General features: G+C 50.2%; 42 protein-coding genes (1 of these 42 running past the window's edge). 18 read left to right on the top strand and 24 right to left on the bottom strand.

All coding sequences use genetic code 11. The features are described from left to right. The 5 genes from V3O24_RS09700 to V3O24_RS09680 form a co-directional block, all read left to right on the top strand. Positions 1 to 972 carry the final stretch of a hypothetical protein gene (locus tag V3O24_RS09700; RefSeq protein WP_146083322.1) on the top strand. 3,042 nt of this gene lie to the left of the window's left edge, so the window shows 972 of its 4,014 coding nt (coding positions 3,043-4,014); the start codon falls outside the window, past its left edge; it ends in the stop codon at positions 970 to 972. A gap of 9 nt (positions 973 to 981) precedes the next feature. After that, on the top strand, positions 982 to 2,388 hold the full coding sequence (locus V3O24_RS09695; protein WP_104423191.1) for a hypothetical protein: 1,407 nt from the start codon (positions 982 to 984) through the stop codon (positions 2,386 to 2,388). A gap of 13 nt (positions 2,389 to 2,401) precedes the next feature. Next, entirely contained in the window at positions 2,402 to 10,339 is a 7,938-nt protein-coding gene (locus V3O24_RS09690) for a hypothetical protein (RefSeq protein ID WP_331307100.1), read from the top strand. Positions 10,340 to 10,749: 410 nt separating this feature from the next. After that, entirely contained in the window at positions 10,750 to 11,088 is a 339-nt protein-coding gene (locus V3O24_RS09685; protein ID WP_104423189.1) for a histidine triad nucleotide-binding protein, read from the top strand. A 20-nt stretch (positions 11,089 to 11,108) separates the two neighbouring features. After that, positions 11,109 to 11,567: a cupin domain-containing protein gene (locus V3O24_RS09680; RefSeq protein ID WP_104423188.1), complete on the top strand. Its 459-nt coding sequence runs from the start codon at positions 11,109 to 11,111 to the stop codon at positions 11,565 to 11,567. A gap of 126 nt (positions 11,568 to 11,693) precedes the next feature. Here V3O24_RS09680 and V3O24_RS09675 read toward each other — a convergent pair whose 3' ends face one another. Next, positions 11,694 to 12,290 carry an exosortase system-associated protein, TIGR04073 family gene (locus V3O24_RS09675; RefSeq protein ID WP_104423187.1) on the bottom strand — a complete coding sequence of 199 codons (597 nt, stop codon included), beginning with the start codon at positions 12,288 to 12,290 and terminating at the stop codon, positions 11,694 to 11,696. Between the two features lie 52 nt (positions 12,291 to 12,342). Beyond that, entirely contained in the window at positions 12,343 to 14,625 is a 2,283-nt protein-coding gene (locus V3O24_RS09670; protein WP_104423186.1) for a Tex family protein, read from the bottom strand. 193 nt (positions 14,626 to 14,818) lie between these two features. Here V3O24_RS09670 and V3O24_RS09665 point away from each other — a divergent pair, with 193 nt between their 5' ends. Together V3O24_RS09665 and V3O24_RS09660 are read left to right on the top strand one after the other, a co-directional pair. Next, positions 14,819 to 15,973, top strand: a complete 1,155-nt coding sequence (locus V3O24_RS09665; protein ID WP_331307099.1) for a Fic family protein — start codon at positions 14,819 to 14,821, stop codon at positions 15,971 to 15,973. A 584-nt stretch (positions 15,974 to 16,557) separates the two neighbouring features. Continuing rightward, entirely contained in the window at positions 16,558 to 17,784 is a 1,227-nt protein-coding gene (locus V3O24_RS09660; protein ID WP_331307098.1) for a hypothetical protein, read from the top strand. Positions 17,785 to 18,225: 441 nt separating this feature from the next. Here V3O24_RS09660 and V3O24_RS09655 read toward each other — a convergent pair whose 3' ends face one another. Beyond that, entirely contained in the window at positions 18,226 to 19,059 is an 834-nt protein-coding gene (locus V3O24_RS09655; RefSeq protein WP_331307097.1) for a quinoprotein dehydrogenase-associated SoxYZ-like carrier, read from the bottom strand. 136 nt (positions 19,060 to 19,195) lie between these two features. Beyond that, complete coding sequence (locus V3O24_RS09650; protein ID WP_331307096.1) at positions 19,196 to 20,110, bottom strand: quinoprotein relay system zinc metallohydrolase 2; 915 nt, start codon at positions 20,108 to 20,110, stop codon at positions 19,196 to 19,198. Between the two features lie 234 nt (positions 20,111 to 20,344). Between V3O24_RS09650 and V3O24_RS09645 the strand changes: the two genes are divergently transcribed. The 5 genes from V3O24_RS09645 to V3O24_RS09625 all read left to right on the top strand — a co-directional run bounded on the left by V3O24_RS09645 (position 20,345) and on the right by V3O24_RS09625 (position 25,569). Further along, positions 20,345 to 21,376, top strand: coding sequence for a hypothetical protein (locus tag V3O24_RS09645; RefSeq protein ID WP_331307095.1), 1,032 nt, complete (start codon positions 20,345 to 20,347; stop codon positions 21,374 to 21,376). Beyond that, entirely contained in the window at positions 21,376 to 21,801 is a 426-nt protein-coding gene (locus V3O24_RS09640; protein WP_331307094.1) for a hypothetical protein, read from the top strand. Before V3O24_RS09645 ends, V3O24_RS09640 begins: the two co-directional genes overlap by 1 nt. A 12-nt stretch (positions 21,802 to 21,813) precedes the next feature. Beyond that, complete coding sequence (locus tag V3O24_RS09635) at positions 21,814 to 23,742, top strand: ATP-binding protein (RefSeq protein ID WP_331307093.1); 1,929 nt, start codon at positions 21,814 to 21,816, stop codon at positions 23,740 to 23,742. 2 nt (positions 23,743 to 23,744) lie between these two features. Then, positions 23,745 to 24,731 (top strand): HD domain-containing phosphohydrolase, encoded by a 987-nt coding sequence (locus V3O24_RS09630; protein WP_331307092.1) that lies wholly within the window; start codon positions 23,745 to 23,747, stop codon positions 24,729 to 24,731. Positions 24,732 to 24,921: 190 nt separating this feature from the next. Next, positions 24,922 to 25,569 carry an SGNH/GDSL hydrolase family protein gene (locus V3O24_RS09625; RefSeq protein ID WP_331307091.1) on the top strand — a complete coding sequence of 216 codons (648 nt, stop codon included), beginning with the start codon at positions 24,922 to 24,924 and terminating at the stop codon, positions 25,567 to 25,569. Positions 25,570 to 25,696: 127 nt separating this feature from the next. Here V3O24_RS09625 and V3O24_RS09620 read toward each other — a convergent pair whose 3' ends face one another. The 16 genes from V3O24_RS09620 to htpG all read right to left on the bottom strand — a co-directional run bounded on the left by V3O24_RS09620 (position 25,697) and on the right by htpG (position 44,640). Further along, positions 25,697 to 27,754 (bottom strand): hypothetical protein, encoded by a 2,058-nt coding sequence (locus V3O24_RS09620; protein ID WP_331307090.1) that lies wholly within the window; start codon positions 27,752 to 27,754, stop codon positions 25,697 to 25,699. Further along, positions 27,751 to 28,683 carry a hypothetical protein gene (locus V3O24_RS09615; protein WP_331307089.1) on the bottom strand — a complete coding sequence of 311 codons (933 nt, stop codon included), beginning with the start codon at positions 28,681 to 28,683 and terminating at the stop codon, positions 27,751 to 27,753. Before V3O24_RS09615 ends, V3O24_RS09620 begins: the two co-directional genes overlap by 4 nt. A gap of 134 nt (positions 28,684 to 28,817) precedes the next feature. Continuing rightward, positions 28,818 to 29,312, bottom strand: coding sequence for a thiol peroxidase (gene tpx, locus V3O24_RS09610; RefSeq protein ID WP_331307088.1), 495 nt, complete (start codon positions 29,310 to 29,312; stop codon positions 28,818 to 28,820). A gap of 271 nt (positions 29,313 to 29,583) precedes the next feature. Then, positions 29,584 to 30,981: a ribosome biogenesis GTPase Der gene (gene der, locus V3O24_RS09605; protein ID WP_104423172.1), complete on the bottom strand. Its 1,398-nt coding sequence runs from the start codon at positions 30,979 to 30,981 to the stop codon at positions 29,584 to 29,586. 195 nt (positions 30,982 to 31,176) lie between these two features. After that, positions 31,177 to 32,424, bottom strand: coding sequence for an outer membrane protein assembly factor BamB (gene bamB / locus V3O24_RS09600; protein WP_331307087.1), 1,248 nt, complete (start codon positions 32,422 to 32,424; stop codon positions 31,177 to 31,179). After that, a complete protein-coding gene (locus tag V3O24_RS09595; RefSeq protein WP_181049850.1) occupies positions 32,424 to 33,071 on the bottom strand; it encodes a tetratricopeptide repeat protein in 648 nt (215 codons plus the stop codon). Before V3O24_RS09595 ends, bamB begins: the two co-directional genes overlap by 1 nt. 108 nt (positions 33,072 to 33,179) lie before the next feature. After that, positions 33,180 to 34,457: a histidine--tRNA ligase gene (gene hisS / locus V3O24_RS09590; RefSeq protein ID WP_331307086.1), complete on the bottom strand. Its 1,278-nt coding sequence runs from the start codon at positions 34,455 to 34,457 to the stop codon at positions 33,180 to 33,182. A 137-nt stretch (positions 34,458 to 34,594) separates the two neighbouring features. Beyond that, complete coding sequence (gene pilW / locus V3O24_RS09585) at positions 34,595 to 35,356, bottom strand: type IV pilus biogenesis/stability protein PilW (protein WP_331307085.1); 762 nt, start codon at positions 35,354 to 35,356, stop codon at positions 34,595 to 34,597. Then, positions 35,346 to 36,458 carry a 23S rRNA (adenine(2503)-C(2))-methyltransferase RlmN gene (gene rlmN / locus V3O24_RS09580; RefSeq protein ID WP_104423169.1) on the bottom strand — a complete coding sequence of 371 codons (1,113 nt, stop codon included), beginning with the start codon at positions 36,456 to 36,458 and terminating at the stop codon, positions 35,346 to 35,348. Before rlmN ends, pilW begins: the two co-directional genes overlap by 11 nt. Beyond that, the gene (ndk, locus tag V3O24_RS09575) at positions 36,433 to 36,864 is read right to left on the bottom strand and encodes a nucleoside-diphosphate kinase (RefSeq protein WP_104423168.1); all 432 of its coding nucleotides are present in this window, start codon (positions 36,862 to 36,864) and stop codon (positions 36,433 to 36,435) included. The genes rlmN and ndk overlap by 26 nt, the downstream gene beginning before the upstream one ends. 85 nt (positions 36,865 to 36,949) lie before the next feature. Further along, positions 36,950 to 37,876 (bottom strand): protein translocase subunit SecF, encoded by a 927-nt coding sequence (gene secF, locus V3O24_RS09570; protein ID WP_331307084.1) that lies wholly within the window; start codon positions 37,874 to 37,876, stop codon positions 36,950 to 36,952. A 22-nt stretch (positions 37,877 to 37,898) separates the two neighbouring features. Further along, positions 37,899 to 39,746 carry a protein translocase subunit SecD gene (gene secD / locus V3O24_RS09565; RefSeq protein ID WP_331307083.1) on the bottom strand — a complete coding sequence of 616 codons (1,848 nt, stop codon included), beginning with the start codon at positions 39,744 to 39,746 and terminating at the stop codon, positions 37,899 to 37,901. Between the two features lie 121 nt (positions 39,747 to 39,867). Continuing rightward, positions 39,868 to 40,218, bottom strand: a complete 351-nt coding sequence (gene yajC, locus V3O24_RS09560) for a preprotein translocase subunit YajC (RefSeq protein ID WP_104423165.1) — start codon at positions 40,216 to 40,218, stop codon at positions 39,868 to 39,870. A 156-nt stretch (positions 40,219 to 40,374) separates the two neighbouring features. Next, a complete protein-coding gene (tgt, locus tag V3O24_RS09555) occupies positions 40,375 to 41,490 on the bottom strand; it encodes a tRNA guanosine(34) transglycosylase Tgt (RefSeq protein WP_331307082.1) in 1,116 nt (371 codons plus the stop codon). A gap of 135 nt (positions 41,491 to 41,625) precedes the next feature. Continuing rightward, on the bottom strand, positions 41,626 to 42,525 hold the full coding sequence (locus tag V3O24_RS09550; protein ID WP_331307081.1) for a PfkB family carbohydrate kinase: 900 nt from the start codon (positions 42,523 to 42,525) through the stop codon (positions 41,626 to 41,628). Positions 42,526 to 42,711: 186 nt separating this feature from the next. Continuing rightward, positions 42,712 to 44,640 (bottom strand): molecular chaperone HtpG, encoded by a 1,929-nt coding sequence (gene htpG, locus V3O24_RS09545; RefSeq protein ID WP_331307080.1) that lies wholly within the window; start codon positions 44,638 to 44,640, stop codon positions 42,712 to 42,714. A gap of 105 nt (positions 44,641 to 44,745) precedes the next feature. Here htpG and V3O24_RS09540 point away from each other — a divergent pair, with 105 nt between their 5' ends. The 3 genes from V3O24_RS09540 (at position 44,746) to V3O24_RS09530 (ending at position 48,848) form a co-directional block, all read left to right on the top strand. Further along, positions 44,746 to 46,368 carry a response regulator gene (locus tag V3O24_RS09540; RefSeq protein ID WP_331307079.1) on the top strand — a complete coding sequence of 541 codons (1,623 nt, stop codon included), beginning with the start codon at positions 44,746 to 44,748 and terminating at the stop codon, positions 46,366 to 46,368. A gap of 161 nt (positions 46,369 to 46,529) precedes the next feature. After that, on the top strand, positions 46,530 to 48,152 hold the full coding sequence (locus V3O24_RS09535) for a response regulator (RefSeq protein ID WP_104423160.1): 1,623 nt from the start codon (positions 46,530 to 46,532) through the stop codon (positions 48,150 to 48,152). Positions 48,153 to 48,161: 9 nt separating this feature from the next. After that, positions 48,162 to 48,848, top strand: a complete 687-nt coding sequence (locus V3O24_RS09530; protein WP_104423159.1) for a HAMP domain-containing sensor histidine kinase — start codon at positions 48,162 to 48,164, stop codon at positions 48,846 to 48,848. A gap of 108 nt (positions 48,849 to 48,956) precedes the next feature. Here V3O24_RS09530 and holA read toward each other — a convergent pair whose 3' ends face one another. From holA to leuS, 3 genes are all read right to left on the bottom strand, one after another. After that, entirely contained in the window at positions 48,957 to 49,970 is a 1,014-nt protein-coding gene (gene holA / locus V3O24_RS09525; RefSeq protein ID WP_331307078.1) for a DNA polymerase III subunit delta, read from the bottom strand. Between the two features lies 1 nt (position 49,971). Beyond that, the gene (gene lptE, locus V3O24_RS09520) at positions 49,972 to 50,469 is read right to left on the bottom strand and encodes an LPS assembly lipoprotein LptE (RefSeq protein ID WP_331307077.1); all 498 of its coding nucleotides are present in this window, start codon (positions 50,467 to 50,469) and stop codon (positions 49,972 to 49,974) included. Positions 50,470 to 50,647: 178 nt separating this feature from the next. After that, the gene (gene leuS, locus V3O24_RS09515) at positions 50,648 to 53,098 is read right to left on the bottom strand and encodes a leucine--tRNA ligase (RefSeq protein ID WP_331307076.1); all 2,451 of its coding nucleotides are present in this window, start codon (positions 53,096 to 53,098) and stop codon (positions 50,648 to 50,650) included. A gap of 85 nt (positions 53,099 to 53,183) precedes the next feature. Here leuS and V3O24_RS09510 point away from each other — a divergent pair, with 85 nt between their 5' ends. From V3O24_RS09510 to lnt, 3 genes are all read left to right on the top strand, one after another. Next, positions 53,184 to 53,669: a zinc ribbon-containing protein gene (locus V3O24_RS09510; protein WP_104423156.1), complete on the top strand. Its 486-nt coding sequence runs from the start codon at positions 53,184 to 53,186 to the stop codon at positions 53,667 to 53,669. Positions 53,670 to 53,727: 58 nt separating this feature from the next. Then, complete coding sequence (locus V3O24_RS09505) at positions 53,728 to 54,510, top strand: ParA family protein (protein ID WP_331307075.1); 783 nt, start codon at positions 53,728 to 53,730, stop codon at positions 54,508 to 54,510. A gap of 279 nt (positions 54,511 to 54,789) precedes the next feature. Continuing rightward, complete coding sequence (gene lnt / locus V3O24_RS09500; RefSeq protein ID WP_331307074.1) at positions 54,790 to 56,370, top strand: apolipoprotein N-acyltransferase; 1,581 nt, start codon at positions 54,790 to 54,792, stop codon at positions 56,368 to 56,370. A gap of 377 nt (positions 56,371 to 56,747) precedes the next feature. Here lnt and V3O24_RS09495 read toward each other — a convergent pair whose 3' ends face one another. Further along, complete coding sequence (locus tag V3O24_RS09495; protein ID WP_331307129.1) at positions 56,748 to 57,587, bottom strand: integron integrase; 840 nt, start codon at positions 57,585 to 57,587, stop codon at positions 56,748 to 56,750. Between the last annotated feature and the right edge of the window lie 84 nt (positions 57,588 to 57,671).

The raw sequence follows: 57,671 nt of genomic DNA, 5'->3' as shown, positions 1-57,671 counted from the left end.
TTTTCAACGGCCAAGGGCGTGACCACGGATTTTTACCTAGCCAGCAACGCCTTTAACTGCAACCGCATCGCCAACGTCACGATGAATGTGGTCAAGCTTTCGGGCAGCTCAGAGGCTACTGATATTTATAAGGCAAGTTTTGCCATTCGCGGCAGCTTTGACTTTCTGAATGACAGCAGTTTCGACCTTCTTTCATACGAGTATTTGCCTTACTACGGCCTGACCCTGGACGTGACCATACAACACAGCCAATCCAATATTTATGAGATGGTTGCGTCCAAACTTCGGTTTGAGAAAAATCAGACCGAAGCTCTTGCGGCGGGATCGGGCAAGCAGGCCGGACAGGCGCTTAATATCGTGCGTACCGGTTCGCTGGTCGCGCAGTTCCCGATGAAGCTCAAGGGGCTGGTTCAGTACGTGGGCGTTACAACAACCAATAGCGCCGGCAACGAGGTTCCCGACAATGTCTCGCCCGGTGATATGGGCTATCGCTTGCTGGAAACGGCAACTCCTAAGGGCATCTCATTTACGAGCCCGTCTGACGGGGTAGCGTGGTACGGCCTGGAGTTCGATCTAATTCTTGGGGGCAAAGGTTCCCTTGCTGCAAGCGGGGCCATCTCTGCCTCGATGCTACTGGCGTGGATGCCGGGCGGCAGCGGCTACTATGCCAACGCCTCGCCCCAGTTCAAGCTCTCGGGCCCCGATGGCGTGAGTTTGAGCTTTGATTTCGAGGGGGTGTTGAAGTTTGGCGCCAAGGACATCGTGCTGAACAGGCATGTAGACGCAAGTGACCCAACCAAAGATTATTTTTATATGGAATTCCAGAGCATTGCGCTGACGTTGCTCAGCATCTCCTTCCCGCCCGGCGGCACGACCAATCTGGCTCTAATGGGCGATACGAGCGCAGCGGATGGCAGCATAGTCAACCCCACCCTGAGTTGGTTGGGCGGGTATGCGGAAAAAACAAATTAGGAAATAGACATGCCACGCTGCAAAGTTATTATTTGGAATGTTGAGTGTTTTGGGAATTTTAATAATCTCAAGAAAGGGCCACTGGGCAGTAACCGCATTCAGGGGACATTATGGGCCATTGCCCAGGTGATTCTTGCATACCAAGCAGATGTCGTTGTCATGCAGGAGTTTCGAGCTGCTGGCGCTGTTTTTTTACCGGGGCTGCAAACATATTTGGACGCGGGAGTTCCAGGTACTACTTGGAACTTTGATTATTTGCCCGGTTCGATTAGGGATACCGTAGCGCCCGCATTAAATGCAGTAACAAACATTGCTGACCTGGATTATATCTCTACTGGGAACTCCGAAGGTTATGCGGTTTTTTGGAAAGGAACCATTCCATTATTACCGTTTATTTCTCCAGTGCCAAGCCCTGATGTCAAGATGTCCCATGGCATGAATGGTGTGCCTGCAAATCAAGGCTATATCAATCTGATCACTGAAAGTCATGCATACACAGAAGTTGACAACGCGCCACTGCCGATTCAACTGATTAATCCTCCAGTACCGCCGAATATTCCTGCCGGTTTTCCAAAACCTAACTCCGATGTGGTCGGTATGACGAGTACAAAAAGAACACGATCCCATGCAAGCGTCACCTACCGCCGTGAAATACTCCAATGGAAGGATGTAAGGCGGCCTTGCATCATCAAGATAAGTGCAACAACTAGCTCAACAGGATTTATTCCCATCATTGCACATCATGGGCCAAACGGAGGAATGGCGCCACTCTATAGTGTGATTGCCGCGTCGCTTTCCCCATATTTTTTTGGCGATGGCGGTGCCGGTGCCGTATTGCCTGTAATCTACGGCGGTGATTTGAATACAACAACCCAAAATGAATTGTATTGGTCAGAACAAAACCTTAATTGGTTTAATCTGGCAAGTGCAACTGGAACATATTCAACCGCTCCCAATACAAACCTGATCAGGTATGGTTTTACACGATCCCAAACCCAGTACGAATATCCGGCTTATGCTGCGGGAGTAGGGTTAATCACCACTGGTAATAATTATGAGTCGCCGAGAGATATTTTATATCACCGCGATCTGACTAATGTTACCCCCACAGGTGTTATTGACGTACTCGCTGATTTACAAAATGCAGTCTCAGGCCTGTCCATTGCGCTTTTTACCCCCCCAGTAGTTGCTAACCCTTTGCTCACATCTCTCAACCAGATACTTGCAGACCAAGTAGCAGGCATAAATTCAGGCTACTGGCTGCCGGACGCGATTAAAAATGATGCGGCTGTACTCGCCAATCTTTCGGTACCGTTCACTGCTGCAGGCGCTTGCCCTAATATCTTAACTGCCGCCATTCTCTACCGATGTTTTATCACGGATCATCTTCCGCTCGCTATAGAGTTTGATATTTAAGAGAGACATGTAAATGAGCAATGACTTGAAATCAAAAATTACAGATTCTCTTTCATCAGGCACTACTATTGACTGGGATTATAAAACGATTGCTGCCGAGCAGAACATTGCGGGGGCTGTATTCCCGGTAACTGTCAAAATTGGGCTGGAGGTGGATTCTCCCTATTTATTATCTGGCGTTTTCAGCGGCCAGTCACTGCTTGCATTGATCCCTCCAAGCCTGTTGCCGTTGGGTAGCATTACACTGGATTCCGTTGTTTTCGATTTGTTTACCGCTAATGAAACCATTGGTGGTATCCATGGCTATTTGTCGCTGGGAGCGGGTGGCACCGGCTTAGCGTGGAATATAGCGACAGTTGGCACAAACGAATTTGCGGTAAATCTGTCTGGACTGTCTGTTTCCTGGATTACACCTCAAAATCCAGCCGCTTCGTTTTTAACGGTTTCTGCGTTTGGTTTCGTTAAAATCGGCGCGTTTAATTTGGAAGTTGTTGTCAGCTTTCCTGAGGCTGAAGTGCAGATATTTCAGCCGCCTTCAGAAAACCTTAACCTGGGTGCTTTTTTTAGCCATTTCGGGCTTACTTCGGTCGAGTTCTTGGATAGCCTGGTGCTCGAGAACTTCAATCTTGTTGTCGATGGAAGTAGCAAGTCAGTCGAGCTTTTTGCAGATATTGAGGTCGTGCAGACGGCATCTGCAAGTTCTGGAGAAAATGCTTTAACTTTGATTCGGGGTGTAGATAGTTCTCCTGCTGTTCTAGGCATTGCAGGACTGGCGGTTCAGTTCTCTGCGGCTGGTGGTGCTGTCAATGCAAGTCTGCTGGGTGAATTATTGTGTTTGGGCAAATTGGCATTGAGTGCAAAAGTTGCCATCGACACCGGTACGGGCACCTGGACGTTTGATGGTTATTTGGATATTCAGAAAACCTGGAATAATCTAAATCCCGGTGTAAAACCACCCAAAACGTATTCGATCACCTTGCCCTACCTTGCTGATATTTTTGTATCAGGCGCCTCCTCATATATTCCTTCCGCACTCAATGATTTTTCCATAGCGGCTTTATCTGTCGACTACACCTACGTTAAAGGCGGCGATAACAGTGCTTATGCTTTTAATGGCGTGTTCGACGGAAACTGGACGCTGGACAGTGCGGGCGAAATATCAGCAGAATTGCAAATCACCTTGGGCAGCAGCCAAAACAAGGTCTCTGCCGATTTTGAAATGGACGGCTTTGAATTTACTTTAAGCTGCGACCTTACAAAAACCACGAAAGAGATATCGGCCTCCATATCCGATGAGATCGACGGCCAGCAACTGGCTGCGAGCGGGACTTACACTGACAATGCCGCCGCATCACCGCCCAATAAAACAGCCACTTTCACTATTACCAGCCTGCCAAGCCTTGGCGCACTGATGGCCTGGTTCGTAGCAAAGGTAACGGATAATCCATTTTTCATACTGCCCGCCCCTTGGTTTGGCCTTCTGAACGATATCAGCTTTGATAGCGTATTAAGTGATGTGACATTTGAAATTGAAATTGTCCCTCCGCACGATGCTATCACCAATACGCAAAAGATCGTCTCCTGCACCCTAACACCATCCAACACAATCTTTGGTGTTACGATTACAGGTATCACACTAAAATATGATTCAGCGCAGAAAGCTCAAGGAAATAGTGGTCTCTCTTTTGCAATAGCTTACTCAGGCACTATCCCCTTCCTCACACAGAACCCAATTTCATGGGATCCTGTAAACGAGCAACCGCCCGCCGTTCCAGGCAAAGGCGCATCCATTATCGACATCGAGCTGCTTGCCCTGGGACAGCATATTGAATTTAACGACAATCCAACGCCTGCCTGGCCATCAACTTATACGGTTCCGCCAACCACCGTGGAGCAGGCTGTTGCAGACCTTGGATACGCCATAAGCCAACTGAGCGGCACATCATCTCCCGCGATGGCATTTGCAAAAGACGGCGGCTGGCTTGTCGGCGCCTATGCCAAATTCCTCGGCCAGGCCGACGTGCAGTTTATCTTTGACGATCCCCGGATGTACGGCCTGATGGTGAACGTTGCAACAGGTAAAAATGCAACGCTTAACAAACTGGCAGGGCTTTACGCCGAGATACTTTACCGCAAGGTGAGCGAGACGGTAGGCGAATATGAGGGCTTTCTGACGCTGCCGACCAAGATCCGCACAATGCAGTTCGGTAACGCCTTTGTCACGTTGCCTTCTATATCGGTGTCGATTTACACGAACGGGGATTTTTCTTTCAACATAGGCTTTCCCTACAACCTTGATTTCTCCCATTCCTTTTCCGTTACCGCCGATAGCTTTACCGGGGCTGGCGGTTTCTACTTTGCCAAATTGAACGGCCTGCATCCAAAAGCCTTGCCCGATGCAACCAATGGCAACTTTAATCCCATTACCGAGATTGGCGTAGGACTGCGCGTGGGCAGAGGAATAGCCTTTCATAAAGGCCCGCTCAGCGCTTCCGCCAGCATTGTCCTGGAGGCGCTCTTTCAGGGTATCTTTGCCAAATTCACGCCGAGCATCGGCGGTGAAGACTATGAATATTACGACATTTGCGCCGCAGTCGAGATAGTGGGGCATATCCAGGGGTCAATTAATTTCGCCATCATTCAAGCATCGCTCAATGTGACTGCATTTATACGTGCCGATGCGACGTTGATCGCCTACCAACCCTGCCATGTTTCAGTCACCGCATCCATTGATGTTGCTATTACGGTCAGTATCGATCTTGGTCTATTTACCATCCATATTCACTGCCATTTCTCGACCACCTTCCATACACAGGCAACGCTGAGTAGTTTACAGCAGGGTTCGGCACCCTGGATTGTTGTGCACCATCAACCGTCGCCACCCCGCCTGCCTGAGATGGCATTTTTGATGGAAAGTCTCCCTGCGGCTCCGGCGGCGCTTCTGTCGCTGAAAAATCACGCAGCTCCGATGGCGCCTCCGCCACGGGTGACTTGGCAGCCGCTTACTGCATCGTCTTCAAAGGCGCTGAATATTGACATCCTTCCGCAGCCGACCTCCACCGGCACCGGCGACTGGTACTATGTATGCCAGTTTGCGATGAACCTCGAAGAAGCCGGTAACGATTCATACCAGAACTTTGTTGAAGGCTTGCTCGTGTGGGCGCTTTACGCCACAACCAACCCAGCCTCCCCATCGGCCTATAGTGACGTTGTCGGCACAGGTAGCGGCACGAGCACCCCAATAACCCTCGCCAATATCAAGGCCTTTACCAAGGCGCTTAACAACAAGCCAATCACTGCGGCTAACCCATATAACTACAGTTCCGTTGCCCCCACTTTAGCGGATGTGCAGGCGCTTTTTTATCAGGCAACCGCGAATACTGCGTTGTTTGATATCACGATTAAAGAACCGGCTGCCCCATCCTCAGGGTCTCAGTATAAAGCGGTTTTTTTCCCCATCCTGCCCGGCACAACCGTTACGCTAACATCCAGCAAAGAGCTGACCCAAACTGCGCCTACCCCCGAACCCGTTCCACCGGCCGCAGACATAATAACCAATCAACAAAATATATTTATCGAGTTCATTATGCTGACCGTTAGCAATGCAATGGACAAGGCCGAAGAACTCGGTGTTTTTGCCAGCGATGGAACCTCAACCATATATGATGTCATTACGGCGCTAGAGGCAAAGCCATCCGGCACTCCAACACCTCAGCCGTATTATGATTCCATCGCCGGCCTTACGACCCGATTCATGCTTCATGGAACGAGGTATAACGGCGAAGCGCTTTACGTTGCCACGGGGCAACAAATGCCGATCACTTTTAATGTGCCTTCAGGATCAAAAGCCAACCCGTCTGCTACAACACCCGCGCTGTCGATCAGCATGAATGTAAATTGCCCGGATGCCGCTTCGTGGGGTACGACTTTTAGCCCTCTATTTATGTGCAGCAGCACTGCCGCCAATTCAAGTCTTATACGGCAACCATCGGATTTTGTTGGAACAGGCGCCCCTACTCTTGATACGGCCGAGTTTGCAAGCTCAGGTTTAATGCCTTTGGCTCACCCACCTGAAAACAAGCAATATCAGTTGAAGGTGGGAATAGATACCGGCGCAAGTTCGAGCCTATGGCACTTTCCTGTCTCTTTGATTAATGGCCTTTCCTCTGGCAGTGTGCTTCCGGCAAATTGCAGTTTAAATGCGGCGACGATTAACCTCCAAACCGGTGTTGTTGACGGCACGGGAACAGCGCCATCTGCGCCTGCAAATTGCTATGTCACTACAGTTGAATTCAAGATAAAGAAGATTCCGCTGCCGACGGCAAAAGGCCAAAAGATAGCTTACCTGAAAAACACTTACCAGCTCGGCCAAGTCAACCCTCTAGGGCTGGTGCGTCTGGAGCGGCTTATTAATGATATTGCCACGGCCAATCCTATATACAATCTTCAGCTTAGTTATGTTAGCAACGGAGAAGCAGTTCTTACTACGATAGGTGGAGATGTTTTATTTATCTTGCAGAGCGACTTCTCGACAGAGATCAGTTCAACAGTACCCGCAAATAACACGTCGCCCGATTTTGTTTATAAATTATGGACAGGAGGGGTAACCAACACGGGGGGGGATTACCTTTACTGGGATGGTGTGCCCGATACGTTGTTTGACACAAACGGTGTGGCCGAAATAAGCCTGGTAGTCACTTTAACTGGGATTACGGCATATACCACAGGTGTATTGCTAAGTGAACCGACGAGCACCTATAGCGGCGCAAACAAAACAAGTAACCTCTATATTGAAGACTCAGGCGAGCAGGTAGTTCGCGCCTACTTTGATCCAGGCAAGGTTCCCATGAGGGTGACCAGAAATGTTCCTGCGCCGCAAAATCCTGTTCCTTTTGCAAGTACGCTTAACCACACTTACAATCTCCTTAACGCGAGCTTTGGAGGTGTCGCTACCACTATAAGCCCGAAGAATAAATCCAAAACGGACATAAATACCTGGTACTACGACCACGTCTTTTCCCCCGTAACGCCATTTGTGCCGGACGGGTCCGGCACACCGCCAACAAGTATGAATCCTTATCAGGATATAGTGAGCCAAACGGTTCCTACGTTTACGCTTATACCTGTAGACCTTTTTGGTAATGAATGGTCGGCGATAACGCCTGCAACGGTGCCAACAGGGGCTATGCTCTACACAGACCCCGTTATAAGCCTTAAGCAGTTACCCTATCTGCACATTGATTATTCATTCGATGCGCAAGGTAACATTGATTTAAATTTCGACTTTGATTTCGAAGGATACGGTAGTGAGGCTGGGCAGGCACCATTGGCTCATCAGAAGGCAGATCTTTGGGCATACGCAAAAGCCATTTACCAGCTTTCCGATCCTGCGACTACTGCAACGGTTAGCACATCGTTTGCAACAAACGTGGACAGCAATAAAGTTAAGTCGGGTATCCAGACAAATCTTGGTGCGATCTACAAAGCACTGGATACCAATGCTCCACTATCTACCCCATTAAGTCCAGTGGCTGTTGTCGTCACAGCAGCCAGCATTAACCCAAACACTTACTTTGCCCTTAATGTAAATCTCACCCTTGAGCGCACGCAATATGTAGATCCTGCTTTTTCGGTCGATCCAAGGATCACATCATCCGTTATGACTGCGTCGCCGCACTCGCTGGTTAATAAAGGTACCGATACAAGTCCCAATTATCAAAATGACCTTAAACCCTTTGCAACAGCTTTTGAGACCGCTTACGCAACAGAGAATATGAAGATAGCCGTAGGGGCGATCGACAGGAAAGGCGCAGCTCCCAATGCCCACCAAGTCTGGGTGGTGAGGTATGGAGCCTCCGGTGATATTGATATATCTTTTGTAACGACGGGTAGCACACCCGTTTATTATTGTTATTCGCCCAAGCCGCTATCTAATAAGCTACTGTCAAGAGCCAATATTCCTGTCGCTACGGTAAGTGGTGGTGTAACCACCCCATCAACAGCTACCGCCACTAATGTGGACCTTGATGCCGAGATGCAAGCCTTCCTTAAAGCCTTGGATACCATGTTCACGCCAGAGATGATGACGCCTGCCGCGATTATTAATCCTGGAGCTATTTCTAAGCTGGCCGGGCACAAAAAAACAATAGTTAGTAACTTGATAAACTACGTTACCTATTCTCCCGGTTCTGGCAGCGGAATTAAGGCAGCGTTAGCAGCGGCTCGAGAGATGTACAGGCAGGAGTGCCTTAAGGAACTTGGTAATTTCTACAAGATGGACGCAGTCGCCGTTTTGGAAACAAGTGCCAATAGCGGTTTTACCAGTACTATAAATTTCCTGGGCACACCTGTTCCGTCTAAGGTGACTAAAGCGGAGGCAACTCTTACAACAGGAAAAGCAACCGTGCCTATTAGTAATGGGCAGTCATATATGGCCCTTGGTATTTTTCCGAAACAATTAAGCAAACATAGTACCTACACGGCTGATCTGTCTTTTAAATTGACCGCCTTGGAGCATGACATTGAGCAGATAACAATAAATGAGGACGGTTCCAGTGCCATATATAATGCAGGCTCCTGGTTTAAGTTCGTAAATGAGCCCGATCCAATCGATATTGGGTCCATTGCGGTTCCCATGCCTCTAAGGGCTTTCCCCACTCCGCCTAGGTTAGGCAGGCTCTATGCCGACGACCTGGCAAACGTAGATAAGCCGGTTACAGACCAAAATGAAGAAATGATGTATGCCAAGGCCTGGAGCCTTAATGGCGAGTATTCCCACAGCTATGTAGCCCAGGACAGCCTTGGCTTGGAAGTTAGTATCAATAAGGGCATATCGGATCAGTCTGAACCGCAACCAGTAACGCCCCCATCATCACCGGACCTTCTTGACGCTCTTGTCCAGTTCAGGACGGTGTATCCGTCACTTAAGGGTACGCTCGATACCCTAAGTACAACTCAAAGCCCGAGCAAAGGACAATCACCTTTATCCGATGCTATCGAGCACTTTGCAAAGCTGGTTAAGCATGTTGCCAATTATTCATGGCCTACTGCTGGCGGGGCGACTCCCGCTGTAAATTATCTTAAAAGTTCTTTTAAGGTAACTGAAAAAGCAGACAAGACTTCTGGTGATTGGACTGTTACGGTTGAATCTACAGACAGTTCGAACAGTTTGGGCTTTGTACCCCAACTTAAAATATCAGGGTACACCTCAAGTGTTGATGGAACCCCAGCTGACTCGACTCAAAGTGTGACCTACATTTATTCTCCCGACAGTGAAGTCACAACAAATTCGCCGGAAAGCATAGAAGAGCGTACTGTCGTTGTAGCACCTGCACAATCGCTTATTCCGAGCTGGCCTTTCGCTAAATCCGCCACAAATATCCCCTTTAATATCCTTACCCATCAAGACGGCATTATAGCCATGAAGGTTATGCGCAACATGAGCCTTGCTCAGGAGTTTCATTACGAAACATCTGAAGTTTCCTATAAGAGCATTCTTTATCCACTGCTTGTTACCGATGCTCCGATAGATATTGGAGCGCTTTCCGGCACAGGAGATAGTAGTCTTACCGGTCGGCTTACAAACCTTTTTAATGCGCTTTTGATGGACTATTCGACTGACGCTAAGCAGACCATTGGCCAGTTTCAGGTCGTAGTTACATTTAATTATCTATCCAACAGTAGTTCAGCGTTTGCTATTAAACCTGTCAGTGTCCCGGTAATGATGAGGGTGCCGACAGACTTTACTAATGACAGCTATATAGGCGATATGGAGAGCGCTATAACTTCATGGATCACTGCTAATTATGGCAGTTTTAGTAACTTGACAAATAATAGCAATTTGATCGACGCCTATTTCAATTTCGATATTTCGCTTTTTTCAGGCAGTTCGAAATCGGGCAATCCCATTTTAAGGATTCAAAAAGCACAGCTAAAATGTAGTGATATGTAAAGGAAGCCATCGACGACTGCCTTGATAAAGTGAAATCTGCGTTCAAGGAACAAGTAAAAACACTTTTAAACCCAAAATTCCAGCTATTTGAAAAATCCACAGGCGTGACCGCGTGAGGTATAGCTTGATTTTATATTGGATATACAGATGGTTCTCCTACTCCCGTTTCAGGCTGCTGCGCTTTCGTTTCCTTATACGCAATGGTCGATGCCCCCCTGAAACGGGTTTCCAGCACTGGGTAGTCTGTCTTCCGTATCATGCCGCTCCCGCTACTCCGGGAATCAACCAGTGCTACTTCCGTCCCTCTAACTTAAAAAATACAGCACCTTCTCACTGAACGAAAAGAAGCGTATATTCCAAAGCCGACAGTTTTGACCGACCAGGTCGCTCATACAAAAAGGTAAAAAATAATGACTGATTGTTTATTTTGCAAAATGGTTGCCGGTGTGATTAAACCGGATGTGGTTTTTGAAGATGATAATATTCTGGCTTTCAGGGATATTCATCCCCAGGCTCCGGTGCATATCCTGATTATCCCCAAGCGCCACTTTGCAACCTTGAATGACCTGGACGACAGCCTGCTCGCAGGTCAAATATTACAAACGGCAACAACGCTGGCTAAACAGGAAGGCTTATCCGAAGAAGGCTACAGAACCGTATTTAACTGCAACAGGAAAGGCGGGCAGGACGTTTATCACCTGCACTTGCATTTGCTGGGCGGCCGGCAAATGACTTGGCCTCCGGGTTAATTGAAGAGAGCGGTTTTTATATGAACCTCAAAACGCAGTTAATATTGTTGCTGACGCTATGCTGCCCGCTTGCAGCATCGGCCCTGGATGAAAATCCAACCATAAAAGTTACCCAACTGCTCAAAACGACCACCAGTTGGGACGGCAAACAAATCATCTATCCCAAAGGCCAAGGCGAAGTCACGGCACTGACTGTTGAGATTGCGCCGGAAGGCGAGACCGGATGGCACGAACACCCGGTGCCTTCGTTTGGCTACATCATGGAAGGCGAGCTGGAATTAAGGCTCGCCACCGGCGAGGTTAAGTTCCTTCATGCCGGCGACGTTCTGCCTGAATCTGTAGGCGTACTGCACAATGGCCGCAACACGGGCGAAGAGCCGCTGAAGATTTTGGTGTTTTACACCGGCGAAGTCGGCGCCAAGCTTAGTGTTGCGCACCCGGAGTTTGTTCCTCCGGCAACGCCTGATTCGGAAAAGTAATGCGGTAACGACAGGCGAACGGGGTTTTGGAACGTTCAGCTGCGGTTTTCAAGATAAAGAATGACAGCGCATAAAAAAGCCCGGCAGGTTTCCACCTCCGGGCTTTTTTATTTTAAGCAACGATGCTTATTTCGTCATTTTATCCTTGAACAAGGCATCCCGTTTCCTGTTGTCTTCTTCCATGCGGTACTGAGCCGAACGATCAACCGGCGCTGCAACGGGAGGCGCCGCGACAACCGGCGCTACGCTGGGCGCTTGAACGGCAGGACGCTCTGTTTCCTTGGTTTCGTCCAGCCGGAATACCGGCCCGTAAGTCGTGTCCACATCAAAATTTTCCCAGATATACCGAGGGTGCGCGATGGGCTTGGTAGGAAGGGGAATGGTGACCAAATCGGCAATGCCTACGCCTATGCGCCCGCCGGTGTGAACCAGCCCTTTAAACAACCCGCCGACAACGCCATAAAAAATATTGCTTTTATTGGTCGTGTTAATGATGTTTTTGGGAATTTCCAGCACACCGGTGGTCAGGTTGGCAAAGGCGTTCAGCGCCTTGTTGCCAACCTTGTCGCCATAACTTTGCTGTTGCGGCTTATCCGCCCGACTGACGGGGGCATGGCTCGTATCACCATAACCCTGCTGCATATCGGCCTGACTCATCGGCGCATAAACAATCGATAGGCTAACGAAAAGAAAACAAACAAAAAAACGACCGAATTTACGCATATCAAATCCTGTTGGTGTGTTAATACTGAAAGTCAGTATAGCAGAGCTGCAATTATTTACTGATCCGCGCCTTGGCAAAGGCGCGGGCCATTGAGCCTTGCACCGGCGCCTGTTGTTTCGGTTTGTGCGCCGCCTGCTTTTGATTGTTTCGCTCGGGTCTGGCTTCGCTCGCCTCAGGATTGGTTTTCATCGATAACGAAATGCGCTTGCGCTCGACATCAACTTCCAGCACCGTCACCTTGACCATTTCGCCGGTTTTAACCGCATCCCTCGGATCTTTGACGAAGCTATCGGACAAATGCGAGATATGCACCAGCCCGTCCTGATGGACGCCGATGTCGACAAACGCACCGAAGTTGGCGACGTTGGTGACCACGCCGTCCAGTCTCATGCCGACTTCAAGATCGGTAATCTTCTCGATGCCTGCCTTGAACTCGACGCTTTTGAATTCCGGTCTCGGGTCTCGGCCGGGCTTTTCCAGCTCCTGCAAGATGTCGGTCACCGTCGGCAAGCCGAAATGCTCATTAGTGTAATTGGCAGGATTCAGACCGCGTAGAAACTGGCTCTGACCGATCAGGTCGCGGATGGATTTTCCGGTGTCTCCGATGATCGCTTCAACCACAGGATAAGCTTCGGGATGCACAGAAGAGGCATCCAGCGGGTTGTCGCCGTTCATGATGCGCAGGAACCCTGCCGCCTGCTCGTAAGCCTTGTCGCCCAATCGCGGCACTTTTTTCAACTGCTTGCGGTTGGCGAATGGGCCGTTTTCATTGCGGAACGCGACGATATTCTCACTGATGCTGGCGGACAGGCCGGAGACCTGTTTAAGCAGGGCCACCGATGCGGTATTCACGTCCACGCCGACCGCGTTTACGCAATCCTCGACCACGGTATCAAGCCCCTTGGCCAACTGCACCTGATTCACATCGTGCTGGTACTGGCCCACACCGATCGATTTCGGGTCGATCTTGACCAGTTCCGCCAGCGGGTCCTGCAAGCGTCTGGCGATCGAAACCGCACCACGCAAGGACACGTCCAGCTCGGGAAATTCCTTGGCGGCCAGTTCGGACGCCGAATAAACCGACGCCCCCGCTTCCGATACGGTGATCTTGGTGAATTTGAGTTCGCTGTGCCGCTTCATCACATCGGCCACCAACTGGTCGGTTTCCCGGGAACCCGTGCCGTTGCCGATGCTGACCAGATCGACCTTATGCTTTTGGATCAGCTTTGCCAATGTGTCTATCGCCCCGTCCCAGTCCTTGCGCGGCGGGTGCGGATAAATAGTGTCCGTCGCCAGCAGCTTGCCGGTGGGATCGACCACTGCAACCTTGACGCCGGTGCGTATGCCGGGGTCCAGGCCCATCGTCGCTTTAGGGCCTGCCGGTGCGGCCAGCAGCAAGTCTCTTAAATTGCTGGCGAAAACCCGGATCGCTTCAAGTTCGGCGGCTTCGCGCAGCCTCAGTTTCAAGTCCAGGTCGATGCGGGTGTACAGCTTGATTTTCCAGGCGAACCGCGCGGTTTCCGCCAGCCAGGCGTCGGCAGGTTTTGAGCTGTCGGTAATGTTCAAGCGACGGGCGACAAACTGGGCGCAAAGATCGTGCTCCATTTTATCGTCAGCGCCGGGTTTAAGCGTCAGATTCAACAAGTCCTCATTGCGTCCGCGAAACAACGCCAAAGCCCGGTGCGACGGGATCTTGTTGATGGCTTCCTCGTAATCGAAATAATCCTTGAACTTCGCCGCTTCCTGTTCCTTTCCGGTCACAACCGTGGCATGAACAATGCCTTTTTGCCAGATGCGCTCACGCAGTTCGGCCAACAGTTCGGCATCCTCGGAAATGCGCTCCATGATGATTTGCCGTGCGCCATCCAATGCGGCGGCGGCATCGGGTACACCTTTTTCGGCATCGATATAACCTGCGGCGACTTGCTCGGGAATCAGGCTGCGGTCGTCCAACAACGCATCGGCCAGCGGCTCAAGACCTGCTTCGCGGGCAATCTGCGCTTTAGTGCGGCGCTTGGGCTTGTAGGGCAAATACAAATCTTCCAGCAGCGTTTTGGTGTCGGCATCGATAATGGCTTTTTCCAGTTCCGGCGTCAGCTTGCCTTGAGAGCTGATGCTATCCAGAATGGTTTGGCGCCGCGCGTTCAATTCGCGCAAATAGCCCAAACGCTCTTCCAGCAACCTTAATTGGGTATCATCCAGGCCGCCGGTCACTTCCTTCCGGTAGCGGGAAATAAATGGGACGGTCGCACCCTCGTCCAGCAGGTTGACAGCGGCGCTGACTTGTTTGACGTTAACGGCTAATTCTTCGGCAATGCGTTGGATTACATCCATTTTTTGAGTTCTTGTGCAGTTTAAGATGGACGCATTGTAGCAGCAAGGCATGGAGTTGGAGAAAAGTCTTTATCTTATGTCCGAGCTGTTGCGGAGATTGGATATTTGTTACACCGCATTTAATGCGGAGAATAGACTTGCCTTTGCGGAGATAACACAACACAATATCCGCACTTAATGCGGAGTAACTGGCATGACAACCTACATCTGGCAACACCCCGACTGGCCCAACCGGCGCTACGACATGACGCGATTGGCGACGCCGCTGGCGACGGTTCGACATGTCCAAGGCCGCCTATTGGGCCGCATGGAATCGCTGGGCTTCTCGCTACGGGATGAAGCCTGGCTGCAAACATTGACCCAAGATGTGGTCAAAACCAGCGAGATCGAAGGCGAACGGCTGGATGCTGAACAGGTGCGTTCATCAATTGCCCGACACCTGGGCTTGGACATCGGCGCTTTAGCCCCCTTGGATCGCCACGTCGAAGGCATTGTCGAGGTGATGCTTGACGCCACTCAGCGCTATGCCGTTCCGCTGACTGCCGAACGCCTGTTTGCCTGGCACGGGGCCTTGTTTCCGACCGGGCGTAGCGGTTTGGCGCAGATTCGGGTAGCCGCATGGCGTGATGATGCGGGCGGGCCGATGCAAGTCATCTCAGGCTCCGTCATCAATCCATGCGGCCGCGAAAAAGTGCATTACACCGCACCACCGGCAAATCGGTTAGCAGCGGAAATGACGATATTTCTGGATTGGTTCGAACAGCCGGGCGAACTCGATCCGGTGCTCAAGGCGGGATTGGCGCATCTATGGTTTGTCACCCTGCACCCGTTCGATGACGGCAATGGCCGCATCGCCCGCGCCATCGGCGACATGGCACTGGCGAGGTCGGAACAGAGCCAACAGCGCTTCTACAGCCTCTCGGCGCAGATTCAGCAGGAGCGGACAGACTACTACAACGTGCTCGAACGCAGCCAAAAAAGCGATCTGGACGTAACCGAGTGGCTGCTGTGGTTCCTCGCGTGCCTGCAACGCGCCATCGCCCGAGCCGACGAAACACTGTCAGCCGTACTGGCAAAAGCCAAATTCTGGGAACGTTTTGCCAGCGCGCCAATGAACGAGCGTCAGATCAAGGTACTCAACCGACTGCTGGACGGCTTCGAAGGTAAGCTGACCACATCCAAGTGGGCCAAGCTGGCGAAGTGCTCTCAGGACACCGCCTACCGCGATATTCTCAGCCTTATCGAGCTAGACGCGTTGGTAAAAGCGGACGGCGGAGGGCGTAGTACAAGCTATGAATTGGCGCTGGCAAAGCAGTCAAGCTCATTTACCATTGCCTCCCTACGCTAACCGAGTAGGCCGGAATAAGGCCATCCAAGCGCGTAGCGCGAGGTGGCGTTTCCGGCGAATTTGGATGGAGTTTGCCGGAAACGCCAGTTCTCGCTGTTGCTCGAACCGGCTTATTCCGGCCTACCTGGCTGGCTTACAACATCACTCTGATCGAGGCAGCCAATACGCAAGCCAGGAATACCGAGGGCACTTGGGGATAATGAAGATGCAACAAAGTATGAGGTGTAGGTTGGGCAAACAGCCTTATCGTTTGCCCAACAGTGACCACGCGATAATGTTGGCCAGAAAAGCGTTGCCCAACCTTATATCTACCCGGCTCACTCTCACTATATTCCTCAATACCGGATAGTTTATTTGCCCGCAACTGTCACATCCATGTCACTTACATGAAATCCGGAATAATGATATTGTCCTACGCCGTAGGTTAGGCGTTATACAAGCAATCAGGTAATGCCCCAATCAACATCATCTGGATTCCAACACATGCCACTAATATTTTTGGAGAAAAACACATGAGCAGTTATGACCCATGGCAAACAACTTTTTATTTTTCGCTTTTGTCTAATGCCGTTTCAGGACAATTTTTGACAATCAAGTTGGGAGATGGAATAGATTTCCCCGCATTGTTAAAGGAAGCGGCCGCGGAGGCGCAAGCAACCCTCACAACGCAACTAAAACAGGACTTTGCCGGCGCTATTCTTGAAAATAATACAGCTAACCCGCCACCTCTGGGAGCCAACGATTGGACGACTGTGTGGGGTCCCCAGGTTTTTGTGATTCCTCCTGAGTTTCACAGCATCAATTGGCTTACCCACAGCGTAAAATGCAATGCGACCAACGCTATGGCCGTTGTATTTAGTCCATCATTGCAGCGTTACATCGTTGCTATCGCCGCAACCAACTTCGTCTCAGCCTACGACTGGCTTATAGAGGACTTTAATGTCAAATCTGTAGTCGCCTGGGAAGGCGCATTGCAAGCGTGGGCGGGCAATAAAAACGCCACATCTCCGAGCTCAAAAATCCCTTGCATATCCAGCGCCACCAACACCGGGATAACCAATCTTTTAGCGATGACCGACACAGTCATTACCCATCAATCGCTAATAGACTTCTTGGCCTCTGTCGATTCGTCTGGCTGCACCCTGACTTTCACCGGCCATTCATTGGCAGGCGCGTTGTCACCCACTTTAGCCATGGCGGCTTTTGATCCGACCGCCGGCTTGCTGAAAAACTCCACATGGACAGTAGAACAAGCTCAAGCATATCCAACTGCCGGAGCGACGCCCGGCAATGGCCCATTCGCTCAGCTGTTTAATGGTGCAGGATTTGGGGGAAGCAACGGCACTCAGCCTTGGCAGTTGTGGAACACCGATCTTTACAATTATTTAGACATTGTGCCACGCGCCTGGAATAAGGAACTGCTGACAGCACTGCCGCCGATTTATAAGGCTTACTACGACGATTTGACCGTGTTGGATGCCACAATCAAGGTGGCGCTGGCTGATGCCGCCCTAGGTGAATTGGTCGCAGGCCCTTACACATCGATCAATAGAGCCGGCCTCAATGGCGAAACGTCCGCCGATGCCGCTAACGAATTCGCTTATCAGTATACGGTGACTATTGACAATAACATGAGTGCGGCAACTGCAACTGAGCTGATGACGCTACCGCAAGCCGCGCAAAGCACTCAATCCCCAACCGACAAAACTGACATCAGTTGGCCGAGTCAATTGCTATTCCAACATACCAAGGCTTATTCCGAGTTGATTCTAGGCGAGGGGCCGACGCCAAGTAAAAGCGGAAACGGATAAGCCGAATCTAAACGTGATCAGGCTTGCACAAAGGCATTGTCGTATCTGACAAGAGATCACAGGTTTTCATCCATCGGAGGCGGCCAACCCGCCTCCGACTGCTACAGAACGTAGATTAGGCTGAAGGCAGTGAAGCGCAGCAATGCACTAATCCGTTTCTTCAAAAACTTTACGAAGCTTATTTGGGTTACTCCTGCAATCAAGAACACGATAGCTTTGCTATCAATTATCTTGTAATGAATTGCGTAAGGAAAACACCTTGCCAGCCGACGATAAAATCCGACATGAACGGAATGAATTCCTCAGTGTCATTGAATTGCGTCTTTACCACGACGGCCTATCCTTAAACGAAAAGCACAGGCCATGCAATTACTCATTCCGCGGGAGGCACGATTAGTTGACGCTCCCGCACCGTTCCCACGCACCGCCAGACTTAACCTACTACGGCTGAATTTTAAACGTTTCAGTATAAGTATCGCCTTTCGTGCAAACGTCTCTCTTGGTTGGCGTTTCGCAAGACGTATCGGTCGCTTCGGCTTTTAACTCGCCCACTTTTTCCGGTACGAAATAGAATCTGAAATTAGGGTCGGTGCTAATCGCAATATCGGTTTTGGCGCTAAACACCGGTTTGCCGTTAAACGACACTTTAACGTCTTTAACAAAATGCGCTTTTTTAATAAAGCGTGTGACTTGATCCATTTGCATGCCGGTAATATTCGGGTGGCTGATCATTAACTGCACTGAGGTTGGCTCGCCGACTTTAACGTCCCCATCCAACCTGAATTTCATTTTGCCCAAGCGAGCCATCGCTTCATCTAAGTTGGCTCCGATCGGAGCGGAACAGCCGCCGCTGGCTTTGACGAATTTTTTCGTCATCGTCAATTTGCCGTCATTCGTTTGGGCAATCGCGCGAATATAGCTGTTGCTGTTAACCCGTATCCGCATCGCAATGTCGGCCTTGCCGCTTTCCGGGGTAAACTCAAAATCGCCGACGAATGGAAAAGGATTGTTATCGACTAACACCAGGATTCTTTTGATGTAGTGTTCTTTGGTTTGCTTGATCTTGCTGGTGACCTTGACCGGCACTAAAGCAGGGTCTTCTGCGCGTACTGGCGCTTCCAGTTCAATCACGTTATCGGATTCTTCAATCGCTTGCTGGGCATAGTATTCAGGCTTCAAAACGTTATTCCAAATCTTTTCATCTTCAGCGGCGATAGCGGCAATCGGTAGTAATGTAATTGTGAAAATTGCCGGTAATAGTTTTGAGTATTTCATAGTCTTTCCTGTTTTGTTTTAGCTTTGCGGAATGTTAACAATCTTTTAGCTGCCGGTTAATTGACTTAATCAGAGTAAAGAAATCTTCTCCCTGGGGGAGAAGGAGCCCGCACTCTTAAGTCCACAGCATTATCGACTAATCTTCCCATTCTAATTCGGCAAAAGCCGTGGTGACGTTTTTGCGGTGATATTCATCGAACAAGGCCCAATTGTTTTTCTCGGAATAACCGACTGTTTGCACGGCGTCTTCCAAATGCCGGCCTTTTTTAATGGCAGCGCGAATTTCAGTTTGCAACAAGGTTAAATAATGCTTTTGCGCCTGCATGCTCTGCGGCCAATCCGTCACTAATTCGCCATGCCCCGGAATCACATAACGGAAAGACTGTTTTTCCAGTTTGTCAATTTCCGAAAGCCAGCCTTTTAAGCTGCCGTCCAGCGTTGGCACATGCTCGGTAAACAATAAATCCGACAGCCATATTGTATGGGTTTTTTCGTCATAGACGCTCAAATCGTTATCGGTATGCGCGGCAGGATGGGCTTTCAAGGTTAAAGTGCGTCCGCCTAAATCCAGCTTCAAACTGTCTTTAACTTCGATATCGGGGGGAATTAAATCGGCAGCACTCATTTTGACGCCTAATTGGTCCGCGGCTTTGCCCAAATAGTATGAGCCGCGTGCCGCCATTGCCCCGGCTAATTTATGATGGCCGACGAATTTAACCCCGGCCGCTTTGAAAGCACTGTTGCCGTTGATGTGGTCGGGATGAACATGAGTGTTAATCACATAACAAATCGGCGTCTGTGTGGCTTCGATAACGGCTTGTTTTAAAACCAAGCCCTGTTCGGGGTTGCCGCCGCTATCAATGACCGCCACGCATTTTTGTCCGACAATAAAACCGAGATTGGCGATTTCACCGTGGTTTTTGCTGTCCGGGAATTGATGTTTGCCAAAATGCACATATACGCCGCTGGCAACTTCTTTAACCGGCAAAGCGGTGGCGGCTAGGGTTTGTACGGATACCATAGATAACGCAAACAGCAATAAAACTCTCATTGGTTTTCCTTTTTTCTGAATAAGCCTTGAATTTACGAATGGGGGTGAAGAAGCTAGCGAAAAATACCGTTAAACCCTTATTAAATACAGGGGTCAAGTTTTACCACTTTCAGCATGACGGATTCAACTCCGAAGTGTAATCCTAGTCATCACCATACAATACAAACTATGCTCAATTTTGGGCCTACGATGAGTATAATGCCGCCATGCTATTTATCTACTAAATTTAGGGTTATGTCATTTTTTCTACATTCCAATCGTCACATACTGGCTTATGCATTCAGTTTAGCGCTGATCTGCTTCACGCCGCCGTTATATGCCGACAAAACGGCATCATGGCTGGACGACATCACCGTTTCGGGTTATGCCAACTTGGTAACCAGCTCGCCTAATCGCGCGCCCACTACCCTGGAATTGGACGACTTAAGTTTGTTTGTTTCCGGCAAATTTAATCGCTGGCTCAATCCTTTTTTGGAGGCGGAAGCCTATTCAATGCCGCTTTGGAAAGAAAGTGACGGCGCACAGTTCAATAACGCGCAGTTGGTCATTGAACGGCTATATAACGATATTGAAGTCACGGAAGACGACACATTGCGCGCGGGTAAATTTTTAGCGCCGATCAACCATTGGAATATCGTACATGCCGCGCCGTTAGTATGGACGACGAATCGCCCTGTCACATCAAGTTATTCTCGCGCCAACTATATTACCGGCGTCAGCTTTCGCCACGATTTCGACGCGCTAACCGGTCACGCGCTGGAAGTCTATTGGCAGCCGGTGGAAGAATTCAACCACAAAGCATTAAGTTCTCACGAACGCCATTACCAATCCGTCTCAGGCGCACGGTGGATTGCCCATGAAGATCTGGATTATTACCTGGGCGTTGCTTTTCAACATGCCAACGTTGAGCACAGCGATGAAGTGCGCAACTCCATCAGCGCAGACGGCAATTGGCAACACAAGTGGTTTGAACTGGAAAGTGAATTGCTGTTCACCCAGGTTGATACCGATCAATCCCGTTTTCGCGGCCATGACTGGGGCGGGTACGTGCAAATGGCGGTGCCGCTGGTCGAGCATTTCAACCTGATCGGCCGTTACGAACATTTTGAATTCGCCAACAAACTGCCCGCTACCGATACCGCGTTAGGCGGCATTGTCTATCGCCCGGCGCCGCGCTTATCGTTCAAGCTTGAATGGCAGCAAACTCAAGGCAGTATTTATCATAATCAAACCGGCCTTTACAGCTCGATTGCGGTGTTATTCTGATGAAGCGATTGATTATTTTAGGATTTGCCGCTTTGTTAGTGCCGCTTTCACCTTCGCGGGCGGATTTATACATCATCGCCAATAAAGATTTACCTGTCGCGCAACTGGATAAAGACGATATTGCGGCCATTTATTTGCTTAAGAAAAAGCATTGGGAAAACGGCGAAAACATCATGCCGATTAACCTGCCCGCAAAAGCCGACGCCCGCACCCGTTTTACCGCCGAAATTTTTGACAGCACGCCGGAGAAATTGGGCAGTTACTGGGACAAAATGCTGTTCAAAGGCGAGACTCCGCCGGTCACCCAAAATTCCGAGCAAGCCGTTGTTTTGTTTGTCGAGCGGATTAAAGGCGCGATCGGTTACGTCGAAACGAAACCGCAAAGTCCGCAAATCAAAATCCTGCAACAATTTTCAAGCAAATAACCGGGTAAACTCATGTCGCGCTTTTCGCTTTCAGTTCGTTTAACGCTGTTGTTCAGTTTTATCGTGTTACTGGTAACCACGACCTTGAGCGCGGTGGTGTTCTACCAGTTCGGCGAAAAAATCAACCAGCAGATCGAGCATAATCTTACCGATACCGCCGACCATAAAGCCGCTGAAATCAGTAACGTATTGCTGTTCGAGCGCACCAATTTGCTGTCCTGGCGGGCTTCATCGGTGATGCTGGATGTGGTGGTGGATGATTTGGATAAACGCATTACCACCGAGCTGATAAACCTTAAACAATATTATCAATTGCAAGGCGATTTATATGTGTTCAATGCGGAAGGCATGCTGATCGCCTCGACGCAGCCGGATGTGTTAAAAACCCAACTGCCCCAGGCTTGGCAAACGCAACAGGATTACGCGCTGGTATTCAAACATGAGGTGCCTTTTATTAACGGCAGCGTCATCGCCCATGTGACGGCATTAAAACCGCCGCAGTTAAAAACCCAGGGTTATTTGGTCATGACCCATTCCTGGGAGGATATTAGCCGCCTGCTCGCGCCTAAAGACAGTAGCTTTGCACTGCATAAAGCACATGAAGGAAATCAGGGCGGCGCAGACCTTTTTACGGCTAACGGCGTAAAAACAATCGAGATCAATGATAATTTTTCGGAACGGCCCGTATGGCTTTTTGACGGTATCAGCTATTTGGGTTCGATTTCAAAACCCGTAACCGTCGGCGATTTCAGCTTCCAAATTGCGGCGTTCATGCCCAAAAATCTTGCATTGCAACCGCTGCTGGAACTGACCCAGAATTTGTTGCTTGCCGCCGCGTTGGTCGGCGTACCGATGCTTGTGCTGGTCGGCTTGCTCAGTCGTATTCTGGTCACACCGATCAAAAAATTGACCGCCACCATACACACGATTGAAGATTCCAATGATTTATCGATCAAAGTACCGGTTTCCGGGCGCGATGAAGTGGCCGATTTAGGCAATGCGTTTAACCGCATGACCACGCGCTTAGGCGAGTTGTTTAATAAATTCGTCGTCGTGGAAAAAGAGCTGGAAGACTTGAACCTTAGCCTGGAGCGCCAAGTCATCGACCGCACCGCTCAATTGCAGGATACGCTGCAAAAGCTGAAATCCGCGCAAACGCAATTGGTGCAATCCGAGAAAATGGTTTCGTTAGGACAATTAGTCGCCGGTATCGCCCATGAAATCAATAATCCGATCGGCGCTATTTACGCCAATATGCCGCCACTGGAAGAATACATCGACGATATTAAAGGCACGGTCGAATTCGCCCAAAGCTGCATGGACGAACCGGGCGCAGAAAAATTAAACGCTCATATGGAACAAATTGACTACACGTTTGTGACCGAAGACCTCGCTAAATTGCTGAGCAGCCAAAAGCAGGCTGCGGACCGTATCCGCAATATCGTACTGGCGTTGCGTAATTTTTCCCGTCTCGATCAAGGCGAAGTCAAAACGGTACGGCTCGAAGAAGGCCTGGATTCGACTTTGCAAATGCTGCATCACACATACAAGGATCGCATTACCATCGAGAAAGATTACGCGCTCAATGAAATGGTCGAATGCTATGCCGGCGAGCTCAACCAAGTCTTTATGAACATTCTCGCCAATGCGATTCAGGCCATTCCCGATAAAGGCGGCATTTTCATCACCACCGCCAAGGTGAATGATCAAGCGGTCATCAGTATCGCCGATACCGGTATCGGCATGCCTGAAGAAGTCAGGAAAAAAATCTTCGACCCCTTCTTTACCACCAAAGAAGTGGGCGAAGGCACCGGGCTTGGCTTGTCGATTTCTTACGGCATTATTGAAAAACACCATGGCGCGCTGACCGTTGAATCCGAATTAAATCGCGGCACGCGCTTTATTATCGCTATCCCACTTCGCTTGATTAAGGACGCTTAAAGATGCATACGCTGTTACTGGTTGATGATGATCCCGACGTGTTGGCGACGTTAACGCGCAGCTTTCGCAAAGGCTATAAAACGCTATCGGCCAATGGCGGCGAGGAAGGGATTGAGTTTTTGAATGAACATCCGGTTGATTTGATTATTTGCGATCAACGCATGCCCAATGTCAGCGGCGACCAGGTGCTAAGCCATGCATTGCAAGTCCAACCCGACGCCATCCGTATTTTACTGACCGGTTATGCCGATGTTGAATCGCTGCTGACCTGCGTAAACGACGCCCACATTTATAAATACGTCACCAAACCGTGGGACCCGGCCGAGCTCAATTTAACCGTGGTGCGGGCATTGGAAGCGCTGGTTCTAAAACGTAATTTGGATACGGCGCGCGAGCAATTGGAAACCGCCTACAAAGACGCGGTAGTCATGTTATGTTTGGCGGCCGAAGGCAAAGATCAGGATACCTCCAGTCACTTATACCGTGTGCAGCATTACACCGAAGCGCTAGCCATCGCCATGGGCGTCGCTAAGGAAACAGCCGCGCATATGGGCTTAATGAGCATGCTGCACGACATCGGCAAACTTGCCACGCCCGATGCCATTTTGAAAAAGCCGGATAAATTGACCGCCGAGGAATGGGAAATTATGCGGGAGCATCCGCTCAATGGGGTACGCATTTTAGGCAACAACCCGTTTTATGAAACCGCACGGGAAATTTCTGCAGGTCATCATGAAAATTATGACGGCACCGGTTACCCGCACGGCTTAAGTGGCGACGATATTCCGCTATCCGCACGCATTGTAAAACTTGCGGATGTGTTCGACGCACTGACGACGAACCGCCCCTATAAAAAACCATGGACGATGGAAACAGCCTTAACGCATATCGAATCCCATGCCGGCATCATGTTTGATCCGGCGATGGTGGTGGAACTAAAAAAGCTGTTTATCGACGGGACGCTAACGCGTATTAAGTCCATGTTTTAAATCTCGCCTTAGTTCTACTTTATCAGATTCAATGAACGAATCGTCATTCCGGCAGGGATTGCCGGAATCCAGGCTCCAGGGATGGGTTTTAGCTTACCATCCAGGAGCTGGATCACCGCTCCCGGCGACGATGACGAGCTTGCGTATAAAATCTTTAGGGCATGCCCTACTTATTTATCAGGATAACTCTATGCGAGAAATATTGGTTTTGGGTGATTCGCATTCACCTGTTTTCAATCACCCGTTGTTCAAAGAAAAGTTTCCGAACCTGTTTTTCAATGTACTCACCGTCATTGGTGCGACAGCATCGGGATTGGAGAACCCCAATTCAACAACCCAAGCCTACCCCGTCTTCAGGGAAGCCGTCAGGCAAACCGCCGCCAAGCAAATCATTGTGATGCTGGGCGAAGTCGATACCGGCTTCGTCATTTGGTATCGGGCGCAAAAATACCGGGAGCCGGTTGCTGCGATGATGGACAAAGCCATCACAAGTTACTCCCGGTTTTTGGTCGAATTAAAAATGCGCTTCGAAGTTGTCTGCATCAGCGCCCCGCTGCCCACCATTCAGGACGGCAACGACTGGGGCGATGTTGCCAACGCCAGACGGGAAGTAACAGCCTCGCAACTCGAAAGAACGGCGCTGACCCTGGAGTTCAACAGGATCATGCAGCGGTTTTGCGCGCAAAACCGCATCCGCTATATCATGCTGGATGATTTATCGCTCGGAGAACACGGCATCGTCAAAGCTGACCTGCTAAATAGCGACAGCAGCGACCATCACTATGATCAGGACCAGTATTCCCGTTTGCTGGTTGAGGGGTTAGTTGGAGTGATTTGATGCCTAATAATCGACCGCTTTCCGGAATTGACTAAAACGAGACATAAACATTGTAGGTTCGGCAAACGTATTTTGCTTACTCATCGTGACTAAGGACATTACGTTTTACCGTGGCATTTGCTTATTATCAAGCCACTTGCCGTGCAGTTAAAAAATCTTCTTCAGCCCAATCGCGTAGCTCGGATTTTTGCTCGCCCGCCAAATCGTTAAACCATAACGCCTGTTTTTGCTCTTCGCCGGGATCGGCTATGTCCTGGTAACGCGGCGGACGGCCTTGTTCTTCGGTAACGATGACCGGCAACAATTCGGGGTAGTGGTTTTTTTCCCATGACCAATCCACCGTCTCGCCAGCGCGGCTCTTGGCGCGTAAGCGGTGGACGCGCAACGCGCCGTCGCCTGCGTAATTTTCCCAGCAATCATCAAACCAGTTTACCGCCGCTTGCCAGTCTGTTGCGCTAAGCAGCAAGCCTTGTTCAATCAGCTTGGCGCTGCCGTCTTGTAACGCGGCTAATGCCAAGCCTGCTTGTTCGATATGGCCTTGCCGCCGCCATAATCCGGCCCTGCCCAGCAATGGCGCATGGCTCAAGTCGATACCGGTAATGTCGGCCAGGGCGCGAAGATCGCCTCCGGCTGTTTCCTTGGGGGCTTGCAGTTGCCGGGGCGGCGATGGCGTACCTTTTTTCAGCATCTCCAAACGCCTGCGGCTTTGCGCCAAAATCTGTTGGTTTTTGTTATCGTCCGGCACGACTTGCTCCGCCCACTGCAACGCGGCTTCGGCGTCGTCCGGGCGGTTCAGGTCTAGCAACGTGTCAGTTAAGGCATTAGCAATGATGTGATCGCGGTGGAAATTGCCTTGCTGAGTTTCCTTGTACACGTTGACGGCTTGCTCATACTGTCCGGTGACGCGCAAGCTATGGCCCAGCTCAGACCAAGTTACCGGATTATCGGGGAACAAGCGGGTCGCCTGGCGGAACACCATTTCGCCTAATGCTTCCTGTCCGTGCAACAGCAAGGCGTGGCCGAGTTGGGTGTGGCGGCGGGCATCATGAGGAAAGCGTCGCCGCGCATGCCAATACACCGCTTCCGACCGCCGCCAATCGCCTTCCGCTTCCAATGCCCTAGCCAATAGAGACCATGCATGGCTATAACTAGGTTCCCAACGGGCGGCTTCGTGGGCCAGTTCCCGCGCCCAAAGCGGGTCACGGCTTAACAACTGATCGCCTAGCCGACAAAAAGCACGAACAAGATAGTAGCTGTCGCCGCTATCCTGCGCATAACGGCGATGGTAATCCAATAAAGCGGTCAAAGCCGGACGGGTGCCGGGAAAATCCTTGTGCATCCTAAGTAACAAAGGCTCCATATCATCGACATGCGGCGCTGTAAGAACCCCTTTGGACGGTTTTTGATGAGCTTGCTTCGCCGTCGAAAACCGCGAGTCCAGCCAGTTATGCACATCCTTAGCCACCTCCCGCGCCTGGAGCACTTCGCGGAAACGCCGACTCCAAATCTCTTTGCTCATCGGGTAAACGGCGGCCAAAAAGTCCAGCTCCTCCAACCAAGGCTTGCCTTTTTTGTCGCCTTGCTTCACCAAGGTTTCGCCATAATCCAACAAACCGCGCAATAACACGCGCGGCAAACCGCGTTCCACTGCGCCTTGGTCGTCGGCAGGCATCAAGCGTAAGCCCATCAACGCTAGCCGCACATGTTCGACCGGACGACCCCGGCGGATCACTTCGCGCCACATAAACAACAGCCGACGGTCACGTTGCTGATGCGCCAAAACCACTAACAAAGCGGCTTCCGGGTCGCGGCTGCTGCCCAAACAAAAGCCGCGCAGCCAAGCACGTAATTCCGCGTGCCGATCGGCGCACCAGTTGCGCGTCGCAGGCAACGGCAGTAACTGGATGGCGCGGAAAGCTTCCACCAATGCATCGGCATAACGCTTGGGACTCAAATCTTTCGGCAGCGGTTTGCCCAGCCGTTGCTCCAGCCAAGCCTGCATGGCCGGATCCGCCAGGGCAATCTCTTCAACGCTAAGCATCCGCACCAAGGCTTCCGCTGGTCGGGCGCGGTCGTACCGGCCTAAGCTGACGCGACCGGTTAACGCCGCATCCAAAGCCGCAACCGAATCTTCGGCAAAACGTTGCCGCCAGCGCGCTTCGCCGGGGCTAATGAGCGCATTCATCGCCCGCCTCCAAAGTCATCCCGGCCGCTGTCAAGTTGCAACCAAGGCAAATGAAAAGTCCTGGCGCGAGCCAAAGGCATTTCGACCGGGCGAGCGATAACGCCCATTTTGAAAAAATGTTCGGGTTTATAGGCAATGCGCGGGTGCAGCAGCTCTACGCCCATTGTGTAATCGTCTTGTTTTTCGACTAAGGCAAGGTTGACGGTATGGCCGTAGTAAGGGTTGGCGGCTTGCTGAGGATCGGGAATGGGGCAGGGAAAAAAATAAGGGCTCATGCCGCTATCCAGTACCGTGGGCATAGCGGGATAGCCGTCGCCGTCCAAGCTGTCCAAGACTTCCTGAACCGTGTAACGCATCAATATAATTTCGATGGGACGGCCCGGACTCGGTGAATAATGCCCCAAGCCTAATTGGTCGCGCAATCGATCCGCCCAGTCGGATGGGTTATCATTGATGAGGTCGGTTATTTCTAATTCGGTGGTGGCAAATAGCGGGCGCTGATCGCGCTCGGCGTTCCAGCTTTTGACTATGCCGGTGAGGAAGGTGTTGGCATTAGCATCGCCTTGCTGGAATTTTGCTATTTGCTCGCGTAAGGTTTCCGGGGCAATCCCTGTCGATTCGCAAAGCCAGTCGGCATCTTCGACCCTAACTAAATTAATGCGTGGATCGATTTGGCGCAGGCGATTGATGGCGTTATCCGCCCGGAACGTCCACGGCTGTTTAGTTTCTTCTGCGTCCAGATTGATTTCTTCGGCGGTGAAGTTTCGGTGCCGATTCTGCCAGTCATCAAAATCGGTGACGGGGCCATTTCCCAAGCGTTGGGCATATAAATCCAGCCCGCTTTGCGGCGGACGCTCATCCCAGATAAAATTTTCGATGTGGGAGCGCTCCTCCGCATCGACCGAAGCATCAGCTAAGCGGCTGTTCATATACTTGGCTAGATTTGGCAGACTATTTAAATCCATTGACCTGTCTTCTAAAGGCGGATTAATGAAAGCATTCTACAACACAATTTGGACAGGACAAATGAATAGGTTCCACGCGGGCAAACGATGAGGCCTTTTTACAACACCGCCAACGCGCTTTCATAATCCGGCTCATTGGCAAGCTCACCGACCAATTGCGTATAAATCACTTTGTCATGCTCATCGATTATGACGACGGCACGGGCGGTCAAGCCGCGCAGAAAGGTATCGACGAGGGTTACACCGTAATCATTGGAGAAACTGGAACGGAAAGTTGATAGCGGGATAACGTCGGTTAAATCTTCCGATTCGCAAAACCGGCTTTGGGCGAAAGGAAGGTCGGCGGAAACGGCCAGCACAACGGTATTGTCCAGATGCGAGGCTTTCTGGTTGAATTTACGCGTTGATGCGGCGCAGGTTGGCGTGTCCAGGCTGGGCACGATATTCAGGACTTTGCGTTTACCGGCATAGGTTGCCAACGTGACATCGACTAGCTCGCGGCTGGTCAGGGTGAAGGCCGGTGCGTCGCTGCCGACTGCGGGCAGTTCGCCGGAAGTGTTGAGGGGTTTGCTTTGAAATGTGATTGTTGCCATGATTATGTTTCCTGTATTGTTGATTTAATGACAAACGATGCTTTGCGAAGTCGAGTCGTAGGCTGGAATAAGCCGGTTTGAGCGGCAGCGAAAACAGGCGTTTCCGGCAAACGTCTTCGCAATTAGCCGGAAACGCTACCTCGCGCTACGCCCTTCGACAAGCTCAGGGCAGGCTTGGGTAGCCTTATTCCAGCCTACGCCCCTGCTTAAGTCAAGTTAGGGGGCTTGCAACCTTTCGCCTTTCGCCTTTCGCCTTGTACCTTGCTTCTTATTAATCCCTCTTCTTACTCTTCACCCGCCTCATCAAGCGTTCCTTCTTTTTCACCTGCCATTCGGTCAGCTTGTTCTTTTGCCCGTGGAATGGATTGGCCGTCGACTTGAACACCAAGCGTATCGGCGTTCCGACCAGCCCCATTTTGTCGCGGTAATAGTTGATCAGGTAACGCTTGTAAGACTCCGGCAATGAATCGGTCTGCACGCCGTGAATCACCACGATCGGCGGATTCCTGCCGCCCTGATGCGCGTATTTCAGCTTGATGCGGCGGCTGTTCACTATCGGCGGCTGGTGCGCGGTGGTGGCTTCTTTCAGGATACGGGTCAGCACCGGCGTGGACATGTCGAGCATGGCCGATTGGTACAATTGCTGTACGACATCGAACATTTTGCCGACGCCGCTGCCGTGCAATGCGGAAATCGGGTGTTTTTCGGCAAATTCGAGAAAAGACAGTTTGACGTCGAGTTGCCGGTGAATGGTTGCCTTCTGGTCGGCGCTGATGCCGTCCCACTTGTTCAAGCCGATAATCAAGGCTCTTCCGGCCTCCAATACCAGGCCTAATAAATGCGCGTCCTGGTCGGTGACGCCTTCCCGCGCGTCAATCAGGTAGATGACGACATTGGCTTTTTCAATCGCCTGCAATGATTTAATGACGCTGAACTTCTCGATGGTTTCGGCTATTTTGGATCGTCTGCGCATTCCGGCGGTATCGATCAGGGTGAACTTCTTGCCGTTGCGCTCGAAGGGGATGTAGATGCTGTCGCGCGTGGTGCCCGGCTCATCGAATACGATAACCCGCTCTTCGCCCAACAGGCGGTTGACCAACGTCGATTTGCCGACATTGGGCCGTCCGACCACGGCGATACCGATGCCGTCATGGCTTTCTTCGACTTCGCCTTTGCCAGGCGGCAGCAGTTGATCAACTTTTTCCAGTAATTCGGGTATGCCTCTGCCGTGGGAAGCGGAGATCTGCACAGGCTCGCCCAAGGCCAGCGAATAGAAGTCCGATGCGGCCATGTTGGCGTCAATGCCGTCAACCTTGTTGGTGACCAATATAACGGGCTTTTGCAGTTTTCTCAGGGTATCGGCAATGACCTTGTCGGAGACGCTCAAGCCTTCGCGCGCGTCAACCATGAAGAACACGACATCCGCCTCTTCCAGCGCGACCTGCACCTGTTTTCTGGCAAAACTTTCTATGCCTTCGGCGTCATCGGCTATACCGCCGGTATCGACGACCAGACAGGGACGGTCGCCCAGTTTTACCCGGCCGTATTGCCTGTCCCTGGTTAATCCCGAAAAATCCGCAACCAGCGCATCGCGGCTGCGGGTTAAATAATTGAATAATGTGGATTTTCCCACATTGGGTCGCCCTACTAGGGCTATTACAGGTAACATATTTACTCAGCAGTTAGAAAAATTCAACGCAGATGACACCGATTTGACCGGTAAACACAAGATATTATAGGCACAAGACGAAAGGCATAGGGCAAAAGAGTTTTTTCGCCTTTCGTCCTTTGCCTTTCGTCTTTTTTATCCGTTTAAACCGTCCAATCAGTGTCATCCGTGTTCCTTTTAAAATCAATATCTTTATTACCGGACTTTTAAAGCGGCAAGGGTGCCGTCTTTGGCATAAACATAAACGGTATTATCTACCACGACAGGCTTGGCGTCGATTGCGCCTTCAGTCACTTGAACGCGGCCCAGTTGTCTGCCGTCAAGATTGGAGAACCAATGCACATAGCCTTCAAAATCCCCTGCCACCACGTAATTGCCATAGGCGGCGGGAGCGGTTAATCTTCTTTGATGCAAGTCTTTCTGCGTCCACAAGGACGCGCCGCTGCGCTGGTCCAGCTGCATGACATGACTTTGTGTATCGCTCAGGTATAAATACCGGGAGTCATGACTCAAACCGGAATGAGATGAAATGGTTTCATTACGCCACAATACATCGCCGTCCAATTCCGAAATAGCCGCCAGGCCGCCTTGATAGCTGGCAACGTAAATCACGCCGTTAATAACGATAGGGTCAACATCCAGATCGACCAGCCGTTCAATTTCAGAGCGCCCTTTGGAGACGGCAATACTGGTTTCCCACACATATTTGCCGTCGGTCAAACGCAAGGCCATAACTTTGCCGTTATCGTAGCCGCCGATCACGTTATCCTCGACAATCAACGGCGATCCGGTTCCGCGCACACTTAAAGCCGGTACGCTACGCTCATAACTCCAGCGCTTGCCGCCGGTTTTTTCGTCAAGCGCGATCACGGAGCCGTCCGTGGTGCGGACGACCACAATGCCGTCGCCGACCACGGGCACCGAAAGCACTTCGCTGGATACTGTGGATTTCCACAGCACGGCTCCGGTTTCAATATCCAATGCAACGACTTCGGCATCGCTGGAACCTAAAATAAGGCTGCCTGCGCCAAGGCCCGGACCGCCGGAAAAATGAACCTCGGTTTCAGTCGCCCAGATTAAATTACCGGTCGTCAGGCTCCTGGCCTGCACCACGCCTTCCCGGTCCGCCGCCAGTATCTTTCCGCTGCCGATTGCAGGAATCAGTTTTAAGGATTGCTCGTCGGCGCCCACTCCGACCGATTCTTTCCAAAGGACTTCAAGCTGAATTTCAGGCGTATACTCAACTAAAACGTTCGGAGGATCGGCGTTGTCTTCACCGCCAAGAAAGTAATCACTGATGCCGGAAACGCCTTCCTTAAGAGTATCAACAGCCGCACAGCCTGTTAATAAGAAGATGCAGGACAAAAGGCAAAAGGCGAAAAAACCTTTTGCCTCTCGCCGTTCGCCTTTCGCCTGATTCATATCGCTTGAATAGTTGCTCATTATTTTGGGGCTTCTAACTTTTCTTGGGCGGTCAGGTCATCAATCTTGAACTGCAACAACGGCGACGGCTGTCCCTCTCTCAAGGCATTTTGATACGAGGTGCGGGCCTCGTCCAATCGATCCAAAGCCACGTACAAATCGCCGACTAATTCATCATAATTGGCTGAATAGCTGGATGCTTGTTTTGCATCCACCTCGTTAATGACCTGCAAACCTTGCTCATACTCTCCGGTAGCCAGCATTAGGCGCACCAGTCTTATCCTGGCGATATTGCCCAACGCTTTGTTCGACTCGGCAGCAATAGTCTTCAAAATCTGTTTGGCGGCAGCGACATCGCCTTGCTGGGCCTTTAATTTTGCCTGAAACAATCCACTGAATGCCGCATATTCAGTACCTTTAAACTGCTCCTGCATACGTTCGGCCAGCTTGTCCGCGGAGTCTTTTTTATCGTCATCCAGCGCTTTCAGCAATTGATCGTAAGTTGCGGAAGCTTGCGCCGCGCGCTCTTTCTTATGATCCTGCCAGTAATTCCAGCCCAGAATAATGACGATGCCCATGACCAAGCCGACGATGGTGGAGGTCGAGTTTTCTTTCCACCATCTTTTTAGGGCTTCAACCTGTTCTTCTTCTGTATCGTAAATTTCCACTTGTTTTTCTCTTTTTAAATTTAAAAAAATATTTTCGCCACGAAGGCGCGAAGAACACGAAGTTTTTATTCTATTTTTTTCTTCGTGAACTTCGTGCCTTCGTGGTGATTAGTCAATCTGCATCTGCAAAAACTCAATTGCCTGCTGCTGAGACATATTCTGTTGCTCCAGCTCATTATTGCGTAGCGGTTTGATGCTGACCTCGCCTCGGCTGACTTCATCGTCTCCTAGAATAATCGCAAATTCGGCGCCGCTTTTATCGGCTTTTTTAAACTGGCTTTTAAAACTGCCGCCGCCGCAATTCACCTGCAATTTCAAGCCGGGAATTTCATTTCTGAGGGTTTCGGCAAAGCGCATGCCCGCCTGCTCCGCTGCATCGCCGACCCGGATCATGTAGACATCGACGGAGCTTGCAAGCTGTACACACTCCAGCGTTTCCATCAAAGCCAACAAGCGTTCCATGCCCATCGCAAAACCGACGGCATGATTGGGTTTGCCGCCCAACTGCTCTATCAATCCGTCATAACGCCCGCCCGCACAGACCGTACCTTGCGACCCCAATTCGTCGGTGACCCATTCGAAAACGGTCTTGCTGTAATAATCCAGCCCGCGTACTAGCCGGGAATTGAGCTCGTAACCTATCCCGAGATCATCCAGTATCGCCGTTATCGCGTTAAAATGCTGGCGGCTTTCGTCGCCCAGGAAATCGGTCAATTCCGGCGCACCGGCCACAACGTCCTGCATCGCCGGGTTCTTGGTATCCAAAATCCGCAACGGATTGGCCTCCAACCTGCGTAGGCTGTCTTCATCCAATTGCTCCAACCGGCTTTGAAAATAGCTGACCAGGCTTTCCCGGTAAACGATGCGTTCGGCAATAGTACCCAAGGAATTGAGCTGTAGGCGAACTTTGTCGCGGATTCCCAGCTTTTTCCATAGCCGGTCCATGATCAGGATCAATTCCGCATCAATATCGGGGCCCGCCATGCCGTAGGTTTCAACGCCCAGTTGAATAAACTGGCGATAGCGGCCTTTTTGCGGGCGCTCATGCCGGTACATCGGCCCGTAATACCATAACCGATGCACCTGGTTATGTAACAAGCCATGCTCCAGACAAGCCCTCAGACAACCGGCCGTACCCTCGGGACGCAGGGTCAAGGAGTCGCCGTTCCGGTCGTCGAACGTGTACATTTCTTTTTCGACGATATCGGTCACTTCGCCGATAGAGCGTTTGAACAGTTCGGTTTTTTCGACGATCGGCAGGCGTATTTCGCTGTAACCGTAAGCACCGAGTACGTCTCTGATGCATTGTTCCGCATACTGCCAGAGCGGAGTCTGTTCGGGAAGTACATCGTGCATCCCGCGAATTGCTTGAATATTATTTGCCATATTTAAATAGGGTTGATGCCACGGATTTAAATAACTTCTCGTTAGTAACAGGTAAATATCAAAAGAGACGAAAGGCAAAGGACAAAAGGCGAAAGCTGTGTTTTTTTGCCCTTCGCCTTTTGCCCTTCGCCCATTAATTAAAAATCTTTAAGCCCGGCGATTTTTTTTGCTTCATTGGAAAGCGGGAATTTTTCCAGCAATAAACGTTTATATTCCTTGGCAAGTTCCTTATTGCCGATCACCCGCTCGGTTTGCGCAGCAAGCCATAAGGTTTCAGGCGTATGGGCCGCCACATTCAGATAGCGTTGCAAAAATCCTTTTGCCGCCCAGAAATCACCGTTTTGATAAGCAATTTTCTGCATTTCCGATAATGCCGGCGCATAAGCCTTATTCAGTTGCAGCGCTTGCCTGAAATAAGTCTCGGCTTGTTGCCTGTTCCCGGCGCCCAACTGGCATCGACCGGCATTGGTTAACGCCAACCACTGCCGGTCGTTCAACGGATTTGAGCTTGCTTCGGACAGCAACTCCATGCCTTCGTCGACCTCGCCATGTTCGCAAAGGAAACGGCCGAAATTATTTTTCACGCCCAAGTCGTCGGGCGTCAAACTCAGAGCCGTCTCATAATGATCTTTGGCTTTGTCGGGCTGATTTAATTTTTCATACAAAAAAGCCAGGGCATTATGCGCCTGCGTATTGCCCGAATTCCGCTTTACTGCCAGCAGCAAGTTATCCCGGGCCAGCTCCAGCTTGTTCATGTTCAGGTAACGCACGCCCAGCTGTAAATGTATGTCGTCGGCATTGTCCTGTTTAACATTGCTTGCCGAATCACAGGCGGCCAACGCGGCAATGAGCAGGCCAAGCGCAAACCGGTTAATCTTGTTCGATCTGTCAGGCCGCACGTTCCGAACCTGCCGCTTGAACTTTCAAGTGTCTGCGGCTTTTATCCTTAACTTGTCCTACCAACTGACCGCAGGCGGCGTCGATGTCTTCTCCGCGCGTCTTCCTGACCGTGGTGACGATGCCCGCATCATTTAACAAGGTTTTAAAGCGATTAATCGCTTCTTTGCTGGAACAGCGGTAAGCCGAGTTAGGGAACGGGTTAAACGGTATTAAGTTGACTTTTGACGGCACCGTTTTTAACAGCTTAATCAGTCCTTGCGCATCCTGCGTCGAGTCGTTAACGCCGTCCAGCATCACATATTCAAAAGTAACGGTGCGACGCGGCGCTATCTTGGCGTTATCCCGGCACGCTTCCATCAGTTCTTTCAACGGATATTTCTTGTTGATCGGCACCAGCTCATCACGCAGCTCATCGGTTACCGCATGCAACGATACCGCGAGACTGACATCGCAGACCTGGGTTAAGCGGTACATCGCGGGTACGACGCCCGAAGTGCTGACGGTCACCCGGCGCTTGGACAGCCCGAAGGTGAAATCATCCATCATCAGGTTCATCGCCGCGACCGCATTGTCGAAATTCAACAGCGGTTCGCCCATGCCCATCATGACCACATTGGTGATTCTGTTTTCCGATCCCAGCCGTTTTTGCGCAACAAATAACTGGCCGATAATTTCCGACGTGGTTAGGTTGCGGTTAAAGCCTTGCTGGGCGGTCGAGCAAAAGGTGCAAGCCAACGCGCAACCGATTTGCGATGAGACGCATAAGGTGCCGCGTCCCTCTTCGGGGATAAAAACCGTTTCGACCCGATTGCCGCAACCGGTTTGCATCACCCATTTCCGGGTGCCGTCCGTTGCGATTTTTTCGAGCACGATTTCAGGCGTCGCGATAGTGCAGTTTTCAGTTAAATAAGCGCGCAGTGACTTGCTCAGATTGGTCATCAGGTCGAAGTCTTCGACGCCTTCCTGATAGATCCATTTAAGTAATTGTGTCGCCCGAAAAGGCTTCTCGCCTAACTCGACAAAAAAGGCCGCGAGGCCTTCCCTGTCGAAATCGAGCAAATTGATGGTTTGGGTTTTAGCGGGTTCTTGCACAGATTTCATTGTCTGAGAAAAAGTAAGCAATTTCCCTTTGAGCGGTTTCGACAGCGTCTGAACCGTGTACCGCATTTTCATCGATGCTGCTGGCAAAATCGGCGCGGATAGTGCCGGCAGCCGCTTCTTTCGGGTTGGTGGCGCCCATGATTTCGCGATGCTTCAGAACCGCGTTTTCGCCTTCCAGCACTTGCATGATCACAGGACCTGAAATCATGAATGCGACCAAATCATTAAAGAAACCGCGCTCGCTGTGTTCCGCGTAAAAACCTTCGGCTTGTTCTTTAGTCAAATGCAGCATTTTTGCGGCAACGATCTTCAAATCGTTCTTTTCAAAGCGGCTGTAGATTTCACCGATTACGTTTTTTGCTACGGCATCAGGTTTAATGATTGAAAAAGTGCGTTCTATCGCCATTTGTTTAAAACTCCAAGTGTGAATAAATGTTGTTAAGCGGCTAATTATACCTGATTAGCCGCTGTATTTTGAAAATACCTGACGGTTAAGGCCTGCCGTCCAATTCCGCACCTTCTTTTACCGGGATCATCAAATCCTCAGCGCTGATGCCCAACAATAAAGCCGCAGGACTGGCGATAAAAATAGAGGAATAAGTGCCGAAAACGACGCCGAACAACAGTGCAATCGAAAAATTATGAATCACCTCGCCGCCCAGGAAAAACAACGAAACCAATACCAGAAATACCGTCAACGAGGTCATGATGGTTCGGCTTAAGGTCACATTGACCGAGATGTTCATGATTTCCTCGGTCGATTTGTTTCTGAGTTGCCGAAAATTTTCCCGGATGCGGTCATAAACCACGATGGTGTCGTTCAATGAATAACCGATCAATGCAAGAATTGCGGCCAATACGGTCAGGTCGAACTCCAGCCCTAAAATAGAGAACAAGCCCAACGTAACAATGACGTCATGAAATGTCGCTATGATCGAGCCGACCGCGAATTTCCACTCAAATCGCCATGCGACATAAATCAAAATGCCTATCGTTGAGTACAACAGGGCTAAAAAACCATCCTCAGCCAGATCGTCGCCGACCTGAGGACCGACAAATTCAACGCGGCGGATACTGGCCGGCTCATTAGTCGTTTTATTAATCGCCTCAAGCACCCTGGCGCTTAAATCGACGCTACTCACATCTTCATGCGGTTTCAGGCGAATCAACACGTCTTTGGTGGTGCCGAAATTCTGCACTGTGGCATCGGCAAAGCCGGAGCTATCCAAGGTATTGCGCAACACCGTTAAATCCGCCGCCTGTTGATAACCCACCTCAATCAACGTCCCGCCGGTAAAATCGATGCCCATTTGCAAGCCGCGTACAGCCAGTGATCCTATCGAGACAATCGACAGCACAGCGGAAAATATCAGCGCTATATTGCGGTTGCCTATAAAATTTATATTTGTTTTTGACATGATTTAATCTTCATCGAAAGTGCTAAATAGATAACTTCTCAACCCTGCGGTTACCGTATACCCAGTTCATAATCATCCGCGTGCCGGTGATTGCCGTAAACATCGACGACAAAAGACCGATAATCAGCGTCACCGCAAAACCTTTTACCGAACCGGTGCCAAAAACAAACAACATAACCGCCACCAGCAAGGTGGTGATATTGGAATCGAGAATGGTCGCAAAGGCTTTTTCAAAACCGATGTAAATAGCCGATTGCGGCGTATTGCCATTGCGAAGCTCTTCCTTAATCCGCTCGAAGATCAATACGTTGGCGTCAACCGACATGCCCACGGTCAGGATGATCCCGGCTATGCCCGGCAAGGTCAGCGTCGCCTGCAACATCGACAAAATTGCGATAATAATAAACACGTTAAACACCAACGCGATATTGGCAAACACGCCGCAAAGCCGGTAATAGATCACCATGAACAGCGCGACCAGCGCAAAACCCACCACAAAAGACAGCATACCTTTATCGATATTGTCCTGACCTAAACTCGGGCCCACGGTACGTTCTTCGACAATATCAACCGGAGCCGCCAACGCACCCGCTCTTAACAGCAACGATAGATTGCGCGCTTCCTGAGGACTGTCCAAACCGGTCGTTTGGAAGCGATGACTGAAAACGCCCTGGATAGTCGCCACGTTGATGACTTTTTCAACTTTTTCTTTATGGCGGACTTTTTGGCCGTTCACCACCTTGGTTTCAACTTTATATTCGATAAACACCACGGCCATCGGCTTGCCGATGTTAGCCTGGGTCAATTTGCCCATTTTGGCGCCGCCTACGCCGTTCAGCGAAATATTCACCGATGGCCTGCCGTCCTGATCAACGCCGGAAGAGGAATCGACGATTTGATCGCCGGTCACAATAACCCGGCGATCCAGCAGGATAGGGTTGCCGTTACGCTCGTAATACAAGCGGCTGCCGACCGGAACATGCCCTTCAACCGCTTTTTGCACATCGTGTTCCACATCAACCAGACGGTATTCCAGCGTAGCCGTCGTACCTAAAATTTCCTTGGCGCGGGTCGTGTCCTGTACGCCCGGTAACTGGACCACGATACGGTTTTCGCCTTGTTGCTGAATCACCGGCTCCGCAACGCCCAATTCGTTGACGCGATTACGCAAAGTCGTCATGTTTTGCGCAACAGCGAACTTTTTAGTCTCCCGCACTTCCTTTTCAGAAAGCTTTAACCAGACTTGATCCTGCTCTTTGGGCTCGGTGACATCCAAAGAACGGAAATCCTTAGCCAATATTTTCAGCAGCGCAGGCTTGTCGTCAGCCGAGTTCAGCTTAACCTTAATAAACCCGCTGTCTTTGGAAACCGATTGATAGCGTAATTTTTCGTTTCTTAACGCCAGACGCACATCATCGTTGTAACGCTCTTCAGCCTGCTTAACGGCCGCATCCATGTCCACTTCGAGCAGGAAATGCACGCCGCCGCGCAAGTCCAAACCAAGATACATCGCTTCCGCGCCCAAAGACCTAAGCCAGGCAGGCGTGGTAGGCGCCAAATTTAACGCGACATTATAATCGTCGCTCATTTTTTCCCTGAGTAAATCCGCCGCTTTCAGTTGATCGTCGGCACTGTTGAACCGGGCTAAAATATGACCGTCTTTAAATTCGAATGCCTTGATATTAAATCCGGCCGTTTTAATAACAGACTCGACCTGATTGGCCTGTTCCTGCGCCAATTTGACAGCGCGTGTCGATGACACCTGGACAGAAGGATCGTCGCCGTACAAATTCGGCAACGAGTAAATAATCCCGACCGCAAAAACAATCAGGACCAATAGATTTTTCCAAAGTGGATAATGGTTTTGCATGTGTTATTCCAACAATTCAACTATGTCGTAGGATGGGTAGAGGCGGCAGCCGAAACCCATCATAATCAATCGTCTATACGATGGGTTTCGCAATGCTCTACCCATCCTACGCGCAATGACATTAAACTTTAGCGACTTTTTTGGTTATCGCTTTGTAAGTTCCCTTCGGCATCATGTTCTCGATACTGTGCCGCTGTACTTGAATAAAGGTATTGTCGCAGATCTCGAGCTTGACGAAATTCTCATCCAAATCGACAACCTTGCCTAAAATCCCGCCCGAAGTGACCACTTCAGAACCTTTATTAATCGTGGCGAGCATTTGTTTTTTCTCTTTCGCGCGCTTGGATTGCGGACGCAGAAACAAAAAATAAAAAAACACCAATATGCCCAGCGGGAATATCATGCCTTCAATGCCGGGTTGTTGGGCGGCGGGAGCAGCTGCGGCTACAGCGTCGGAAATTAAAAAACTCATGGTGATCCTCGGGATTATTGTTATTAAAATAATTATGTTATAAAAAACGGCTATTCAGCGGATATTAGTCCTATTGGATAATAAATACGGATGACACGTTTTTAAATCCGCATTCTATTTTCCAACTACTGAGCAGCTACACTAAAAAGTTTGCCATTATGCCACAGTCGGCACGGCTTTTCCTCGTTGTTGGTAAAATTGCTTGACAAAAATATCCAGCTCTTGCCTTTCAATCGCATCGCGCAAGCCTTGCATCAGGTTCAGGTAATAATAAAGGTTATGAATGGTATTGAGCCTTGAACCCAACATTTCCTTGCATTTATCCAGATGCCGCAAATAGGCTCTGGAAAAATTCCTGCAGGTATAGCAGCCGCAGGACTCGTCCAGAGGACCGGTATCGAACTCATACTGGCTGTTCCTGATCTTCACCACGCCGAACGTGGTAAAAAGATGGCCGTTGCGGGCGTTGCGGGTCGGCATCACGCAATCGAACATATCGATACCGCGCCTGACCGCCTCCACCAAATCTTCCGGCGTGCCGACACCCATCAGATAGCGCGGCTTATCGACCGGCATTTTGGGATGCACTACATCCAGCGTCGCCATCATCTCTTCCTTGGGTTCGCCGACCGACAGGCCGCCGATCGCATAGCCGTCAAAACCGATGTCCACCAGACCGGCTATCGATTCCTCGCGCAGATTCTCGTACATCCCGCCCTGCACAATGCCGAACAAAGCCGACGCATTGCCTTCATGGGCCGCCTTGCTGCGCGCCGCCCAACGCAACGACAGGCGCATCGACTCGGCCGCCTCATGGACCGTCGCAGGATACGGCGTGCATTCATCGAAAATCATCACGATGTCCGAACCCAAATCGCGCTGCACCTGCATCGATTCTTCAGGCCCCATAAAAATGGAACTGCCGTTGATCGGCGATTTGAAGGTCACGCCTTGCTCGGTGATTTTTCTTAACGCGCCCAGGCTGAATACCTGGAAGCCGCCGGAGTCGGTCAATATCGGCTTGTCCCAGCGCATAAAATCGTGCAAATCGCCGTGCGCCTTGACCACATCCATACCGGGACGGAGCATTAAATGAAAGGTATTGCCGAGAATAATCTGCGCACCGATACCGGTCAGCTCATCGGGTGTCAGCGCCTTAACCGTTCCATAAGTGCCGACCGGCATAAAAATCGGGGTTTCCACGATGCCGCGGGCAAAGGTAAGCTGGCCGCGCCGCGCATGGCCGTCCGTATTAATTAATTTGAAATCCATAAAAATGAAGAGTGCATTGAAGGCTGGGAATTATCCAGACTTTTTAAATGAATGTACATGTGAAGCATTAAAACGCTGTTTGATTGACGCGGGATTTGATTGATCAATACGCTGCGCCGAAGCTGAATTAAGGAACTATTTAGCAGCAGCTACCAGCCCCCATAAATCCACAAACGACCGATAGAACCGAGGATCCTGCACCGTTGCACCGCGTTGGCCGACCAGCGCCGACGCAAAAGCCTGCGCCCGCTCCATCGTCAGTTGCAACGGCCAGCCCTGATTAATGCCGAGCAACAACACCGACGCAAAAGCATCTCCGGCGCCGACCGTATCAACCACCGCTAAGGCATCAACCGGCGCGACGGCAACAACTTCGTCATTCGCATTAACAGCCATCGCTCCTTGTTCTCCGCAAGTCACAACCAATCCCGCCAGGTCGTACTCCGCTCGAAACATCCGCATATCGACATTGATATCGCCGGTTCCCGGATGCAGCGCCTGTAACTCATGATGGTTCAGTTTGACCCAATCGGCATCGCCAACCCGCTTTAGCACTTCAGCTTTATTCCACCAGGGCGCGCGCAAATTAACATCCATAAATAACGCGCCTTTATGCCGCGCTTTCAATGTCTCCAGAGTCCGCCTGGAGTCAGCATGACGCAGGGCCAGGGTGCCGTGATAAAGCAAGCCGCCGGATTGCGCAGTTGCCAATTCATCGGCGGCGATAAAATCGTAAGCCTGTTCCGGCACGATCGCATAACTCGGTTCGCCCTGTTCGATAGAGACCTGCACGGTCCCGGTCGGATAGGCCCGATCCAGTTGCAAGCCCGATAAATCCATGCCCCATGACTGCATGGCCGAGCGAATGGAATCGCCCAGCCGATCCTGGCCAACCCGGCTGATAAAAAACGGCTCCTGGCCAAAAGCCTGAAGATGCCAAGCGACGTTAAACGGCGCCCCACCCAACACGCAACTGCCATCGGGAAAATGATCGAACAGCACCTCGCCGAAAATAGTGATCCGGTTGTTACTCATTAACTTTCATTCATTGTTTTGTGTACGGTACAAAAGGGGATACGCCATAAAATACCATTACTATAGTTGCCGTTCATACTCACAAGCCAGATAAAGTGCGTCTTCAGTTAAAAACTGACAAGCAATGCAGCACCATCACACATAAAAAAGGCCGGATATTCTCCAGCCTTTTTTGTTTCTCAATGATTAATGCAACAAGCCCTGCAATAAACCGTTCAATTTATGCACAAAAGCCGCCGGATCATCCAGCTGCCCGCCTTCGCTGAGTATGGCTTGATCGAACAGGATATGGGTCAGGTCGGCAAAACGGGCATCGTCTTGCTCTTCTTTCATTTTAACCACCAGCGGATGGGTCGGGTTGAGCTCGAAGATCGGCTTTCTGCCCATTCCCATGCCCAAACCTTGTCCGGCTTCCTTCATAATTCTTTCCATGTTCAGGCTCATGCCGTAAACGTCGGCCACCAGACAGGCGGGCGATTCGGTCAAACGATGACTCAAACGCACTTCGCTGACTTTATCGGCCAGCACGTCTTTAATCTGCTTCAACACGGTTTCAAAATCCTTGTTCACTTCTTCCTGCGCTTCTTTGTCCTCTTCGGCGTCCAAAACGCCCAGGTCCAGATCGCCTTTAGCGACAGACTGGAGATGCTTACCGTCGAATTCGTCCAGGTTAGACACCAACCATTCGTCGATACGGTCAGACAACAACAAGACTTCTATGCCTTTCTTGCGGAAAATCTCCAGGTGCGGACTGTTTTTAGCGGCCGAGAAAGTGTCTGCGGTGACATAGTAAATCTTGTCCTGCCCTTCTTTCATTCGGCCGACATAAGCTTCCAGCGTAACGTCCTGTTTGTCGGTATCGGCATAGGTTGAAGCGAAACGCAGCAATTTGGCGACACGCTCTTTATTGGCGTGATCTTCAATCGGGCCTTCCTTGATGACCGGGCCGAATTGAGACCAGAATTTCTCATATTTTTCCGGTTCAGTCTTGGCCAAATCCTCCAGCATGCCCAGCACTTTCTTGACTGCGCCCGACTTGATAGCGCTGATTTGCTTGCTCTGTTGCAGGATTTCCCGCGATACGTTCAGCGGCAGTGAGTTCGCATCGATAATCCCCCTGATAAAGCGCAAATAGCGCGGCATCAGCTGCTCGGCATCGTCGGTAATGAACACTTTGCGGATGTACAGTTTTACCCCGTGCTTGGCGTCCCTGTCCCACAGGTCGAACGGCGCGCGCGACGGCACATAAAGCAGCAAAGTATATTCATTGGTGCCTTCCACTTTGCTGTGCACATGGGTTAACGGGTCTTGAAAATCGTGCCCTACGTGCTTGTAAAATTCGTTATAAGCCTCATCGGTAATGTCCTGACGGGCTTTAGTCCACAATGCGGAAGCCGAATTGACGGTCTCTTCGACGATTTCCCCCGGTTTTTCCTCCTCGCCTTCTTCGCCCATCGATGGCGGGACTTCTTTGTCCATCACGATAGGCAGCGAGATATGGTCGGAGAATTTTCTGACGATGGAGCGGATGCGGTAGACGTCCAGAAACTCGCTTTCGTCTTCTTTCAAATGCAGCACAATCTCGGTGCCGCGTTGGACTTTTTCCACCGATTCGAGCGTGTAATCGCCCTCGCCCGCAGATTCCCAGCGCACGCCTTCGCTCTTGTCGGCGCCGGCCTTGCGGGTGGTTAAGGTCACTTTGTCGGCAACGATGAACGCTGAATAAAAACCCACGCCGAACTGGCCGATTAATTCGCTGTCTTTGGCCTGGTCGCCGGTTAATGCTTGAAAAAACTGTTTGGTGCCCGATTTCGCAATGGTGCCGATATGTTCCTGAACTTCCGCACGGGTCATGCCGATGCCATTATCGATGATGGTAATAGTGCGTTTGTCTTTGTCGTATTCCAGGCGAATTTTCAACTCGCTATCGCCTTCGTACAAACCGTCATTGGACAGCGCCTCAAAGCGCAGCTTGTCCGCCGCATCCGACGCATTGGAAATCAATTCCCGTAAGAAAATTTCCTTGTTACTATATAACGAATGAATCATTAAATGCAGCAGATGCTTAACTTCGGTTTCAAAGCCTAATGTTTCTTTTTTTGCTTCAACAGTCATGTTTATTAATCCTGATTAATTATAAGATTAACGCCAATATTGGGACGCATTGGTTTTTTTCAAGCCCGAATAAGACAGATTGAATATCAGATTAAGTAATTCCTTATGGCAATAAACCTGGCATCAAAAAAAATATTGGTTGTCGAAGATCAAGCGATCATGCGCGAAACCATTAAACATATTCTGGGTTCGTTTGGCGCCCGGTTTATTGTTGAAGCGGAATCCGGCATCAACGCAATCACTGCGATGAGAATTGACAAGTTTGATATTGTGCTCTGCGACTACAATCTGCTCAGAGGAAAAAACGGTCAACAGGTTCTGGAAGAAGCCAGGCATCTTAAATTATTGCCGGTCAACGCCATCTTTATCATGGTCACTTGCGAACAGAGCCTGGAGATGGTGCTTAGCGCCATCGACAACAAGCCCGACGACTACCTGATTAAACCTTTTAACCGGCTGCAACTATTAAACCGTATCGAAAGATGCTATTCCCGTAAAACATACCTGACCAGCGTTGAAAATGAAATAGACAGCGGCAATCTATACAAGGCTATATATAATTGCGAAAAGCTGCTGCAACTGGATGATAAAAAAATGCGCATGCAATTATTAAAAATGTATGCCGAACTGGCCCTTAAGGTTGGAAACTTTAAAAAAGCCGAGGAAATTTATCAAGACATTCTGCATGAACGGGAACTTCCCTGGGCCAGATTGGGCTTGGGCGTAGTGGCTTTCTTTCTCGGCTATTATGACCAAGCCGTCAAGACTTTCCAGGATCTTATCGAGCAGTACCCGATGATGCTGGAAGCTTACGACTGGCTGGTTAAAACACACGAATCAATGGGTAACGACGAGCATGCGGTATCTTCACTTAATTCGGCCGTTACGCTTTCGCCGATGTCCATCTTAAGACAAAAAAAACTGGCGTTGCTGGCCGATAAAACCGAAAACCTCCCGGTTGCTAAAAAAGCCTACACAGCGACGATCAAACTGGGCAAAAACTCTATACACCGGTCATCCGCCGACTATGCGGGCTTGGCCAACGTTTACTTAAAAAGCAACGCCGCCAACGAGGCGCTGAAAATACTGTACGAACTGAATCAGCAGTTTCACAATGACCCTGAGGCAAAACTTAGAGCCTCCCTGCTGGAAGCCGAGATTCATCAGACAAAAGGCAATTCGGCGCTGGCCGAGCAGGCCTATGGAAAAACAGTTAAACTGAACGAACAGTTTAACAAACAGATTTCCCGGGAGCTTCGCCTGGAAATGGCGAAGGCTTTTTATCTGAACGGAGACAACGAAACTTGCGATGAAATTCTTAACGATTTAGTTAGAACCAATATTGACGACAAGTCCTTCATCAAAGACATCGTAACCCTATGCGACACCATTATCGGCGAAAGCTATGCCGAATCATTGATCCAACACATAAAAAAAGAATTGGTCGACATCAACAACAAAGGCGTCAGCCTGTTTCAAGAAGGTAACATTAAAGGCGCTCTAACGGTTTTCGAACAAGCCATTGCCAAAATGCCTAGCAACCAAACGGTCCTGTTAAACCTGATAAAAATCATCATTCACGATCTTAAAACATCTAAAACCAACCCGGAAAAGATCATCAGCGCTCAAGCCTATATCAATAAAGCCGTTCAAATAGGCATACCGCACAACCAAATCGGCGGCCTTCAAGCAGAGCTGGACACCATTCAAAATAAATCTAACCAATAAGCCGCCAAAAGGTCTAATATTCACATGCCGCCAATCGGTTTTCCGCTATTCTGGACTGTTCGGCGCATAATATAAAGGACAGCCTGAGGCACTAAGACTAAGGACTCATTATTTCTCAAGCCCAATTCAAACGGATGAAATATAAGGTTAAATAATCCCTTATGGCAATAAACCTCTCATCAAAAAAAATATTGGTCGTCGAAAATCAAGCGATCATGCGCGAAACCATTAAACATATTCTGGGTTTATTTAACGCCCAGTTTATTGTCGAGACGGAATCCGGTGTTAACGCGCTCACCGCGATGAAAATTAACCGGTTCGATATCGTGCTCTGCGATTACAACCTACCCAAAGGCAAAAACGGCCAACAGGTTCTGGAAGAAGCCCGGTATCTTAAGCTATTGCCGGTTAACGCCATCTTTATCATGGTCACTTTTGAACAGCGCCTGGAGATGGTGCTTAGCACCATCGACAACAAGCCCGACGAGTATCTGATTAAACCTTTTAACCGGCTGCAATTATTAAACCGTATTGAAAGATGCCACGCCCGCAAGACATACCTGGCCTGCATTGAAAATGAAATAGACAACGGCAATCTCTACCAAGCCATACAGAATTGCGAAAGGCTGCTCCAGCAAGATGACAAAAAAATGCGCATGCAATTATTAAAGCTGCATGCCGAACTGACCGTTAAGGTTGGGGATTTTAAAACGGCTGAGAAAATTTATCGGAATATTCTACATGAACGGGAACTCCCTTGGGCCAGATTGGGCTTGGGTGTTGTGGCTTTTTTTCTCGGCGATTTCGACCAAGCCATCAAGACATTTCAGGACCTTATCGAGCAATATCCGATGATGCTGGAAGCTTACGACTGGCTGGTTAAAGCGCACGAAGCCATGGGTAACGACGAGCATGCGGTATCTTCACTTAATTCGGCTGTTACGCTTTCGCCGATGTCCATCTTAAGACAAAAAAAACTGGCGTCGCTGGCCGATAAAACCGAAAACCTCCCGGTTGCCAAAAAAGCTTATACAGCGACGATCAAACTGGGCAAAAACTCTATACACCGGTCATCCGGCGACTATTCAGGATTGGCCAACGTTTACTTAAAAAGCAACGCATCCGACGAGGCGCTGAAAATACTGTACGAACTGAATCAGCAGTTTCACAATGATCCTGAAGCAAAACTTAGAGCTTCCCTGCTGGAAACCGAAATTCATCAGGCAAAAGGCAACAAAGCACTGGCCCAACAGGCCCACGAAAAAACAGTGAAACTGAACCAACAGTTTAACAAACAGATTTCCCGCGAGCTTCGCCTGGAAATGGCAAAAACTTTTTATCTGAATGGAAACAACGAAACTTGCGATGAAATTCTTAACGATTTGGTTAAAACCAATATTGATGACAAGCTTTTTATCAAAGACATTGTAACCCTATGCGACGCCATTATCGGCGAAAACTACGCAGAAACACTGATTCGGCAGATAAAGAAAGAATTGGTCGACATCAACAATAGAGGCGTCAGCTTGTTCCAGGAAGGTAACGTTAAAGGCGCCCTAGAGGTTTTTAAACAAGCGATTGCCAAAATGCCTAGCAACCAGACGGTCCTGTTAAACCTGATAAAAATCATTATTCACGATCTTAAAACATCTAAACCCGACCCGGAAAAAATCATCAGCGCTCAAACCTATATCAATAAAGGCGTTCAGATAGGCATACCTCACAATCAAATCGGTGGCCTTCAAGTAGAACTGGACACTATTCAAAATAAATCTAACCAATAAGCCGCCAAAATGTCTAATACCCATATGCTTTCAATCGGTTTTCCCGCCATTCTGGCCTCTTCAGTGCATGACATAAAGAATTCATTGACAGCTCTTCGAGCTCTGGTCGGTCAGCTTGAAAACATCTATCAGGACCCAAAACCCACGGAATTCAGACAACTGGAATTTGAAACCAACCGCATGAACAATAGCCTCATGCAGTTACTGACACTTTATAAAATTGATTTATCCCAATTCAGCCTAAGTGTAGACGAGCATAGCGCCGCCGATATATTGGAGGACATTGTCGCCCAGCAATCCACCTTATTATCTTTGGGCAATGTTCAACTCATTACCGAATGCCACGGCGACCTGTTTTGTTATTGCGACAGCGCGATGATCAGCAACGCCCTCTGCACGCTGGTCAATAACGCACAGCGCTATTGCAAAAGCAAGGTTCTGATTTCCGCCTCAGAAGAAGATGATTATATTGTTTTTTGTATTGAAGACGACGGCAAAGGCTATCCGGAAAACCTGATGTCGCCCGACTATAAACAACTCCACCAGGTTGATCTGGCTACCGGCAATACCGGACTGGGCTTGTTTTTTACCGAGACCATTGCACAATTACATGTCAAAGACGATAAGCACGGATTTATTGTAACCGACAATAATAGTCAGTTCGGCGGAGCTAGGTTTAAATTGTATTTGCCGTAAGAGAAGAAAAACAAAAGACGAAGGGCGAAAAAAGCTTGCATTTAAGTTTAGGAGTATTTCAAATTTTTAGCCTTTAGCCTTTAGCCTTTAGCCTTTAGCCTTTAGCCTTTAGCCTTTAGCCTTTAGCCCAAACATCAAGCAAATATCCAGCAGCGTTTCCCAGGGTTCGCCTTGCTGCCGGCCTTTAATCTGCCGATCAGCTTTTGCACTCAAGACTAAAATACTGTTGAGATCGCCATCCGTCAACCTGCTCAATGCGTCACTAACCAGCTGCTGGCGCTTGTCCCAAATTTGATTGTTTTTAAAAACCAGCGCTCTGTTTTGCCCCTGAGCCAACGCCTGCTTAATCCTGATCAACGCCCTAGCTTCACGCGTCACAGCCCATAACACCACAGGGGCCGCGATGCCTTCCGAACGCAAACCGGACAATATCTTTAAGATTCTACCTACCCTGGCCGCCAGTACGCCATCCATCAGCTTAAACACGTCAAACCTGGAGCTGTCGGCCACCACATCAAAAATCTGCTGATTGCTTAACTGTCCGGCGCCGTATAATACATAAAGTTTTTCTATTTCCTGGGCGGCGGCCAGCAGATTGCCTTCAATCCTGGAAGCCAATATCTTTATCCCTTCCATTTCCGCCTGTAACCCGCGCCGCTGCATTCTTTGCTGCAACCAGCGGATTAAATCCTGTCCCTCTAACGGCCAGACCTGAATAACGCAGCCAACCTTATCCAAAGCCTGAAACCAGCGCGATTTTAAGGAGGCGCCGGCCAGTTTTGCTGCGGTAATCAGCAGCAGCGTATCCTCCGGCACGCGCTCACAGTAGTCGATCAGAACTTTCGCACCGTCAGTACCCGGCGTACCGGCGGGCAGCCTTAAATCAATAATCTTTTTATCGGCAAAAATAGATAATGAACCTGCCGACTCCGTTAATTCATTCCATGAAAACCCGGCGTCGGCAACCAGAACGTCGCGACTGTCATAACCGGCTTTTCGTGCCGCCGCCCTGATCGCATCCGCCAACTCGCCAAGCTGCAACGGTTCATCGCCGCTAATAAAATAAACCGGCGCCAAATCCTTTTGCAACGCCGCAGCCATTTGCTCAGGCTTGAGCCGCATATTATTTCGCGCCTGACTCTAATACCACCCTGGCGCGATTGACGATGGTCTGCACCGCCTGCTGGTACATTTCGTTGCGTATCCCGGTTTCTTCATTATCTTTGGCAATAATATATTGCTGATCGTTGTAATAGTCGCGTTTGATTTCAACCGACTGCCTCTCCATCAACGTGACATCCTTCGCATTGGCGAATTCATAGTCCAGCCGGTAATTGAGTTCAAACTCGTTGGACTTGCCTCTGGCACTCAGCGACAACACGCGCCGGTTAAAGTCCTCGTTAAATATCTTGATAACAATACCCGCCCCCGCACGAGAATTTGAAAGCTGGGCAGAAGACGCCTTCATAACCTGTTTGAATTGTTCGAGCAGAGCCCCGGACCCGCCCTCGACATAAATACTTTTCATATTTTCAGGCAATTGAATAGCGCCCCGCAAATGATACCCGCAAGCGCTCAATAACAAAGCCATAACAAAGATGGCTGCTTTTTTTATTAACACACTTTTCTCCCTAATGAATAGAACATGGGTGACAAAAAGGCTAAAGGCTAAAGGCTAAAGGCTAAAGGCTAAAGGCTAAAGGCTAAAGGCTAAAAATTGCAGCGCTCCTTAAATCCAAATGCAAGCTTTTTTTCGCCCTTCGCCCTTCGCCCTTCGTCTTTCGTCTTTCGTCTTTCACCTAAACAACAATATTGACCAATTTTTTCGGCACAATTATCACCTTTTTGATCGGCAGGCCTTCAATAAAGCGCATCACATGTTCGTCACTCAGCGCCATTGCCTCTATTTCGTCTTTAGATGCGTTGATTGATACCGACATCTTACTGCGCAACTTGCCGTTCACCTGTAGCACCAACTCCAGGGCGTCCTGTTCCAATGCCGTTGCATCGACCTCGGGCCATGACGCGCCGACCACCGCCTGCTGATGGCCCAGATCCAGCCACAGTTGATGGCAGATATGCGGCACTATCGGCGACAACATCAGCACAATGGCTTCCAACACCTCCTGCCTGATCGCCTTGCCGTTGTCCGAATCATCGACAAACTTTGACAAGGTGTTGATCAGCTCCATGTTTGCGGCAATCACGGTATTAAAGGTATAGCGCCTGCCGAAATCGTCGGTTGCTTTCTGGATAGCCAGATGGAGCTGGCGGCGCACCGCCTGTTGCTCTGCGGTTAACGCCTGCTTATCCAGCGGCGCTTTAGAACCACCGGCATCGCAATGCTGGTAAGCCTGTTTCCAGAGCCGTTTCAGGAAACGGAACGCGCCTTCCACGCCGCTGTCGGACCATTCCAGCGATTGCTCCGGCGGCGCTGCAAACATGATGAACAGACGCACGGTATCCGCGCCGTATTGATCGATCAGGCCTTGCGGATCAACCGTGTTGCCCTTGGATTTGGACATTTTGCTGCCGTCTTTGAGCACCATGCCTTGGGTCAGCAACCTTTTAAACGGCTCGTCGCAAATCAGCAAACCTTCATCGCGCATCAGCTTGGTGTAAAACCGCGCATACAACAAATGCAAGATAGCGTGTTCGATGCCGCCGATATAATGATCGACCGGCAGCCAGTATTTGGCGCTTTGATCGAGCATGCTGTCCGGGTTATTACCGGCGAACCGCGCAAAATACCAGGACGATTCCATAAAGGTATCGAAGGTATCGGTTTCCCGGCGCGCCGCCGTGCCGCAAGTCGGACAAGTCGTATGGGAGAAAGTCGGATGAGCGACCAAAGGCGATTGCGAACCGTCCAGCACGACATCCCTGGGCAGCTCGACCGGCAAATCCCGCTCGGGAACCGGAACCGTGCCGCAGTCGTCGCAATAAATGACCGGGATCGGCGCGCCCCAGTAACGCTGACGGGAAACGCCCCAGTCGCGCAACCTGAAATTGGTTTTGCGCTGGCCTTTTTGGTCTTTTTCCAGCGTTTCGGAAATGGCTGCAAAAGCTTGTTCAGACGTTAACCCGTCAAATGCGCCCGAATTCTTTAACACGCCTTTTACCGTGTAAGCCTGCTCCGAACAATCATCGTCTCCGCCGTCTTTGGCAAAAATCACCTGTTTGATAGCAATGCCGTACTTAAGAGCAAACTCAAAATCGCGTTGATCATGAGCAGGAACGGACATCACCGCGCCGGTGCCGTAACCCATCAACACGAAATTGGCGATCCAGACCGGAACTTGTTCGCCGGTGATCGGATGCAGCGCCTTGATGCCGGAATCGATACCGCGCTTTTCCATGGTTTCCATGGCCGCTTCCGAAGTTTCCATCATCTTGCAGTCATCGATAAATGCGCTGATTTCAGCATTGGTTTCCGCGGCTTTCAGCGCCAGCGGATGTTCCGCCGCCACGGCCAGATAGGTCACGCCCATCAAGGTATCGGGGCGCGTGGTGTAGATGCTCAAAGGCTGATCCGAACCAGGAACCTGGAAATTCATCTCCACGCCTTCGGAGCGGCCTATCCAGTTGGCCTGCATGGTTTTAACCTGTTCCGGCCAGCCGTCCAGCGTTTCCAGCGAGGCGAGCAGTTCATCCGCGTAGGCGGTGATTTTTAAGAACCACTGGGCGATTTCCTTGCGTTCGACTTGCGTGTCGCAACGCCAGCAGCAACCGTCGATAACCTGCTCGTTGGCCAAAACGGTCATGTCATGCGGGCACCAGTTGACCGGCGCGGTTTTTTTGTAAACCAGGCCTTTTTCCAGCAGCTTCAGGAAAAACCATTGCTCCCACTTATAATAATGCGGATTGCAGGTGGCCAGTTCGCGCTTCCAGTCATAGCCGAAACCCAGCCGCTTGAGCTGGTCGCGCATATAGTCGATGTTACTGTAGGTCCAGTCGGCCGGATGTACGCCGTGCTGCATCGCGGCATTTTCCGCCGGCAAGCCGAACGCGTCCCAGCCCATAGGCTGCATCACATTCTTGCCCAACATGCGCTGGTAGCGGCTGATCACGTCGCCGATCGTGTAGTTGCGGACATGCCCCATGTGCAGCTTGCCGCTGGGGTAAGGGAACATGGACAAACAATAGTATTTATCTTGTGTTGACGATTCAGACACATTAAACACGCCCGAAGCGTCCCAGGCGGCCTGTACTTCTTGCTCGATTGCCAACGGCTTATAATTTTCTTGCATCCTTCTCGTCTTTTACCAGTCAAAAGCGTTAGAATACCGTACAGTTGCTTAAATCTAAAGCGCCATTTTCAGGAGCCCAACCCTTATGAATAAAAACAAACTTGTCACCGCCTATACCGATTTTATGAAGCATCTCCATGAAACCATGGAAGATACGCTGCATTCGTTTGCCGAAGCGCTGGAAATATCAAAAGAAAAAACCGGAAAAGACAGTGATTTGACCAGTGAGGAATTGGACAGGGTTTCAGAGTTTGTTAAACGCGACATCGAGCATGCGGCGCATGGTTTGTCTGCTGAGGAAGACAAGGAGTCTTTATCCGAATGGTTTAAATTCGATATTGAGTTGATTGAAAACTTCACGCTGGACGCCTTTTTAAGCCTTGCCGATAAAACCCGCCTGGAACTGGCGAAAATTGAACAATTAGCGAAAGCGCACACCTATCACAGCGGCGACATTACCGTGCCGGGAACTTTTATCTGCGACGACTGCGGCAAGGAAATTGCGTTCAAAACACCGAGCGAAATCCCCGAATGCCCGCAATGCCACGGCAAAACCTTTATCCGTATTTGATATTAGCGGTCCAAGGCTTATAATGCGGCTTTCAACTATTTGATTTAACGGGGATAACATGCGCAGAGTCATTTTCAACCAGAAAGGCGGCGTCGGCAAATCGACTATTACGTGCAATTTAGCCGCCATCAGTGCCGTTGAAGGTAAGCGTACCTTAGTCATCGACCTCGATGTTCAGGGCAATTCAACGCAATACCTGCTCGGCGAAAAAGTCAGCGATAGCGACAAGACGATTGCTCACTTCTTCAAAGATACGCTGAGCCTGTCCCTGTTTGGCGGCGGTTCGTCCGGTTCCGGCCTGGAAAGCGCGATACATGAGACCCCGTTCCCCAATTTGTTCGTCATTCCATCCCACCCCGAGCTTGAACCGTTGCAAAGCCGATTGGAATCGCGGATGAAAATCTTCAAATTGAAAGAGGCGCTGGAAAAGCTCGAAGGTTTCGATGAAATCTATATGGACACCCCGCCTATCCTGAACTTTTACAGCCAGTCCGCGTTAATCGCAGCCGGCAAATGCCTGATCCCTTTCGATTGCGACACCTTTGCCAGGGAAGCCTTGTATTCACTAATGCAGGTGGTCGCTGAAGTCAAAGCCGACCATAATCACAATCTTGAAGTTGAAGGCATCATCGTCAACCAATACCAAAAACAAGCCAATATGCCCCGCCAGATAGTCGAAGAGCTAATTGCCGAAGGACTGCCGGTGCTGGCCGCAATGATCTCGCCATCGGTCAAGGTCAGGGAATCGCACACCGAATCGAAACCGCTGGTGCATTTTGTCCCCAATCATAAATTGACCGACGAATACCGCGCGTTACATGCGGAGATTCATGGCAGCTAAGGTATACATATTTATCGTTCCCATGCTCCGGCGTGGAAACGCATCCAGTACCGCTCCAGCGGTGCGGGATGCAGAGTAGGCGGAAAAATATAACGACCCCAGGAAAATTGCTGGTTTGGTCTGGTTTTGTGCTGGTTCCCAAGCTCCAAGCTTGGGAACCCAGTCTTGGAAGCTCTAGCTTCCCGTCTCGCGAAGCTAGAGCTTCGTCTCTCGAATTCCCAAGCCGGAGCTTGGGAACTAGCGTAACTCCCGCATAATCACATCACGACCTTTAACACCATGAACAGCATTACCCCCGGCAACATTAAATACTGGCTACCGCCCATCCTGTCCGGCATCCTGATCGGCACCAGTTACATCCCCTTCCCGCCCTGGGCATCTTTATTCTGTTTCGTTCCATTATGGATTTTCTGGAATCGGCAAACCAGCCTAAAAAACGTTTTTCTCGGCGGCTTGATCACCTCCTTCGTTTTCACGCTGATCGGCTTTAACTGGGTCACTTACCTGCTGCATGAGTTCGCCCATCTGGACTGGCCGGTAGCGGCCGTCGGCATGGTGGTCTACGGCTTGATAGCCCACTTGTTCGTACCGCTGGCCGGCATACTGTGGTTTTGGGGCCAGCAAAAATTCAACTGGTCAAAGCGGCTATCGTTATGGCTGATGGCGCTGATCACCATTCTTTGCGAAGCCTACTCGCTGACCCTGTTCGACTGGAACTTCGGCTACTCCTGGTATGGATCAAACATCCCCGTTTACCATTGGGCGGAAGTGATCGGTTTTAGCGGACTCAGCGCCGCTACCCTGCTGTGCAACCTGCCGCTTTATATCGCTTGGGAAAAGCGCAAACAAAGCGCCGGGAAAATCATCCTGGCGGCCGTCGTTACCGGTTTTATGCTGCTGAATGTCGGCGGCCTGTGGCTTAAAAACAGACTGCCGCAACCGGATGCGTCGTTTAAAGTCCTACTGATTCAAGCCTATATCGATAACGCGGAAAAACTGGCCGCAGAATTAGGCAAAGGCTACGGCAAAGAAATCTTCACCCGCTATACCACGCTGACCGATAACGCGCTCAGCGCTCACCAAGACGCCAAAATCGACTTCGCGATGTGGCCTGAAACCGCATTCCCGGCATTGCTGGGCGAACGTTTTAAATCCGACGACTACCCGGTAGCGCTGGCGCAATTTCTCCAAGACCGGCAACTGCCGCTGATTACCGGCGCCTACAGCATCGATGAAAAATCCCGGCTGATTACCAATTCCCTGTTCGTGTTGAACAAGGACGGTCAGATCGTGCCGCCGCATTACAGCAAATCGATCCTGCTGGCTTTCGGCGAATACATCCCCGGCGAACAGATTTTCCCGGAAATCCGCAAATGGCTGCCGCCCACCGGACATTTCGCACGAGGCCACGGCCCGACCGAATTACTGCGCTGGAACGGCTATAAAATGGGCGCGCAAATCTGCTACGAAAGCCTGTTCCCCGGATTTACCCGCTCGCTGGCGGAACTCGGCGCGCAGTTCATCGTCAATGCGACCAATGATTCCTGGTACGGCGCATGGCAGGAACCCTACCAACACATGTACATGACCCTGGCCCGCGGCGTGGAGTTCCGCCGCCCGGTATTGCGCGTCACCAATACCGGCATATCCACGGTATCGCTGGCATCGGGAGAAATCCTGGAACGTTCGCCGATACACCAAGCTTGGACAGGCTTATACGAAGTGCCTTACCTGAAAAACCCGCCCGCCACTTTTTACCAGAACTGGTTTTGGCTGGTGCCGGGTTTATTGTGGGGGGCCTTGGTTTTGTTGCTGGGAATCGGGGTTGTAAAGCGACTGGACACTACTAACGGTAAATAACTTAGGATTTGGTTAAAAATAACTTCCCGAAATCACTATTTCCGGTCGTCAAGCCGTTCGTGCTGACCCTTCGGCTACGCTCAGGACTAAAGGCCTTGTCGAAGCATGATCGGCTTGACGCGGTAGGGCGAAATTTTTCCGCCCACCCCATTCGACAAGCTCATGACAGGCTTCGACAAGGCTCTCCTGAGCGTAGCCGAAGGGCTCAGGGCGAACGGAAAAATTTCATCCGTTCAATATCGGGAAGTTATTACTGACCATATCCTTACCGATAACCGCTTAACTTTAACGGCATACCATACTCAAATTCGGCGCTATTGTTCCCTCTCCTGCTGGAGAGGGAGAGGGCTAGGGTGAGGAAATTCTTTCGATGTACGCTACAACCGATCCAGCGGACTCACCACGCCTTTGCCGCCTTTGTTTAACACGTGGGTATAAATCATGGTCGTGGCGACATCGCTATGCCCCAGCAATTCTTGTACAGTACGAATGTCGTAACCCGACTGCAAGATATGCGTCGCAAAGCTGTGCCGTAAAGTATGCGGGCTCGTCGGCTTGGCGATGCCTGCCGTTTGAGCAGCCAGTTTGACATAGCGTTGCACCTGTTTTTCTTCAACATGATGACGGCGTTCCGATTTTCTGCGTGGATCGACTGAATAATTTTTGGCGGCAAACACATATTGCCAACCCCATTCTTTTGAAGCGTTAGGATACTTGATCGCCAGCGCATCCGGCAACCACACATCGACCTTACCCAAAACAACATCCTGCTCGTGCCAGACCCGGCGCAACGCAAGCTGAGTGCGCATCGATTCCACCAGGCTTTCCGGCAACATAGTCACCCGATCCTTACCGCCCTTACCGTCACGCACAATAACTTCCTTGCGTTCCAGATCAACATCTTTCACCCGTAACCGCACCGCCTCCATCAACCGCATACCGGTGCCGTACAATAACTTAATGATCAAACAAATCGGCTCAGGCGCACCGGAAGCCTCATGCAACAGAGCCTGTATTTCCTGAATCGTGAGCACCACAGGCAAACGCCGGGGCTTTTTCGAGCGCTCAAAATTATCCAGCCACGATAAATCCACAGCCAATACCTCGCGGTACAAAAACAAAATCGCCGACAACGCTTGATTTTGGGTAGAGCTGGATACATGCCGTTGCGTAGCCAAATAGCTTAGATTCAACTCATAAGTGCAATCGGCACTAATCGGAAAAGAAAAAGGTTAACTGATATAGTTTCACGCTTTTTTCAATCCGACCAAAGACGAGAAAGCGCATGAGAAACTATAAAC

Source organism: Methylobacter sp. Wu8 (assembly GCF_036440755.1).
GTDB classification, from domain to species: Bacteria; Pseudomonadota; Gammaproteobacteria; order Methylococcales; family Methylomonadaceae; genus Methylobacter_A; species Methylobacter_A tundripaludum_A.
The sequence above is the reverse complement of the archived record's forward strand: the minus strand, read 5'-3'. Positions and strand labels throughout refer to the sequence as shown.

Bases quoted from the DNA above. Each gene is read 5' to 3' on its own strand.
- V3O24_RS09695 (WP_104423191.1), top strand. From the start codon at position 982: ATGCCACGCTGCAAAGTTATTATTTGGAATGTTGAGTGTTTTGGGAAT.
- V3O24_RS09690 (WP_331307100.1), top strand. From the start codon at position 2,402: ATGAGCAATGACTTGAAATCAAAAATTACAGATTCTCTTTCATCAGGC.
- V3O24_RS09685 (WP_104423189.1), top strand. From the start codon at position 10,750: ATGACTGATTGTTTATTTTGCAAAATGGTTGCCGGTGTGATTAAACCG.
- V3O24_RS09680 (WP_104423188.1), top strand. From the start codon at position 11,109: ATGAACCTCAAAACGCAGTTAATATTGTTGCTGACGCTATGCTGCCCG.
- V3O24_RS09675 (WP_104423187.1), bottom strand. From the start codon at position 12,290: ATGCGTAAATTCGGTCGTTTTTTTGTTTGTTTTCTTTTCGTTAGCCTA.
- V3O24_RS09670 (WP_104423186.1), bottom strand. From the start codon at position 14,625: ATGGATGTAATCCAACGCATTGCCGAAGAATTAGCCGTTAACGTCAAA.
- V3O24_RS09665 (WP_331307099.1), top strand. From the start codon at position 14,819: ATGACAACCTACATCTGGCAACACCCCGACTGGCCCAACCGGCGCTAC.
- V3O24_RS09655 (WP_331307097.1), bottom strand. From the start codon at position 19,059: ATGAAATACTCAAAACTATTACCGGCAATTTTCACAATTACATTACTA.
- V3O24_RS09650 (WP_331307096.1), bottom strand. From the start codon at position 20,110: ATGAGAGTTTTATTGCTGTTTGCGTTATCTATGGTATCCGTACAAACC.
- V3O24_RS09645 (WP_331307095.1), top strand. From the start codon at position 20,345: ATGTCATTTTTTCTACATTCCAATCGTCACATACTGGCTTATGCATTC.
- V3O24_RS09640 (WP_331307094.1), top strand. From the start codon at position 21,376: ATGAAGCGATTGATTATTTTAGGATTTGCCGCTTTGTTAGTGCCGCTT.
- V3O24_RS09635 (WP_331307093.1), top strand. From the start codon at position 21,814: ATGTCGCGCTTTTCGCTTTCAGTTCGTTTAACGCTGTTGTTCAGTTTT.
- V3O24_RS09630 (WP_331307092.1), top strand. From the start codon at position 23,745: ATGCATACGCTGTTACTGGTTGATGATGATCCCGACGTGTTGGCGACG.
- V3O24_RS09625 (WP_331307091.1), top strand. From the start codon at position 24,922: ATGCGAGAAATATTGGTTTTGGGTGATTCGCATTCACCTGTTTTCAAT.
- V3O24_RS09620 (WP_331307090.1), bottom strand. From the start codon at position 27,754: ATGAATGCGCTCATTAGCCCCGGCGAAGCGCGCTGGCGGCAACGTTTT.
- V3O24_RS09615 (WP_331307089.1), bottom strand. From the start codon at position 28,683: ATGAACAGCCGCTTAGCTGATGCTTCGGTCGATGCGGAGGAGCGCTCC.
- tpx (WP_331307088.1), bottom strand. From the start codon at position 29,312: ATGGCAACAATCACATTTCAAAGCAAACCCCTCAACACTTCCGGCGAA.
- der (WP_104423172.1), bottom strand. From the start codon at position 30,981: ATGTTACCTGTAATAGCCCTAGTAGGGCGACCCAATGTGGGAAAATCC.
- bamB (WP_331307087.1), bottom strand. From the start codon at position 32,424: ATGAGCAACTATTCAAGCGATATGAATCAGGCGAAAGGCGAACGGCGA.
- hisS (WP_331307086.1), bottom strand. From the start codon at position 34,457: ATGGCAAATAATATTCAAGCAATTCGCGGGATGCACGATGTACTTCCC.
- rlmN (WP_104423169.1), bottom strand. From the start codon at position 36,458: ATGAAATCTGTGCAAGAACCCGCTAAAACCCAAACCATCAATTTGCTC.
- ndk (WP_104423168.1), bottom strand. From the start codon at position 36,864: ATGGCGATAGAACGCACTTTTTCAATCATTAAACCTGATGCCGTAGCA.
- secF (WP_331307084.1), bottom strand. From the start codon at position 37,876: ATGTCAAAAACAAATATAAATTTTATAGGCAACCGCAATATAGCGCTG.
- secD (WP_331307083.1), bottom strand. From the start codon at position 39,746: ATGCAAAACCATTATCCACTTTGGAAAAATCTATTGGTCCTGATTGTT.
- yajC (WP_104423165.1), bottom strand. From the start codon at position 40,218: ATGAGTTTTTTAATTTCCGACGCTGTAGCCGCAGCTGCTCCCGCCGCC.
- tgt (WP_331307082.1), bottom strand. From the start codon at position 41,490: ATGGATTTCAAATTAATTAATACGGACGGCCATGCGCGGCGCGGCCAG.
- V3O24_RS09550 (WP_331307081.1), bottom strand. From the start codon at position 42,525: ATGAGTAACAACCGGATCACTATTTTCGGCGAGGTGCTGTTCGATCAT.
- htpG (WP_331307080.1), bottom strand. From the start codon at position 44,640: ATGACTGTTGAAGCAAAAAAAGAAACATTAGGCTTTGAAACCGAAGTT.
- V3O24_RS09540 (WP_331307079.1), top strand. From the start codon at position 44,746: ATGGCAATAAACCTGGCATCAAAAAAAATATTGGTTGTCGAAGATCAA.
- V3O24_RS09535 (WP_104423160.1), top strand. From the start codon at position 46,530: ATGGCAATAAACCTCTCATCAAAAAAAATATTGGTCGTCGAAAATCAA.
- V3O24_RS09530 (WP_104423159.1), top strand. From the start codon at position 48,162: ATGTCTAATACCCATATGCTTTCAATCGGTTTTCCCGCCATTCTGGCC.
- holA (WP_331307078.1), bottom strand. From the start codon at position 49,970: ATGCGGCTCAAGCCTGAGCAAATGGCTGCGGCGTTGCAAAAGGATTTG.
- leuS (WP_331307076.1), bottom strand. From the start codon at position 53,098: ATGCAAGAAAATTATAAGCCGTTGGCAATCGAGCAAGAAGTACAGGCC.
- V3O24_RS09510 (WP_104423156.1), top strand. From the start codon at position 53,184: ATGAATAAAAACAAACTTGTCACCGCCTATACCGATTTTATGAAGCAT.
- V3O24_RS09505 (WP_331307075.1), top strand. From the start codon at position 53,728: ATGCGCAGAGTCATTTTCAACCAGAAAGGCGGCGTCGGCAAATCGACT.
- lnt (WP_331307074.1), top strand. From the start codon at position 54,790: ATGAACAGCATTACCCCCGGCAACATTAAATACTGGCTACCGCCCATC.